The organism is Malikia spinosa (genome assembly GCF_002980625.1).
Classification (GTDB): domain Bacteria; phylum Pseudomonadota; class Gammaproteobacteria; order Burkholderiales; family Burkholderiaceae_C; genus Malikia; species Malikia spinosa.
The window spans coordinates 1-49921 of record NZ_PVLR01000057.1 but is presented as its reverse complement, the minus strand read 5'-3'; the positions used below and the strand labels follow the sequence as shown (position 1 = coordinate 49921).

General features: G+C 61.4%; 33 protein-coding genes, 1 tRNA gene and 1 pseudogene. 12 read left to right on the top strand and 23 right to left on the bottom strand.

The features are described from left to right. The 7 genes from C6P61_RS16165 to C6P61_RS16135 form a co-directional block, all read right to left on the bottom strand. Positions 1-1058, bottom strand: a 1058-nt coding sequence (locus C6P61_RS16165; RefSeq protein ID WP_105730952.1) for an ammonium transporter, incomplete at its 3' end; no start/stop codon positions are given. 188 nt (positions 1059-1246) lie between these two features. Continuing rightward, positions 1247-1714, bottom strand: coding sequence for a RidA family protein (locus C6P61_RS16160; protein WP_105730951.1), 468 nt, complete (start codon positions 1712-1714; stop codon positions 1247-1249). Positions 1715-1764: 50 nt separating this feature from the next. Continuing rightward, on the bottom strand, positions 1765-3078 hold the full coding sequence (locus C6P61_RS16155; RefSeq protein WP_105730950.1) for a PP2C family protein-serine/threonine phosphatase: 1314 nt from the start codon (positions 3076-3078) through the stop codon (positions 1765-1767). 54 nt (positions 3079-3132) lie between these two features. Beyond that, positions 3133-5763, bottom strand: coding sequence for a sensor histidine kinase (locus C6P61_RS16150; RefSeq protein ID WP_105730949.1), 2631 nt, complete (start codon positions 5761-5763; stop codon positions 3133-3135). A gap of 176 nt (positions 5764-5939) precedes the next feature. After that, on the bottom strand, positions 5940-6851 hold the full coding sequence (locus tag C6P61_RS16145) for a transglutaminase family protein (RefSeq protein ID WP_105730948.1): 912 nt from the start codon (positions 6849-6851) through the stop codon (positions 5940-5942). Between the two features lie 5 nt (positions 6852-6856). After that, positions 6857-9463, bottom strand: a complete 2607-nt coding sequence (locus C6P61_RS16140; protein WP_105730947.1) for a circularly permuted type 2 ATP-grasp protein — start codon at positions 9461-9463, stop codon at positions 6857-6859. Between the two features lie 14 nt (positions 9464-9477). Then, positions 9478-13002 (bottom strand): transglutaminase family protein, encoded by a 3525-nt coding sequence (locus tag C6P61_RS16135; RefSeq protein WP_105730946.1) that lies wholly within the window; start codon positions 13000-13002, stop codon positions 9478-9480. Positions 13003-13137: 135 nt separating this feature from the next. On the opposite strand from C6P61_RS16135, the gene C6P61_RS16130 reads away from it, so the two are divergent. The 3 genes from C6P61_RS16130 to C6P61_RS16115 all read left to right on the top strand — a co-directional run bounded on the left by C6P61_RS16130 (position 13138) and on the right by C6P61_RS16115 (position 20705). Then, complete coding sequence (locus C6P61_RS16130) at positions 13138-14034, top strand: ComEC/Rec2 family competence protein (RefSeq protein ID WP_105730945.1); 897 nt, start codon at positions 13138-13140, stop codon at positions 14032-14034. 1196 nt (positions 14035-15230) lie between these two features. Continuing rightward, positions 15231-16079, top strand: coding sequence for a hypothetical protein (locus C6P61_RS16120; protein WP_105730943.1), 849 nt, complete (start codon positions 15231-15233; stop codon positions 16077-16079). Positions 16080-16670: 591 nt separating this feature from the next. After that, positions 16671-20705, top strand: coding sequence for a tetratricopeptide repeat protein (locus tag C6P61_RS16115; RefSeq protein ID WP_105730942.1), 4035 nt, complete (start codon positions 16671-16673; stop codon positions 20703-20705). Positions 20706-20961: 256 nt separating this feature from the next. Here the strand turns inward: C6P61_RS16115 and C6P61_RS17795 are convergent, their stop codons facing one another. From C6P61_RS17795 to C6P61_RS16085, 9 genes are all read right to left on the bottom strand, one after another. Further along, positions 20962-21744, bottom strand: a complete 783-nt coding sequence (locus C6P61_RS17795; protein WP_146115078.1) for a hypothetical protein — start codon at positions 21742-21744, stop codon at positions 20962-20964. Between the two features lie 2 nt (positions 21745-21746). Next, positions 21747-22589 carry a hypothetical protein gene (locus C6P61_RS17790; RefSeq protein ID WP_146115077.1) on the bottom strand — a complete coding sequence of 281 codons (843 nt, stop codon included), beginning with the start codon at positions 22587-22589 and terminating at the stop codon, positions 21747-21749. Between the two features lie 516 nt (positions 22590-23105). Then, positions 23106-24230: a transposase gene (locus C6P61_RS16110; RefSeq protein WP_105730941.1), complete on the bottom strand. Its 1125-nt coding sequence runs from the start codon at positions 24228-24230 to the stop codon at positions 23106-23108. A gap of 458 nt (positions 24231-24688) precedes the next feature. Continuing rightward, positions 24689-26071 carry an ImmA/IrrE family metallo-endopeptidase gene (locus C6P61_RS16105; protein WP_105730940.1) on the bottom strand — a complete coding sequence of 461 codons (1383 nt, stop codon included), beginning with the start codon at positions 26069-26071 and terminating at the stop codon, positions 24689-24691. Next, positions 26068-26628 carry a hypothetical protein gene (locus tag C6P61_RS17785; protein ID WP_146115076.1) on the bottom strand — a complete coding sequence of 187 codons (561 nt, stop codon included), beginning with the start codon at positions 26626-26628 and terminating at the stop codon, positions 26068-26070. The genes C6P61_RS16105 and C6P61_RS17785 overlap by 4 nt, the downstream gene beginning before the upstream one ends. Before the next feature lie 485 nt (positions 26629-27113). Continuing rightward, positions 27114-28364, bottom strand: a complete 1251-nt coding sequence (locus C6P61_RS16100; RefSeq protein WP_105730939.1) for a TnsD family Tn7-like transposition protein — start codon at positions 28362-28364, stop codon at positions 27114-27116. Between the two features lie 58 nt (positions 28365-28422). Then, entirely contained in the window at positions 28423-30069 is a 1647-nt protein-coding gene (locus tag C6P61_RS16095; protein ID WP_105730938.1) for an AAA family ATPase, read from the bottom strand. Between the two features lie 18 nt (positions 30070-30087). Beyond that, the gene (locus C6P61_RS16090; RefSeq protein ID WP_105730937.1) at positions 30088-32184 is read right to left on the bottom strand and encodes a Mu transposase C-terminal domain-containing protein; all 2097 of its coding nucleotides are present in this window, start codon (positions 32182-32184) and stop codon (positions 30088-30090) included. 2 nt (positions 32185-32186) lie between these two features. Then, positions 32187-33032, bottom strand: coding sequence for a TnsA endonuclease N-terminal domain-containing protein (locus C6P61_RS16085; RefSeq protein WP_170067408.1), 846 nt, complete (start codon positions 33030-33032; stop codon positions 32187-32189). Between the two features lie 104 nt (positions 33033-33136). Between C6P61_RS16085 and C6P61_RS16080 the strand changes: the two genes are divergently transcribed. From C6P61_RS16080 to tnpC, 4 genes are all read left to right on the top strand, one after another. Further along, positions 33137-33550, top strand: coding sequence for a DUF6471 domain-containing protein (locus tag C6P61_RS16080; RefSeq protein ID WP_146115075.1), 414 nt, complete (start codon positions 33137-33139; stop codon positions 33548-33550). 1189 nt (positions 33551-34739) lie between these two features. Next, entirely contained in the window at positions 34740-35147 is a 408-nt protein-coding gene (tnpA, locus tag C6P61_RS16075; RefSeq protein WP_105730934.1) for an IS66-like element accessory protein TnpA, read from the top strand. Then, on the top strand, positions 35144-35476 hold the full coding sequence (gene tnpB / locus C6P61_RS16070) for an IS66 family insertion sequence element accessory protein TnpB (RefSeq protein WP_170067407.1): 333 nt from the start codon (positions 35144-35146) through the stop codon (positions 35474-35476). The genes tnpA and tnpB overlap by 4 nt, the downstream gene beginning before the upstream one ends. A gap of 81 nt (positions 35477-35557) precedes the next feature. After that, positions 35558-37108 carry an IS66 family transposase gene (tnpC, locus tag C6P61_RS16065; RefSeq protein WP_105730932.1) on the top strand — a complete coding sequence of 517 codons (1551 nt, stop codon included), beginning with the start codon at positions 35558-35560 and terminating at the stop codon, positions 37106-37108. A gap of 206 nt (positions 37109-37314) precedes the next feature. Here tnpC and C6P61_RS16060 read toward each other — a convergent pair whose 3' ends face one another. From C6P61_RS16060 to C6P61_RS16045, 4 genes are all read right to left on the bottom strand, one after another. Then, the gene (locus C6P61_RS16060) at positions 37315-38955 is read right to left on the bottom strand and encodes a hypothetical protein (RefSeq protein WP_105730931.1); all 1641 of its coding nucleotides are present in this window, start codon (positions 38953-38955) and stop codon (positions 37315-37317) included. A gap of 157 nt (positions 38956-39112) precedes the next feature. Then, positions 39113-39799, bottom strand: coding sequence for a hypothetical protein (locus tag C6P61_RS16055; RefSeq protein WP_105730930.1), 687 nt, complete (start codon positions 39797-39799; stop codon positions 39113-39115). 4 nt (positions 39800-39803) lie between these two features. Then, a complete protein-coding gene (locus tag C6P61_RS16050) occupies positions 39804-41504 on the bottom strand; it encodes an ATP-binding protein (RefSeq protein ID WP_105730929.1) in 1701 nt (566 codons plus the stop codon). After that, complete coding sequence (locus C6P61_RS16045) at positions 41501-42751, bottom strand: SIR2 family protein (protein ID WP_105730953.1); 1251 nt, start codon at positions 42749-42751, stop codon at positions 41501-41503. Before C6P61_RS16045 ends, C6P61_RS16050 begins: the two co-directional genes overlap by 4 nt. Positions 42752-43511: 760 nt before the next feature. Between C6P61_RS16045 and C6P61_RS16040 the strand changes: the two are divergent. The 5 genes and pseudogenes from C6P61_RS16040 to C6P61_RS16020 all read left to right on the top strand — a co-directional run. Beyond that, positions 43512-45155: pseudogene (locus C6P61_RS16040) on the top strand (DNA internalization-related competence protein ComEC/Rec2); the annotation flags it as partial. A gap of 73 nt (positions 45156-45228) precedes the next feature. Continuing rightward, positions 45229-46677 (top strand): circularly permuted type 2 ATP-grasp protein, encoded by a 1449-nt coding sequence (locus tag C6P61_RS16035; RefSeq protein ID WP_105730927.1) that lies wholly within the window; start codon positions 45229-45231, stop codon positions 46675-46677. A gap of 13 nt (positions 46678-46690) precedes the next feature. After that, positions 46691-47650: an alpha-E domain-containing protein gene (locus C6P61_RS16030; RefSeq protein WP_105730926.1), complete on the top strand. Its 960-nt coding sequence runs from the start codon at positions 46691-46693 to the stop codon at positions 47648-47650. Beyond that, on the top strand, positions 47647-48240 hold the full coding sequence (locus C6P61_RS16025; RefSeq protein ID WP_105730925.1) for an IMPACT family protein: 594 nt from the start codon (positions 47647-47649) through the stop codon (positions 48238-48240). Before C6P61_RS16030 ends, C6P61_RS16025 begins: the two co-directional genes overlap by 4 nt. A 2-nt stretch (positions 48241-48242) precedes the next feature. Further along, complete coding sequence (locus tag C6P61_RS16020; protein WP_105730924.1) at positions 48243-48539, top strand: 2Fe-2S iron-sulfur cluster-binding protein; 297 nt, start codon at positions 48243-48245, stop codon at positions 48537-48539. A gap of 94 nt (positions 48540-48633) precedes the next feature. Here C6P61_RS16020 and C6P61_RS16015 read toward each other — a convergent pair. The 3 genes from C6P61_RS16015 to C6P61_RS16005 all read right to left on the bottom strand — a co-directional run bounded on the left by C6P61_RS16015 (position 48634) and on the right by C6P61_RS16005 (position 49611). Continuing rightward, a tRNA-Gly gene (locus C6P61_RS16015) sits at positions 48634-48709 on the bottom strand. Between the two features lie 195 nt (positions 48710-48904). After that, entirely contained in the window at positions 48905-49306 is a 402-nt protein-coding gene (locus tag C6P61_RS16010; protein WP_105730923.1) for a type II toxin-antitoxin system MqsA family antitoxin, read from the bottom strand. A 2-nt stretch (positions 49307-49308) separates the two neighbouring features. After that, positions 49309-49611, bottom strand: coding sequence for a type II toxin-antitoxin system MqsR family toxin (locus tag C6P61_RS16005; RefSeq protein ID WP_105730922.1), 303 nt, complete (start codon positions 49609-49611; stop codon positions 49309-49311). Between the last annotated feature and the right edge of the window lie 310 nt (positions 49612-49921).

Sequence of the window (49921 nt, the reverse complement as noted above, 5' to 3'; positions counted from 1 at the left end):
CCCACGCCCAGGGCGGTGCCGAGCAGCTGGCCGGCAAAGCTCACGCCGCCCAGGCCGCCCATCGACTGCAGGCCGAAGATGCCGGCCGCGATGCCGCCCCAGGCACCGCACAGGCCGTGCAGCGGCCAGACGCCGAGCACGTCGTCGATCTTCCAGCGGTTCTGCGTCAGCGTGAACATGCCGACGAACAGCAGGCCGGCCACTGCGCCGACTGCCAGCGCACCGAGCGGGTGCATCAGGTCCGAGCCGGCGCAGACCGCAACCAGGCCGGCCAGCGGGCCGTTGTGCACGAAGCCGGGGTCGTTCTTGCCTGCGACCAGTGCGGCCAGCGTGCCGCCGACCATGGCCATCAGCGAGTTGACCGCCACCAGGCCCGAGATCTTGTCAAGCGTCTGTGCACTCATGACGTTGAAGCCGAACCAGCCGACGATCAGGATCCAGGAGCCCAGCGCCAGGAACGGGATGTTCGACGGCGGGTGGGCGCTCATGGCGCCGTCCTTGCGGTAGCGGTTGGCGCGCGGGCCCAGCAGCAGCACGGCACCGAGCGCGATCCAGCCGCCGACGGCATGCACCACTACCGAGCCGGCGAAGTCATGGAATTCGGCGCCGGTCAGCTGCTTGATCCAGGCCTGCACGCCGAAATGCTGGTTCCAGACAATGCCCTCGAAGAAGGGATAGACGAAGCCGACGATGACGGCGGTAGCCAGCAGTTGCGGCCAGAAGCGCGCGCGCTCGGCGATACCGCCCGAGATGATGGCCGGAATCGCCGCTGCGAAGGTCAGCAGGAAGAAGAACTTGACCAGCTCGTAGCCGTTCTTCTGCACCAGCGTTTCGGCGCCGACCAGGAAGCCGCTGCCATAGGCCACGCCATAGCCGACCAGGAAATAGACCACAGTCGAGACCGAGAAGTCGACCAGGATCTTGACCAGCGCGTTGACCTGGTTCTTTTGCCGGACCGTGCCGAGCTCGAGAAAGGCGAAGCCGGCGTGCATCGCCAGCACCATGATGCCCCCGAGCAGGATGAAGAGGGCATCCGCGCCCTGTTTTAGTGCGTCCATGCTTGTTTTTGGTGAAAAGAGTGGATTCTTGATGCAGATTTCGGCTTTTGTCCAGCCTTGCACCAAAAGCAAGCAAAAAACAAGCCAAGTCTGCGCAATATGCACAGATTTGGCGTTTGTTTCAGATTGACCCGCCGGCGCGGGCGACGTGCCTGGCTGGGCACCCACCGCGCCGACCGGTCAATGGTTCAGGCCAGTTCGGCGATCAGTTCGATCTCGACGCAGGCACCCAGCGGGATCTGCGCCACGCCGAAGGCGCTGCGCGCATGGGTGCCGGCCGCACCGAAGACCTCGCCGAGCAGCTCGGAGCAGCCGTTGGTGACCAGGTGCTGTTCGGTGAAGGTCGAGGTCGAGTTGACCAGGCTCATGACCTTGACGAGGCGCTTGATGCCGTCGAGGTCGGTGCCGGCGGCGCGGCAGGCATGTTCGAGTGTGCCCATCAGGTCGATCGCGACCGCGCGTGCGGCGGCGCGCCCCTGCTCGGTCGCCATGGTCAGGCCGAGCTGGCCGACCCAGGGCTTGCCGTCCTGCTTGGCGATATGGCCGCTCAGGAACAGCTGCTTGCCGCTTTGCACATAGGGCAGGTAGGCCGCAGCCGGCACGGCGACCGGGGGCAGGGTGATGTTCAGGGCTTGCAGGCGGGCGTAAACGCTCATTCGGGACTCCGATCAGGGGTAAATGGGTCGATTCTAAGGATTGCCATGCCTCAGCTGCCGAGCGGGCTCATGCACAGAGACCGGTCCAGATCGCCCCCGGGACGGTCAGAGGGCGGCGCAGCCGGTATCGGCGTGGCCTGGATCACGATCACGGTCTTGTCGTCGGCGCCGGCAGTGACCTGGGTGTAGTCGGCGAGGTCGCTGCGCAGGGAGTTCATGATCATCGGGGGCTTGGCGTGGCTGCGCTGGCCCAGGTCGAGGATGCGCTTGACGCGCTCGTCTCCATACGGAACATTCTCCGGATCAACGGCCTCGGAGATGCCGTCCGAGTAAAGCAGCAGCGTGTCACCGATTTCGAAGGCATCGACATGCTCCTCATAGACTTCGGACTCGTGGATGCCCAATGGCATGTTCCCGCCGATGAGGTCGATGATCTCGCGTCCGTCCTTGGGCGCCAGCAGGGTCGGCATATGGCCGGCGTTGACCCAGGTAACGGTCTGCGTGGCATTGTCGAAGCGAAGCAGTGTCATTGTCACGAAGGTCTCGAGCTGGATCAGCCGGGGCGTGATGTCGGCATGGATCGCGTTGACCAGTTCGGCCGGCGATGGCAGGCCGGCCAGGCACTTGGCGCACAGCCGGGCCAAGGCCTTGTCGTAGGCGCTCTTGATGCCAGCGGCCGTCATCGCGGCCTTCAGGCCCTTGCCCATCACATCCCCGGTCAGGACTTCGAAGGAGGTCGGACCGAGCTTGGTGAAGGTGTAGAAGTCGCCGTCCACTCCCTGCGAGGGTTCCGAGTGGTAGGCGACCGAGTAGCCTTGCAGGTCCGGCGGTGGGGTGCCGAACAGCAGTTGCTGCTGAATCGTTGAGCAGAATTCCATTTCGCGCGCGCGCCAGTCGGCGAGTTCCTGCTCGACCTCGATGCGGGCGGCCAGGCTGCGCTGCAGTTGCAGGTTGAGCGCCTCGAGTTCGCGCTGTTGGCGCGCCCGTTCGAGGTGAAGCCGGATACGCGCGCGCACGACCACCGGATTGAGCGGTTTGTGGATGAAGTCCACGCCGCCGCTGGCGAGCGCGAGCGCCTCACTGTCGGCGTCGGTCTTGGCAGTCACGAAGATCACCGGGATGTCGCGCGTGGCCGCATCGCGCCTGAGCGTGGCGCAGACCTCGTAGCCGTCCATGCCTGGCATCATGACATCGAGCAGGATCAGATCCGGCCTCTGGCCCTTGGCAAGCAGGTTCAGCGTCTGCTGGCCCGAAGTCGCTGCGCTGAGCTCGTAGTCATCTTGCAGCATCGCGATCAGAACCTTAATGTTGGCGGGGGTATCGTCAACGATCAGGACACGCGGGAGGGGGTGTGACAGACTCATGTTACTCCTTGTTTTGATTTATCAAGCGCTTCGCGGGACCGGTTGCAGGCGGTGTCAGGGCCGGTGGCGCTGGTGCTTGCTGGCGAAGTTCTGCAGTTGTTGTAGCGCGATTTCGAAGTCGAAGTTCGCGATCGCTTCGCCGATCGGGGCGTAGTCGGCTTGCCAGCGGGTGCCGGCCAGCAGCGCCTCGATCGCCTCGCTGCAGGGCTGGGACCGGACCTGGTTGCCTTCGAGCAGGTGTGCGAGCGCTTCGAGCAGGGGCGGCAGTTCGCCGAGCCTGATGCCGGCAGCGTCTGGCTCGTCTGGACTGGCTGGTGCGGCTGATGCCTTGGACAGGGCGGTACCGGTTGGCGCGCACAGCGCTTGGGCCGCATCTAGCGCTTGCTGCAGGCAGGCGTTGAACGCCTGCAGCAGGCGCTGATCGCCTTGCTTGAGGCCTTGCTCGAATTGCAGCGCCAGGCGGTGCAGCGCACCAGCACCGCACAGAGGGGCGAGCCCCTTGATCGTGTGCAGCAACCGCAGTGCCGGCCCGAACTCCTTGCGCGCGAGCATGGCGCTGAGCCGATCGGCGGCGTCCGAGAAGTCCTGCTGGAAACTGGCGAGCACCGTCCTGAGCAGGTCCTGGTCGCCGCCGAGTGCCTTGGTGGCTTGATCGAGGTCGAGGACCGGCTGTGCGATCTGCGTGGGCTGGCGACCGGCGTGCGGCGCGCGCAGGCGCAACCAGAAGCGCGAGCCGCGACCGGGCTCGGAGTTGACGCCGAGCTCACCGCCCATGCGCTGCGCGAGCTGGCTCGCGATCGCGAGTCCGAGGCCGCTGCCGCCATAGCGGCGCGTCCTCGAGCCATCGAGTTGCTTGAAGCACTCGAAGACCGTGCCGAGCTGTTCGGCGGCGATGCCGATGCCGGTGTCGCTGACCGAGAACTCGAGCAGCGTGCTGTCCTCGTCGCTCTCGAGGGCGTTGAGTTCGACCCGGATCTGGCCTTCGTGGCTGAACTTGATCGCGTTGTCGATCAGCTTGGACAGCAGCTGGCGCAGGCACAGCGGATCGACCCGGTAATGGGTTTGCGTTCCCAGCTCGCAGTGGCTTTTCAGTTGCAGGTGCTTGTGGCGTGCAGCGGCCTCGAAGACCGCGACGCAGTCGTGCAGCAGCCCGGGCAATGCGCAGTCGACCAGCTGCAGCGGGCCTTCACCGGCTTCGGACTGCGAAAAATTGAGGATGTCGTTGAGCAGGGCTTGCAGCTGCTGGCCGGAGTCGAGCAGGACCTGCAGGTGCTTGTGGCGGTCGGCCGCGCTGAATTCCTGGCTGTCGAGCAGCTGCGCCATACCGAGGATGCCGTTCATCGGGGTGCGCAGCTCGTGGCTCATGACCGCGAGGAATTCGGACTTGGCCTGGTTGGCTCCTTCGGCCACTTCCTTGGCGTCACGCAGGCGGATTCCGATCTCGTGCAGCGCAGCGAGGTCGGCGGTGCGCTGGATCAGGAGGTCTTCCAGGTCCTGCCGCTGCTGCTCGAGCTCCTGCTCGCGCGCATTGACGGTTGCAGCCAGCTGGTCGAGGGTTCTCGAGACCGCCTCGATCTCGTCACCGCTCTTGACCAGCATGGCTTTGGAGCTATCTTGCTGCTGGATTCGCTCGATCTGCAGGCGCAGTGCGGCCAGCGGTCGCTCCAGCAGGTGGCGCAGCACGAAGTGCGCCAGCAGCAGGGTGCAGCCGATCGCCAGCAGCAGCAGTCCCACCAGTTGCCGCTGGTTGCGGTTCAGCAGCTTTTCGCCCTGGGCATGGGGTAGCTGGGCGGTGAAATAGACCGTCCCGCTTGTGGTCGGCTTGCTGATGACGCCGATGAAGGTGTCGCGGTTCTCGATCAGCGCAATCGGCGGAGCCGTGAGGTTGGCGTCCAACTGCTGTGCGCGATCGGCACGCGGACTCACGAAGCTGGCGCTCATGGCATAGCCGAGATCGCGCGAAAAGCTCTCGAAGAAGCTGCGGTCGATGACCCGGTTCATCTCGATATGACCGATGATTTCCCCTGCATCGTCGCGCATTATGCTCAGGTGGGAGCGGATCAGCAGCCTGTCGTCGAGCGGGTGGTAACTGATGATGATCGTGCCATCAGGTCCGCGTTTCCGGTAGCTCGGGTGCTGCAGGCGCACCAAGCCGTTCTGGGGCGGCAGCGGGGCCGGCGCGTAGAGCAGCTCGCCTTCGTCGCGCTGCTGCGCGGCGGCCTGGCCGTCGGCGAACGTGATGTAGGTCAGCCGGTAGCGGCCTTGCGCCTTGCGGACATAGGCGATCAGCTCGCCGTGGCGGTCGTAGAGCACCGCGCTGTGGTGGAAGGCGAGCTTGGCATGCGTGAGCAGGGCGTTTGCGAGGCTCTTTTTTTCCTCGTCGATCAGGAAGCTGTTGTACTGGCTCTTGTCCTGGTATCGGTCGATCAGATCCATCGAGGCGATGAACTGCAGGTCCTGCTGCACGAAAGCCACGCCTTCGCGCAGCTCGGCCTCGGTCTGTTCGAGGTGCAGCGCGAGACGGTCGAAGCCATGCTGTAGCTGCTGCTGGGCCTGTTCGCGGAAATGGGCCTTGAGCACGCCGTCGAAGTAGAAGCCCAGGATCGTGGTCAGGAAAACGACAAGGCCGATCACCAAAGCCGTCAGCTTGGATTTGAGCTTGAACTGAATGATCGGCAAGGACATGGCTTGGCCAGAAGGTCAGCGGAAAACCGATTTTGTTGTTGAAATCGGAAATTTTATCTTGCCAACAAGTCGCAGCGCTGCGGCATCGGCCGTCATGTGCAAGTCTTGCCTGGAGGGCCGGCCGGTGGCGACCGAGAGGGCTGGGAAGTCGTACCGAGACTTCCCGTCAGGCGGCTTCAAGCGGGGGGCACGAGGTCCTGGTCCGGGTACTCCCCGGGCGGCGCCACCGTCACATCGACCTGCAGCAGGTGCGCGCCGCCGCCCTGGATCACGCCGCGCAGCGGCGAGACATCGCCGAAGTCGCGGCCCAGCGTCAGCGTGACATAGTCCTCGCCCGGACTCGGGCTGCCGCAGCGGTCGTTGGTCGGGTCGAAGTCATGCCAGGCGCCGTCGCACCAGACCGAGACCCAGGCATGGGAGGCGTCGGCGCCGATCAGGCGCGGTTGTCCTGGCGGCGGCTGGGTCAGCAGGTAGCCGCTGACGTAGCGTGCGGCCAGGCCCAGGCTGCGCAGGCAGCCGATCATGATGTGGGCGAAGTCCTGGCATACGCCCTTGCCCTGCGCCAGCGCCTCGAGCGCGGGCGTGTTGACCTCGGTGCTGGCGGTCTCGTACTTGAGATCGGTGTGAATCTTGCTGCACAGTGCCTCGCAGGCCTCCAGCAGCGGCCGCCCGGGCGTGAAGACCGGACGCGCGAAGGCGGCGAAGGCCTCGTCGCGCGGCACATAGGGCGAGGCGAACAGGAATTCGCTCGCGGGCAGGTAGCGCGCGCCGGCGTGGTAGCGAAAGCCCTCGCAGACCGCTTCCCAGGGCGGCGAATCGGGCAGCGGCGCGGGGGGGCGGGTCTGCACCAGGCTGTCGGCGCCGACATCGAGGGTCTTGTGCGCGCTTTGCAGCGCGAAGAAGCAGCGCCAGTTGCCGAAGGCATCGAGGCCTTGCTGCAGCTGGCTGGGTTCGGGGCTGACGCTCAAATGGTGCTCGAGCACCTGCTGGCCCTGCCATTCCAGCGGGCGCAGGTGGGCCAGGTGCTGGGCCAGCAGCACCGGGGTCTGGTAACGGTAGCGGGTGTGGTGGACGATGCGCAGCAGCATGGGGATCAGGCCATCAGGCTGGTGTTGACGCGGTCGGCGTGGCTGAAATAGCGCTGCGCGAGCTGGGTCGACAGCATCAGCATCGAGCCCTCGATCTGGCGCATCAGCGGCAGCAGCGGCGGCTCCATGAGCTGGTCCAGTGTCCAGTCGTCGGGGTCGGGCAGCAGGCTCTTGAGCTTGATCCCGTCCTCCTTGGCGCGCGGCAGCTTGGACAGGCGCGAACGCAGCGTCGACAGCACCCAGCCCAGCGAGCGCGGGTTGTCGCGGTTGACGATCAGCACGTCGAGCAGCGCGGTGCGGTCGCGCCGCTGCTGGTACTGGTAGTGGAAGGTGATCGTGCTGTCAAACAGTGCCAGCACGGCCTCGAAACCGTCGTCATGGCGCAGGCAGCCGCTCTCCATCGCCAGCGCCAGCGAGCCCGCCAGCGTGTGCAAGCGCTCGATGTGGCGGCCGATGCTGAGCATGCGCCAGCCGTCATCGCGCACCATGCGGTCGGTCTGCTCGCCGGTGATCGCGGTCAGCAGCCCGCTGGCCTCGTTGAGCGCGTCGAGCGCTTCCTGCGGTGCGTACTCGGCGTCGGCGCAGAGCAGGGCATGGCGCGCCGTGAACTGTGCGTCGACGCGCTCGATCAGCGCGCGCAGGTCGAGCGACAGGCGTTCGCGCACCTGGTCGGCCGACAGGCGCAGTGCGCGCAGGTTGTAGCCGACGCTGGTGGCGCCCGAGCCGACGCCGAGCTGCTGGATCAGCTGGCGCTCGAATCCGCGCACCGACTGGGCCGGATCGGGCGCATCGAACGGGACCAGGCCGTGGCGGCGTGCGGCCGTGCTGAGCCACTTCAGCAGGTCGGCGCTGTTGAGTTGTTCGCCCTGCAGCAGGCGCAGTGTCAGCCTGGCCAGCCGCAGGCTGTTGTCGGCGCGCTCGGTGTAGCGGCCAAGCCAGAACAGGTTTTCGGCCGAACGGCTCGAGACGATGCGCTTTTGCTGGGCATGGGCGCGCGCGTTGTGCGCATCGGGCAGCATGCTGGTGCGGTCGATCTCGCCCTCGGTCTGGACCCAGCAGTCGGCGCTGCTGCCGCCGCTTTGCATCGAGGCGATCGCCTGTCCGGGCGGCGCCATGCGCACCAGTCCGCCGGGCAGCACGCGCCAGGATTGCGGTCCGTCGCAGAGCGCGAACACGCGCAGCATGACCGCGCGCGGCACGATCTCGCCTTCGCGCCAGGTCGGCTGCTGGGACAGCGGCAGATAGGACTGCAGCGTGTACTGGTCGGGCTGCTTGCGGATGCGCTCGCGCAGTTCGGCCATGGCCTTCGGGCTCAGCATCGGGCCGATCTCGGTCTCGCTGCTGGTGCGCGGGTAGGTGCGCTTGACCACGCTGCGCTCGAGCCGGTGCAGGCCGTCGGCCAGGCTGGCGGCTTCGCCACACCACCAGGTCGGCAGCGAGCTCAGGTGCAGCTCCTCGCCGAGCAGCTGCCGGCTGATCGCGGGCAGGAAGCCCAGCATCGCGCTCGACTCCAGCGGCGCCGAGCCCGGCGCATTGGCCAGCATGACATGGCCGGCGCGCACGGCCTGCATCAGGCCCGGCACGCCGAGCGCCGACTCCGAGCGCAGCTCGAGCGGGTCCAGCCATTCGTCGCCCAGGCGCTTGATCAGCACGTCGACCGGCTCGAGCCCGTGCAGGGTCTTGAGGTAGACCCGCTGGTCGCGCACCGTCAGGTCGTTGCCCTCGACCAGTGGCAGGCCCAGGTAGCGCGCCAGGTAGGCGTGCTCGAAGTAGGTTTCGTTGTAGGGACCGGGTGTCAGCAGCGCGATGCGCGCGTCGGCACCCTTGGGACTGAGCGCGCGCAGGCCCTGCATCAGCGCCTTGTAGCTCGCGCCCAGGCGCTGGACCTTCATCGCGTTGAAGGCGTTCGGGAACTGGCGCCCGATCGTGATCCGGTTTTCCAGCAGATAGCCCAGGCCCGAGGGCGACTGGGTGCGGTGCGAGACCACCCGCCAGCGGCCGTCGGGACCATGGGCTAGGTCGACCGCGACCACATGCAGCCAGGTGTCGCCCGCCGGACGCAGGCCACGCATGGCGCGCAGATAGCCCGGGTGTCCCTGCACCAGCGCGGGCGGCAGGAAACCCTGCTCCAGCAGCTGCTGCGGGCCGTAGAGGTCGGCCATGATGGCGTTGAGCAGCCTGGCCCGCTGCAGCACGCCAGCTTCGATCTTGCTCCATTCGGCGGCCGGGACGATCAGCGGAAACAGGTCGATCGACCAGGGCCGCTGCTGGCTGTCCTGGTCGGCGTAGACGTTGTAGGTCACGCCGTTGTCGCGCAACTGGCGCACCACGCTTTGCTCGCGCCGGTTCAGGTCGGCCAGGCCTTCTGCGCCCAGGTGGTCGAAAAACTCGCCCCACTCGGGCGCCAGGCCTTCTGGTCCGTCAGCCGCGGCCAGGCCGCCGCGCAACTCGTCGCGATGCCCCGGTGCAACCGATTGGGCAAGCGAGAGCGCCAGGGCTTGGGGGCAGGCCGGGCTGGCGGGAGGACTGGGCAGTGGGATGGCGTTCAAGGTGAGACGGTGCACGAGCGACGAAGACAGCCGAAGTATGCCTGTTTCGCCGCCCAGTCCCATCCTTTTGACAAGCCTCAGCGCCGCAGGTCGAGCGTGAACGGGAACTCCCGGCTCGGTTGCGCCGGCTCGGCCTGCATCCGGCCCGGCGTGTGTCCCATCTGGAAGAAGCGCGCCAGGCGGCGGCTCTCGGCCTCGTAGGAGTTGACCGGGAAGCTGTCGTAGTTGCGACCGCCCGGGTGCGTGACATGGTACTGGCAGCCGCCCAGCGAGCGCTGCATCCAGCTGTCGACGATGTCGAACACCAGCGGCGCGTGCACGCCGATGGTCGGATGCAGCGAGGACGGCGGGTTCCAGGCCTTGTAGCGCACGCCAGCCACATAGTCGCCCACGGTGCCGGTGCTCTGCAGCGGCAGCGCGCGGCCGTTGACGGTCAGCAGGTAGCGCGTGTCGTTCCAGCCGCTGACGCGGACCTCGAGCCGCTCGAGCGAGGAGTCGACATAGCGCGCCGTGCCGCCCGAGGTGTTTTCCTCGCCCATCACATGCCAGGGCTCGAGCGCGTTGCGCAAGGTGAGTTCGATGCCGCGCGTCGCGAGCTGGCCCACCAGCGGGAAGCGGAATTCGAAATGCGGCGCGAACCAGGCCTTGTCGAACGGGTAGCCGAAGGCGGCCAGGTCGTCGAGCACATCGTCGAAATCCATCTGCACGAAGGTCGGCAGCAGGAAGCGGTCGTGCAGTTCGGTGCCCCAGCGCGCCAGCTTGCCGACCTGGGGCTGCTGCCAGAAGCGGGCCACCAGCGCGCGCAGCAGCAGCTGCTGCGCGATGCTCATGCGGGCATGTGGCGGCATCTCGAAGGCGCGCAGCTCGAGCAGGCCGAGCCGTCCGGTGGACGAGTCCGGCGAGTAGAGCTTGTCGATGCTGAACTCGCTGCGATGCGTGTTGCCGGTGATGTCGATCAGGATGTTGCGCAGCGTGCGGTCGACCAGCCAGGGCGGCATCGCTTCGCCGTGCAGTTCGCGGTTGCGCGCGATCTGCTCCAGCGCGATCTCGAGCTCGTAGAGCTGGTCGTTGCGCGCTTCGTCGACGCGCGGCGCCTGGCTGGTCGGGCCGATGAACATGCCGCTGAACAGATAGCTCAGGGAAGGGTGGTTGTGCCAGTAGGCCAGCAGGCTGGCCAGCACCTCGGGTTTGCGCAGGAAGGGCGAGTCCGAGGGCGTGGCGCCGCCGAGCACGAAATGGTTGCCGCCGCCGGTGCCGGTGTGGCGGCCGTCGGTCATGAACTTCTCGGCGCAGAGGTGGGTCTGGTGCGCGGCCTCGTAGAGGAACTCGGTGCGCTCGACCAGCTCGGCCCAGCTGCTCGACGGGTGGATGTTGACCTCGATCACGCCCGGGTCGGGGGTGACTTGCAGCAGCTTGAGGCGCGGGTCGCGCGGCGGCGGGTAGCCTTCGAGCACGATCTGGACGTCGAGCTCGACCGCGGTGGCTTCGAGCGCGGCCAGCAGGCTCAGGTAGTCCTCCAGGCGCTGCAGCGGCGGCATGAAGACGTAGAGGTGGCAGCTGGCGCCGCCATGGCGGACCTCGGCCTTCGGGCCGTTGGCGCGTTGCGGATCGCGCGCCTCGACGCACAGCGCGGTGCGGGTCAGCCAGTGCGCCGACTCGTGGCGGGCTGGCTGACGGGCCGCGTCGGCCGATGTCAGGCCGCTGGCCTGATCGTTGCCGATGCCGGTTCCAGTGCCGCTGTCAATGCCCGCCTCGAGCCCGGAACCGGCCTTGCCGTCCAGGCCTGAACCCTGGGCGGCCTCGTGCCAGCCGTACTCGCGGTTCTGCATCGCCACTACGCCGCCCTCGGCGAAGCCGCCGCCGAACTGGTGCGGCGCGTACTGCTGCAAGAACACCGCGCCTGCGGGCAGCTGGTCGCGCGCCACGCTCGGGTCCTGCTCGATGTGATAGGGGTAGTCGCGCGCGGCCACCCAGGGCAGCGAGTCCAGCGGCAGCCGATAGCCCATCGGCGAATCACCCGGGATCAGGTACATGCGCTCGTCGCGGAAGAACCAGGGGCCGGTGCCCCAGCGCGGCCCGCTGGCCTGGACCTCGTGCCTGGCCTGCAGCGGCAGCACATAGCCGACCGCCGCCTCGAGTCCCTGGCTGAAGACGCGGCGCAGGCGCACGCGCTCGAGCTCGTCGTCGAGCTTGGAGTCGAACGGGTCGACGTTGACCGGCAGCTTGCGTTCGCGCCACAGGTAGTACCAGCTGTCCTCGTAACCCGGGGTGATGAAGTCGGTTGCCAGCCCGAGCTTGCGCGCCAGCGCCTCGGTGAAGCGCTGCGCGTCCTCGGCCGTATAGCGGGCCGGGTCGCGCTCGTCGGCGAAGCGGGTCTGATCGTGCCAGACCGGCTCGCCGTCGGCACGCCAGTAGAGCGACAGCGCCCAGCGCGGCAGTTGCTCGCCCGGGTACCACTTGCCCTGGCCCAGATGGACGAAGCCGCCGCTGCCGTATTGATCGCGCAGGCGTCCGAGCAGCTCGGTCGCGTAGTTGCGCTTGGTGGGACCGAGCGCGTCGGTGTTCCATTCGGCCGCGTCGCGGTCGCGGGTGGCGACATAGGTCGGCTCGCCGCCCATGGTCAGGCGCACGTCACCCGCAACCAGATCCCGGTCGACCTGCTCGCCCAGCGCCAGGATCTCTTGCCACTGCTCGTCGCTGTAGGGCCGGGTCACGCGCGGCGACTCGTAGATGCGCGTGACCTGCATCAGGTGCTCGAACTCGACCTCGCACTCGTCGAGCGCGCCATCGATCGGCGCGGCGCTCGAGGGTTGCGGCGTGCAGGCCAGCGGGATATGGCCTTCGCCGGCCAGCAGGCCCGAGGTCGGGTCGAGTCCGATCCAGCCCGCGCCAGGCAGGAACACCTCGCACCAGGCGTGCAGGTCGGTGAAGTCGACCTCGGTGCCGCTCGGGCCGTCGATGGCCTTGACATCGGGGGTCAGCTGGATCAGGTAGCCCGAGACGAAGCGCGCGGCCAGGCCGAGCTGGCGCAGCAGCTGCACCAGCAGCCAGCCGGTGTCGCGGCAGGAGCCGCTGCGCTTGGTCAGCGTGTCCTCGGGCGTCTGCACGCCCGGCTCCATCCGGATCGTGTAGGAGATGTCCTGCTGCAGCTTCTGGTTGATGCCGACCAGGAAGTCGATCGTGCGCTGCTCCTTCTGGTCCACCTGTTTCAGGTAGGCCGCCAGCAGCGGCGTCAGTTCGGACTTGATGCGGTAGGGCGCGAGTTCGGCCTCCAGCTCGGGGCTGTAGCCGAAGGGGAAGTTCTCGGCGCTGGGCTCGAGGAAGAAGTCGAACGGGTTGTGCACCGCCATCTCGACCACCAGGTCGACCGTGACCTTGAGCTCGCGCGTCGGGTTCGGGAACACCAGCCGCGCCTGGTAGTTCGAGAACGGGTCCTGCTGCCAGTTGATGAAATGCTCGGCCGGTTCTATCTTCTGCGAATACGACAGGACCTTGGTGCGGCTGTGCGGCGCCGGACGCAGCCGCACGACCTGGGGACCGAGATTGACCGGGCGGTCATAGCGGTAGTGCGTGACGTGATTCAGAGCAACATGGATCGCCATCTGTAACTTTCAGGGATGGGAGGCTGGGGAATATGGACCGTCTCGATCGGAGGGATCTGGCTCACAGCATCCTAGCAAGTTGCGCGCCAGTCTGTATGACGAATCTGTTGATTATGGTCAAGGATTGACCGGGTCATGATCGCTCCGCTGCTCGGCGCGGTGACGGGGGTGGCGCTGCAGCTGCAGCAGCCCTCGCTCTGGAGCGCGCGCGCCTATCTGGGCCTGCTGCTGCTGGGGGGTGGGCTGGCCGGGCTGTCCTGGATGATTCGCCGCCGGAATGCTGGAAGTGGCGGACCAGGCGGGCTGGGGGCCCATCGTGGATGGACGCGGTCGGCAGTTGCCGGGGTCTGGCTGCGCCCTGCGCTTGCGGCCTTTGCAGCGCTGGCGCTGATGGCCGGCTCGACCGGCCTGCGCGCGCTCGAGCGCCTCGGCCAGGTGCTGCCCGCGGCGCTCGACGGCCAGGAGCTGCTGCTGGTGGGCTATGTGGCGGGGCTGCCGCGCCCAGGTGAGCGCGGCGTGCAGTTCGAGTTCGCCGTCGAGTCGGCGCGCTGGAACGGTCTGCTGGTCGATCCGCCCAGCCGGGTTCAGCTCGGCTGGTGGAGCCGCAGTGCAGAATCCGATGCCCAGGCCCAGGCCCAGGCCCAGGCCCAGGCCCAGGCGCAGCCAGCGAAGCCAACGAAACAGACACCGATCGCGCCGCCGACCCTGCTGCCCGGGCAGCGCTGGGAACTGGTCGCGCGGCTGCAGCGCCCGCATGGCCTGGCCAATCCGCAGGGCTTCGACCTCGAGCTGTGGCTGTGGGAGCAGGGCTTGCAGGCCACCGGCTCGGTGCGCGAGGGCCGCGCCCAGCCGGCGCCGCGGCTGCTGCCCGGCCAGGTCTGGTTGCCGGTGGCGCAGGCGCGCCAGGCGGTGCGCGCCGCGATCCAGGCCGCGGTGCCGGATGCGCGCGCCGCCGGCGTGCTGGCTGCGCTGGTGGTCGGCGACCAGGCCGCGATCGATTTGGTCACAGACATTAAAGTTCTGTTCTGGTAAATTGTTGATTTAATTTAATAATTAACTTTTCAGTAATTTTTCTATGACATTAAAGATCTGTTCTGCAGTCGGCGGTAACTGACAATAAAGTTCTGTTCTGAGGTAAGTGACTGGTCCGGCGAACCCAGTCTTGAGAGTAACTTCACCCTCGAAGAATGCTTGTATCCGCTAATATTTAAGCGGACACATGAACACAAAAATCGCCTAGCCGTCCAGTTGGACGTTGGTGTCGCTGCGGTCTGGACTCAACGGGCACATCGCCAACATGGTGCACAAGTGGATCATCCTGGTGCATTACCGACCCCAGTCGGTATCAGTACAAGCCAAGCGCATCCATTTCGACCAGATCTTGCACCAGATCGTGCGTCGTTTTCTCTTCGTCCGCCGCAGGCGGATGCCCTGAAGGATACTTGTGTCCGCTTATCTACACGCGGACACATGAACACCAACTTCGCCCAGCTCCCAGGCGGACGCCAGCGGGGTCCCCATGAGTTTCAAGCTTCTGTCATCGAGGCTTGCCTGCAACCCGGAGTCTCGATTGCCGCCGTGGCCTTGGCTAACGGCCTCATGCGGTGGCGATGTTATTTCAAAAAAGACGACAAAACATTCGTCTTAATTCAAAAATCACGACAACCGGTACCCCTGCCATGGCCTGTTCTGCAAAAAACACGACAGACGACCAGCTGCTCTCCAAAGACGAAACATTGACTTGGGCATGCCAGGGCAAGTGTGCCTGGAGACAATATTGGACAGCACCGAACTGGAGCTCCGGTCAGGAGCAGGCGGCCAGAACCCTGCCACCGATGACTGGCTTAGGTTGTGAGCTGAAGTTCGCCAATGGCCGCTTTCCGCGACTCAGCTTTCAGAAGCGAGCCCAAGGCGGCGCGCAACGCGAAAATCCAGATGCCGCCACAGGTGAAACTGTTGTGCCACCGCCACCGCCACCGCCACCGCCACCGCCACCGCCACCGCTTTCAGACATAGGTTCCTTCCTGTCGTCTATGTTGTGAATAGGCCTTGCCAACTCTGCGTTTGTGCAGCTAGCTTCTCGTCTTTTCCTTCCTGAGAAGGAGTCTAGACGTGATGACAGCGAAAAGGTTTTTATGAGACCCAGCTTTCATCAGGGTCTCATTTTTCGGGCTGCCCGAAAGACCGTGGAAGAAGAGATTGGGAGTATCATCCATTAGAATTGTCACATGCCAGCCGACCCCATCACCACTTGTCTTGAGCGTCTTACTGATTACCGTCAGTTCGAGCGGCTTTGCTGCGCACTTCTTTCAGATGCGGATTACCCGAGAATCGAGCCTCTGGGTGGCACAGGAGACGACGGCCTAGACGCCATCTTGCGAGACGACGGCCAGGGTGGTGTCATCGTGTTCGCGTTCACGGTGAACGAGAAATGGTTCCCGAAGCTGAAGTCGGACAGCACTCGGGTGGCTGAAACGCAGACGGGGGTAAGGAAGCTTGTCTATGCATGCACGTCGCACCTGTCCGCCGCCGAGAAGGAAAAGGCGTTCGCATACATCCGAGCAACCTACGGCTGGTCCCTAGACCTCTTTGACCTAGAGGGTCTGCGCGTGCTTCTCGTGAACCGCCTTCACCTCATCGCTCAGCATCCAAGCATCTTCGATCCGCGGTTCTTCCCGTCGGCGCCGCCGAACTTTGGCCAGGACTACCTGAGGCAGCACGCTAGGTTGCTCAATTGGTTGGATAATTCCGACGAGGAGCTCGCCACTGAGATTGATGCCGTGTGCTACAACGCACTCCGCGAGTTCGTGGTCGCCAGCAGCCGGGCAGAACTCGTTTGCTATGACCATGAGACGCTGACCGCGCTGAGGGCGCTTCACGGCGCCATCAAGAAGGTTTGGACGGCCATTTCAGACGCGCACTATATCCCTTCCGGCTGGCGGTGGAAGTTCGACAACATGGAGCGGCCGTACGTCGATATCCAAACGATCCTGAGAGCGAAGAAAGTCGAAATCGTTCTGTTGCTGGCGCAGATGCGAACGGCACTGCACGCATTTGTGGAGCTCTCGAGGCACTGACGACCCGCTGATCGATAGGCTTTCACTGATGTTTCCCTTGCGTTCCTTTGAAGAAGCTACATGCCATCGCTGCGGAGCAGCCGAATCACCGGCATAGCAGAAGGAGGGGCAGATCAGTTCAGAATCGCCGCGAACATGGTGCAAGGTAGTGCGGTCTGGCGCGTCAATGAGGTACTCATCCAGCCTCAGGGTTTCGAAATCTCTTCGGGGTGTGGGTCGGGGCAGACCGGAGCGGACCAACCTAGCTACATTGCAGGCGAAGAGCCGCGGAGCAGGTGGCGGTCCGTCCGGGCCTGCTGTTCGCTTGCGTCGAGCAGCTGACCCACCATGGCGAAGGCACAAGCGCTGCAGGACTGGCCCGCTACGTCACAGAGTGCGCTAATCGCTGCAGGCTGTGTAGATGGGCTAACTCGTGAGGAAACTTGAATCCCTACGCACTGGATACATAACCAGTCCCGGGTAAAATATGACTCAAAGGCGGAAAGCGGTCTGATTAGCTATTGATTGCGCGGCTAAGCCAACAACTGGTGCCAAGGGGACGGTCTCGTGCTGTAGAGCCAAGCACAAGGAGTCGGCAGAACAAGGAGCCACATGCACGCAGTGCAGTTCGAAATCTCGAAACCAATAGATGACTCGGCCTTCGAGGATATGTGCGCCCGAATTTATGGCGAGCTGTTCGGCGACCTGATGCCCAAAATAAACGGCAGGCGGGGGCAAGCTCAGGGTGGCGTCGACGTTTTCGTGAACTCGTCTGCCGGCCGGCTCGGCATCCAGTCCAAGCGATATGTTGATGGCGCGCTGACGCTTAAGATGGTCGAGAAGGAGCTCGAGCGAGCGGAGAAGAAGAAAGTACCCATCATCAAGCTCATCGTCGCGACTACAGCAGCTGCTGACGCGACGCTCTTGCACGACGTCCAAACTCTGTCTGACATACGAGTTGCGGCAGGGCAGTTTCCCGTCGAAGTCGAATTTTGGGATGACATCTGTCGCCATATTCGAGGTAATGGGAAGTTGCAGCGAGACTACGCACCCAACGCTCCTGGCGCAATGTTCCATGAACAAAGAGACAGCAATCTAGCTCTTCAAGCGACAGTGCTGAGGATTGAATCGAAGTTAGACATAGTCACCGGCCTGCCGGGCGCACGACCTGATTCCGTCAATAAATTCATCTCGAGCCAACTCGATGCCATCAATGAAATGTTGAAGGCTTGCCGTTTTCGAGATGGGCTGGAAGCTGTGACCCGCCTGGGGTCGGATATGGGGTTGCTCGACTTGCATCAGCAGGCCCGCTGGTATTTGCAGCGCGCGCTGTGCACTTGGCACTTGGAAGGTGGAAAGGCCGCAGTCAACGACTTTCTGAAGGCGGCTGAGCTCTATCCCGAGGATGAAAAGATGGCTGCGGCAGGTGTTCGCGGACTGCTGCTTGATGCTGACATTGCAGGCGCTGTCGCTGCGGGCCGCAAGTCGGTCGATAGATTTCCGACCTCTGTGCACGTTTGGATTGCGTACACGAACGCGCGCATGTTCAAGGGTGAGGAAATCAAGCTGACGGATGTGCCGGCGGCTATGCGTTCCAACTGCGATGTGCTGCAGACATTGGCGTTGGCGCGCAAGATGGTGGGCGACCTCGCAGGTGCCAATCAGACCATTGGGCCCGCACTCGATTTGCCTGAAGCGGGTTTTTTTGTCCGAAGAACTGCACTTGCGATGGCGCTGGAGGTTGCGACGGCGGACCCTATCCAAAGCGCGTTTGAACTTCGGCCAAATTCGAATCTAGAGGCATTGAAGCGGGCGATTTCGTACCTTACGCCGCGTAAGGAGCGACTCTGGGACATTCAAAGCACAGAGGCTCGTGCGGACACGCTGGTGCATCTGGCCTACGCGTACAACCTTTCGGGTCAAGCTGAAGAAGCATTAAAGCTCGTCGAGGAGGCCAGGCATGCCGATGCGTTGAGCCCGAAGCTTTTGTGCGTGACTCTAGATGCTTACAGACGGCTAGACCGCCTTGACGAGATTCTGGTCAAAGGTCGTGCCTGGCTGGACCAGCTTGAAGAGGAGGCGCTGATACTGGTCACAGAGGTCGCATCCGATGCTGGCGATGTCGCCCTTGTTGATGCGGCTATTGCTGCTATCCAGAGAGTCCCGTGCTCCGAGCCCAAGGTGCTCGACGTCATGCAGGCGATGCGGTGGAATGCGCTGTGCCGGTCGAAGGGCGGCAGGGCTCAGGCGACGGCGGAAGTCAAAGCGGTCAACTGGACCTCTACGGACAGCCTTCCACTCATCTGCGGTGGCGCGCGCATTCTTCACTTGGTGGGTGAAGACGCAGAATGCGATGCTGCGACTACCCGAGCAAAGGAGCTTGTTCCCGATTTGAGTCAGGGACCGGCGGCACTTCAACTCGCTGACCTGTACTACGCGGTGCGTAAGTACGCTGAAGCGGCGCGAATCTACGAGAAGTTTGCGCCGCTTGGGCACCGAACCGAGCTCCATGTTCGGCTCCTAGCTTGCTATGTTCGCAGCGGTGCGCGCAAAAAGGCACGTCAATTGCTGACGGCTTTGCCCGGTGATTGGGCTGCCGACGACCATGTCCGGGGGCTTGCGCTTGAGCTGGGGCAGCAGGCGGCTGACTGGGACTTTATTGTGCCGTTGGCGGACCGGCAGTGCGAAAGTGCTCCCAAGAGTTCTGGCGGTTGGCTGCTCAAACTCGTTCTGGACCTCAAGACCAAGAGGATGCTTCGCTTCCACCAGGATCTGGAAGCTTTGCCTGACGAACTTGAGGGGCCTCATCGACAAATCGCACAGCTTGCCTCGCTCGAGTTGAAGTACGACCGGCGCGAGTCGGGCATGTTGCGGCTGTATCGGCAGTTCCGCCGAAACATGGATGCACTCGAGGCAGCGTCTGGCTACTTCGTCGGCTTCGTTGCATGTCGGGCCAACCTTCCAAACATGGAGGAGTCTCTGCTGGCGGTCGTACCGGGTTCGACTGTTCAATTGCAGGATGAGTTTGGGGCTGTACTTACGATTTCCCTCGACCCGGAAAATTCGGAGTCTCTGCCGAACCGCGATGGGTTTTACCCGCATGACAGTGGCGAAGTCCAGGCGCTATTGGGTGCTGCTCTCGGAGCCGAAGTCGAGTTGCCGGGTGGGCTGGGCACTACGCGTGCATACACAGTTCAGAGCATCACTTCGGCATATCGACATTTGCTGCAGGTTGCGCAAGAACGTGTCCAAACGTCGATGTCGAAGGACTCAGTGTTCTTTTCTGTTCCGGTTCCGACCAAAGAGGATGGCGCTGACTTTTCGCATGTACACGCAGTGCTCAAGCGCCAGTCCGACTACTCAAAGATGGTCATGGACGCCTATCAGAATGGCCCTCTCACCTTGGGCATCGTCGCTCGAATGCTTGGTAGAAGCGTGGTCGACGTTGTCACCGGATGGCCAAACTCTGGCCCCAAGCTCTTTGTGTCTGGCGGCACTAGTGACGACCGTCAAAGCTCTGCCCAGCTCTTGGAGCGGCCCGATGCGACGTACGTGGTTGATGCTGTAACCATCGTGGAGCTCACGCGTATTGGCTGCCAGAGCGCCCTTGCAGTTCTGCCAAAGGTCTACTGCTCTACCAAGACGTTAGAAGTCCTGGAAGACAGTCTCGAAGAGGCGCAGTCGGTCGGCGAGAACGGTCACATGTTTGATGACGACGGGGAGATGCGCTTCGTCGAGTACAGCAGCCTAGACAAAGAGCGTCGCGTGGCGTTTCTGCAGGCTACAGTCGAAGCAGTTCGTGCGCATTGCGAAGTCCTTCCTGCCTACGGTCCGGAAGCACTGCCAGAGGGCCTGGAGAACGCGGAAGAGGCGCTTGAAGCGGAAGAGTATTCCGCGCTGCTGCTAGTCGCTGAACTGGATGCGACGCTGTTGACTGTCGATGGCCGGCTGGCACAACTGGCTACTGTCACCTTCAAGCGACCTTCGGTGTGGCCCCAGGTGCTGCTGATGCACGCGGGCAGCAAAGGGATGATTCGACCGAGAGACTACCGCCAAGCAGTGCTGCGACAGTTTCTTGGCAATCGCACCTTCGTGTCGTTGGCGGCATATGACCTGTTGTGGATGACCTTGCAAGGCGGGTTCACCTTGCGATATGGCGTTCAACGGCTCAAGGAGTACTTGGCAAGCCCTGACACTGAGTTCGTCAGTGCCGCTCGCGTGGTGTTCGAGTTCTTGAGCCTGCTGGCGGCCCATCACTCGCAAGTGAAAGCGTTTGCCGAACTTTTGGGTCACCTCGTTGAAGGTGCATTGCGGCATCCGAGTGCCAACGCGGAATGGTTCCTGGCCGAGATTGCAGACCTGACAGGGAACCTGGTTGTCTCCACCGCGGGCGAGGAGTCGCCTTACCCACCGCTTGAGAAGCTGCGCGAGGTGCGGCTTAACGCCCTAGGTAATGCCTTGGCCCAAGCCGTTCAGGCGGGTTTAGCCCTGTCAGCTCGACCAGACCAACGGCGGGCTGTGAAGCTGGATGCGCTCAAGTGCACGGTGACGCCGTATCTCATGTTTGATGGCAATGTACCCGAGCCGGAAACTGCAGTAATTGCACGGGTTGAGCCTCCGCAGTCGCCAGAGCCTTCCGGGCCCTAGGCGTCCACTGCGGAAGATCAAACCGTCTATGTGGCGCAGGAAGCGCGTGGTGCTGAAGTCGCGGCCCAAACGCCAGCACTTGCAAAGAACTTGGTTGCTCGTATAGGTAATTCGATCCCCACCAAGCCGACTAGACCATCAAGCCATGGAGATCTACAGCAAGCAGCTGAGTTCGGTCAGAGCGCGACGAACCTCTAGAGGTAACTGGGTCGTAAATCTAGCGAATGCTGGTTCTCATCACAGAACAGATTGACCGTTATCTGAGGTAGCCATGAGCATCAACGTTGCAGTGCTTGGAGGTTGCAACTGATTTTCCGCGTCCTGCTCTATCATTGAAGTTGAAAGCCTTCCTCTGGGCGTGCTGCACATCAAAGTGAAAGCGTTCCGGAAGGGCGCTCGAATACTTCCAGTCGCGCGGAAATGGCGCATCTCCGTGGTAAGGGCCATCGTCTTTCCACACTCTGTTGCTAAGGTCGATGAAGAAACGCTCTCGGTGTTTATCCCACTTTTTTAAATGCTGCATCCGAAATTGTTCCAAAGCCTCTCCTACTTTGGCAAAGAACCCATCTTCCTTGTTGAATGACTCGCTCATAGACCATATCGCCTCGACAGATCGTTCCGCAGAAAAGCCTCTCTGCGGCAGTGCTAGAGGAGAGCTCTTCACTATCGGATGGAGCGCGTTGCGCCACTCGATTTCTTCCTTGATTGCCCGTTCTATATCCTTGACAAGTGGTTCCGACTGAGTAGTAGCAGTACGCACGACATCCGACGCTAGCCAGCGAAATCTGAAATGCTCTCGTATTGCAGTTGCAATTCTCTGACGGTCGCGCCCGTCCGAGACGCAGAACACATGTGCGCCTCCTCGCTTGGCTGCATCAGCGAGTAAGTCTGGCAGTTGCTTGTCGGAGATGCCGGCGATCTTTGGATCTGACCCGGGAAAGACTGAGAAAGTCCAGTCAGGAACCTTGACTTTGTCCAGCGCACCTCGTACCTGCCGAGACCACCCCATGGGCACACCAGCAATCAGCGCATGCGGCATGATCAACTCCGTTGAGACCACGCCTTTGCGACTAGATCAAGCGGGATGCTTATACGCGCAAGATCCCCTTCCTTGAGCACGACCGCCAGTGCAGCAAAAAAATCTTGCACGTTGCTGGCCCCAGTCGGCCCCGGGGCTGTCCCTAGCGATTGGGTGGCGACTTGCTCTGATTCGAGAAACCAGACTGTCCTCCAAGGCACAGCCTTCTCCTCGCTCCAGCGCTTTAGCCGCTCAAGAAGCTTGCCCAATCGAAATTGGTGCCACTCCCGAGCCAGTCCATGGGCTCTGACGGCTTCCGAGAAAGAGTGGAGTGGCTTCGAATGGGTCAAGCTCGTTTCAAGGCTTGTTCTGAGTTGCTTTGAGCGCGTTTGGGCTACGAACTCTCGTCGGTCCTCTAAAGCCAAATCCCGGGTGGAGAATGGCAACACGACCGCATCAGCTGGAGTCTCAATCCCGGGCATAGGCCAAAAAACGCTGTCAGAACTGCGGATGTACAGTGGCCCGGCGGCGCCTTCCTTGGGGATGATAGTGAGTGCCTCAAAGAGATCCCTTCGAAGTACTGCGCTCTGTGGTGTATCCTTGGTCGCTGACAGCAAGGCCACCCGATCCCCTGGCACAACCAACATGTCATGACCAGGACGACGCTGAACGAATAGCAGATCCTGGAAATGGTCAAGAAAACTACTAAAAGTACTGTCTGGATCTGGGGGAAACGAAAGATTCGCATCTGCTGCGTACCGGGCAATGAGTTGCCTCAGTCGCGCCCCGGGTATCGGCCCTGCTGAGATCTCGATGCCTTCCTCCAGTGCTTTTCGAACGATCGGCTGCCAAAGCAATAAATTCATCTGGCCCTCCAATGGAAAAGGGCACAGAGTGCCCTTTTCAAAAAAATCTACCCCACATCGTGAAGACGAGCTACAAGGTGGCCGATTCATAGGTGCTGTGGGCAGCACATCTACGTTGATCCACGCTAGCCCTCACATGTCTTCCGGACAGGACAAAAATAGGTTGGCCCATACGGAATCGATTAAGTATAGCACACGAAATGGGAGTGCCTGACATGACTGATTTTGCTGGGTGGTGGCAATTTTTAATTTGGCCGGAAGAGGGTAAGCAGAGGTATCTGTTTGAGTGCCAATTTCATCATAATATATATTAAAATTAATAATTTGCAAGGTTGGCTACGCGGTTCCGTAACTATTCAGTCCCCGACATAGGGCATAGACACGGGTGACTTAGACGTAGGCCGCGGGCTTGATCGGCCCCTTGTCCGTCAGTTCAAAGCCTGCCTGGGCAGGTGTGATGCTGATGAGGCTTGCCAAACGGAGCAAAAGGCGGCAGATCATGGACTTCACACTGCCTCATCTCCCCATAACTGGCGGTGATGGTGACAGTATCCGCCGTTCGCAATTCTTTATAAATTGATATTTGTGATACTGCGCAGGACGGTTCCGTGTTGTGCCTCGAAGCTGCATGAGTTCTGACAAGACCCGGGAGAAACGCCCATCCAGTTGCCAGTACCTGAAGGTGGTAGTAAGCGTGGTTTCCTGGAAGTTAGAAGACCGGGTCACAGTCTTCCACGAGCTGCCGCTAGACAGTTTGAAAAGCATGAGGTTCAGTAGCTCTCGTCCGGAGTGGATGGAACGGTTGCGCTTCTTGCTGTCTAGCAAGGGCTTGATACGGTCCCATTCGAGATCTGTCAGTTCAACACGGCCGTCAGGCAGAACAGGTACAGGCGGTAAAGCGGCCAAGGCGGGCACTGTGCGTTCTTTAGCCGCCATGCGATGAAAAACATGTGTATGTTCTGCTCTGGTGACGGAGTCCTCGACGGGCACTGTGACCCAGGTAACGGTGACCTTGGTGACAAACAGACTCGACGCGACTTGTCGCCCATGGAGCACTAACCGGAACTGACCTTGCGGTAGGCGCAGGTCGAGCCGCCCGCTAAGTGAGTACAGATAGACGCTGTGAGCGCATCGATTGGCTGATGTTGACGAGAGCATCCAGCGCACGGGCTCGTAACGACTGGCGGCATCACGCTTGTTGAGATTCCTTTGCTCTGTGCCGTCCAGGACGATCGTGGGCGGATCGTTTGAATAGTCCACGAACCCCATCAAGTCGACATTGCCTGGTGTGAAGGCCAGCGGCATCAGCAGTTCGTGTGGCCGGAAGATCCCTCTCATGAGAGCAAGCGCCGGCACAAAAATGCTGGTTCCGTCAGCCAGCTGCGCTAGGAAGACCGAATGCCTGTTTGACAGTCCCGGCGGCAGCTCGATTCCGAACGCTTGCAGATACTCGTCCACTGCTACGCGGGACCACGTTTCCAGGTCGCCCTCATAGACCACCCGCGTTGACGCGCCTGTGCCGCACGGAACACCGCTGGTGGCCAGAGCTTCAGCTGCGACTTGTTCGACTTGGCCCGTACTTGAAAGCAACTCGAACATCCTCTGACCACCCGCTTGGCAGGCACCTATCACCCAGCTCATACGTATCTCCTAAGTTGGAAATACGTATAGGCAATACAGCGGGGCATGCTGTCGAGCATGGTCGCGCGCAAGATGGCGGTCGCATCTGACTCTCACCTGACCTGCTCAGTCCTTCCCGGATTGCGCAGAGGCTACGTAGGACGTCTGGATGAAAGAAGTGCTGGAAGAACTCGGAGTTGGGAATGGTAGGAGCAGGGTGCTCCTTGATATAGCACTTGGCGAGTGCTAGATTCTGTTCCGCAGCAACCGTGGCAACCCGGACTTCCTGCTTTATGACTGGTACGGCAGATGGGGGCAGGTCAGGTTAGCTCTTGTTGACACACGGCGGCGTGCGCTAATAAATCAAAGGCCCAAGAAGCATGATTTAGTCAGTGACACGAAACTCCGCGATGGACTCTCCATCATTAATTTGAATTATTTATTATGGGATGAAGTTATATGGTGTCATGTTGCCTGAATTAATCTGAAGAGAAGTTCCACATCTCCGAAATGCTTTTGGCTGAATTTGCGAATTTTATTGAAGATGTTTTTAGGCACATCGATCCAGTGTCTGCGGAGATTTGACCATTGAGGTAAGCCTTGGCTACGATGCCGGCAAACATTCCTTTTCTAGAGATTGGAATAGATTCGTCCAACCCAGGTAGATAATCAATTGTCTTGTTTTCGGCTGGGATCCACTCTTCAAAATCGACATCATTAACTCTGATTGATTGAGTTTCAATGCGTGTAACATTATGAACATGGTGGCGGGCAGCAGAAATACTAATGCCAAAACGGTGACTTACTTCTGTAATTGCGTCGCTCAAGTTGTTTGATTGTTTAACTATGGATTTGACTGCAGATCGCGGAGCCAAAAATGCAACAGCAAACGCATTGGCTCGCATCTCCACTGGATCTTTTGGAGGAAATGCTCCTGAATCAATTTCAGTGTAATCATCTACGATTACTTTGTTCAGTCGCTCATCGGGATCCCAAAGCAGGTGAGCAAGCTCATGGCATATAGTCATTCTTCGAATAGCGACATCTGAGTTTTTTCCTCGCTCATTAACAATAATACCTCGATAGGTGCCGTTAGCAATCGTCGCTCCAGCAAATCTTGGATCCAAGGTAATTTGAATTAGCGGGATATTTAGCTCTTCTTCGATCAATGCACGCATGCTATTGATGGGGGCATCAGGATCCATGCCTAAAAGCCTTCTAGTTTCCTCAGCAAGAAAGTAACCTTTTTCGTATGCTGGATAGAGGTAGTCCCCATTCCGGCGACTTGATGGTGTAACTAAATTGTGCATTGGCATGCCAATGAGCTCTGATAATGTCATTTGCTTTGATATTATCCATGCCGCCTCGGCCAAGGCCATTACAGTATTGCTGGAAAAGGATCTGGCATCCCTTGCTTCAGAGAGCGTTCTAAGTCGGACACCTAGCGTTTCATCGCTTCCTGCTGCGGGTCGATAGCCAAGAACCGTTTCATCGAGAGCCAATACTTGACACAGGTTATTGAGTGTTTGTATTGGAGTAATTTTCCCTGGAGTTTCGGCGTCTCGGATGATCTCGCTATTGATGTGTAAGAATTTTGCTAATTGATTAATTTCAAGCCCGAGCTGTTCGCGTTTTGTTTGAATTGTTTTTGCAGGCTCATGGAAAGACGGAATCAAGCTAACTACATCTTCATCCATTACTTGCTGTACCAAGTCACGACCAAACGCTTCCTCTGCTTGGAAACGGGTGAGTCTATGCCCTGTGGCGGCAGGATTATCTTTGGCCAACTGAGACTGACTGCGAACGAACATCACGTTATTGCTAACATCGATCGGTAAAATATTTTTTATTTTTGTATTCATTGTGGAAGCGCCTCCACAGGGATGCTTGCACCGAATCTGAAGCAGTATCCGGTACCTTCATCGTACCCTGTTGTCCATGTTCGGTAGCCAGAATTCGAGAATGCTTTAGCTGCGGTAGTCATTTCATTAGCATTTTTTGGTCCATAACGCCCTGAGCAGCCATTAACAATAACCTCTCGCTCGGTGATCCAGATAAGCTCTCCGCCGGTAAATGCAGGTTCGCCTCCAGTTAGATTTGTATGTTTTATTTTTCCATTCTCTAACTTATCTCCGAATTCACTTCGCTCTAATGCATAAACGCAATCTTTAAGTCGAATAATCCAGAGGTGAATTTGTTGCTTCATTTCTTCAGTTACTTCGGGAGTTACTGCAGGATGCGGAAGCGATTCTACCGGGTGTTGTATCACCGTCTTGAGTCCGTCAGATGGTTTCATTTGAAGCAACTCATCGTCGTACTTCTTCGTCTTAAGCTCGGGGTGACGTGGCTCACCAAGCAATGTGCGGATAGTATTAAAAGCATCAAGCATTCGATAGTCTCTGTATTCTTCGGAGTCCATAATACTACCATCAGGGCAAGCACCGTTACAAGAATGCTGGTTTCATCAGCCAGTTGAGCTCTAAAGATCGCATGCCGGTTTGACCGTTTCGGCAGCAGCTTGATTCCCAACGCTTGCAGATAAAAGTCCTCGGCTATGCAAGATCACATCACCAAACCGCCCTCATAGAGCACTCGCGTAGAGTGCACCTGTGCTGCACGGCACACCGTTGGTTACCAGAGCTTCAGTTGCGACCTGTTCGACTTGGCCCGTACTTGAAAGCACCTCGAACATCCTCTGTCCGCCCACTTGGCAGGCACTTATCACTCAGCTGATAACGTATCTCCTAAGTTGTAAATACGTATAGACAATTCAATGGGGCATCTTGTCAGGCCCCGCTAGCCAGCGCCGTGGGCCGAGTAGCGGAAGGTACCGGGCACTTCTCCGCTATGACCGTCGGTCATCCCGCCCGTACGTCGAGGGGACCTCAAAGCCATTGTACGTCATCACTTTGATAATTTGATTTTGTCGAGCGGCGTGGCCTGAAGTGCTTCCCAAAGCTCTCGCTGCTTGGCACGCTTGGTGCCGCGCTCGCGCCAGTACTGCCTCCTGCCCAGTTGGCGGTCCGACTGGTCCGATGACCGGAACGCCTGCACCAATGCATTGGTCAGTGGAAACAGCTCTCGGTTGTGACGGAACGAGGACCAGATGCCGATTTCCGTCAACATGGCTTCGACCGTATGCCGTTCTCGCTGAGCGGCGGCCCGCGCAATGAAAGTCTTCACTTTCGCCGCCGAGCGAAGATCAAGATGCGCGTAGTCCCTTGTCTTCTTGCCCGGACTGTCATAGTGCCCCTTAACCGTCACTGTCTCGGGCACGGCTTCAGACAAGAATGTCTGCATCAAGACATGCTTGACTGTGGTGAACGGAATGCCCGCCCCCAGGCGAACCATCAGCGCTGGCCATGATGCGCGAGCAGCTGGAGCGATTTCGCACCCAGCGTCGACCAACACAGGCATGGTGAAGTGGTCTATGAGGTTGGCGGCGAGAGAAACACCTGCGATGTCGCCTGAAGGCAAGATGAAGCCAAGTTCCAAGGCTTTCGCACGGTACAGAGCCAGTAGCGCATCGTCGTCGTGTTCGCGCACCGGCATGCTCAGCATCTTGACGCTGAGCGAGGTCAACGACGCCCAAGTGGCCAACTTGGCACGAAACGCCAAGGGTCTAGCCCTAGTCTCGTTTGGAAGCAAGATATTGCGGATCTGCGTTTTTCCGCGGACGGGTATGTCCGAAACCTGCAGAGGTATGCCGTGCCTGATGCAAAGGAAGGCCCCTGGCAGCAGGTGACTGCGATGCCAGTAAGTTTCACCGAACTTGGCCAAGTCTTCGCGGATGCACGCGCGGCAGACGCGGCGATAGGGCAGACCATGCGATACGTTTTTGGTAAGGGAACTGAGGCAGTCTTCCCCCGGGGTCGGACGTAGTGCCTTGGAAATCAAGGCTGCCCTCGTTGTCTTGGGCATGAAGTAGACCGTATAGGGGAACACGGTGTGTTCCAGCAGTAGCTCCTCAGGATCTACGCCGCACCAAGCACTCATCGCGCTGATGTGGGACGACATCAGGAACGAAGCGTAGGCGCGATTGCTACCGGCAAGCTCGCTCATCAGCCGCTTGAGTGAGAGGCCGGTCTGTCGGCAGCCCCGGGCGATGACGCTCCCGATGACTTCGTCAGGATAGGGCATGGGCAGCCAGGGCATCAGCTTTACTCGACGCTGCCGACGAACTCGTCGTGAAGAGGACGTGACCGGTACAGGGTCAGAGGTCAATGACGTCCTCGAGCCGTGGCGCCATGCCGAAGTCCTTCAGCTGCCTCAGCACCGTCACGTTGTTTGCCTGGGCGTGGGCAATCGCACGTCGGTAGTCGTTGGGACGCTCATCGAACTTGTTGACGGGCACTTCAACAACTTTACCTTTCCCTGCCTTCCCGCGAGCTTTCACCGGTTGTGGCTTGCTTAGTGCCGCAGCAGCCCGTTTGATGCCGGTCGCCAGGTTGGCGTCCGGGTTGGTACTCGCTACTTCGCCTGCGAGGCTTGTCGCTTCTTCCTCCCCGACCCCCATCGCCTGAAGCCCAGCAGAGAGTCGAGGGGCGAATGTTTCGTCGCTGGCTTTGACGCTGAACAGGGGAGACTTCAGCAGGTTCAGCTTTCGCTGTGCAGCCTCCAAATGCTGCTGCAAGTTGAGCGGCGCGATGTCATCAAACTGGTTCAGGAGCTCCAGGTTGTCATCTCGCAGTGCGGCGACCATCGGGTGCAGCAACTGGAACTCCTCACCGTAGACGTCCAGTATCAGCTCTGCGGTCAGAGTCTCGGTGCCATCCAGGATGGCACGTGCTTGCGCTGCGGCGAACAGTTTGATGGCAAGGTCGATGACGCCCTGAGAGCAGTCGAACATGTACCGGCTCAACAGCGGATCAAGCGCGACCGGGTTTCGGACCCACTGGAATTGCCAAAGAATCTCGAGGAACACATCCCACTCGCTTGGCGCGCTCGCTGTCCCAGGAAGAAGCCTGTCCCAGGGTGCGATCCCCTGGCCGCTAGAGCGGCGCGACTGTCGGAAGTCCGTGCCTAGAACCTTGGCGGCCTTGTTGGTTCCGATGAATAGTATCGGGACCTTCAGGTCGTTCGCTGCTGACACCAGCTCAGTCATGACCGTCTGGCTCCCTTTTTTCGAATTGGCTAGGTTCTGCACTTCGTCGCAGATGAGCAGGCCAACCAGGTGAAGGTTCATCACACGTGCGACCCCCCGCATCAGGGTATCTGCACCGGTCCGGCCTCTCTGCGCATACATGTCGTAGTAGTTGGCACCGGGAATGAGCTCGTCAATTTTCTGAAGAATGCCGTGAGCCAGGCCCTTTATGGAGGAACCATCCGAGGGCATCTCAACGTGCAGCACCGGGATCTGGTACAGGTTGTACTCGGGGTGGAAAATCACTTTCGGCAGGTGTGCGCACCAGCGCTGTACGGTCGTCGTCTTGCCCATGCCGGAGAGGCCGATCAGTGCGGTCGAGATTTGCGGCGTACGCGAGTTTGCTGTTTGGGCAAATGTCTGCCCTGCCATCTGCTTCTGGTAAATCGACTGAAAAATTGCCGCATGCCCTGGCGTCTTGGGCGCTCGCCCGACGTACCCCGTGCGCAGCATGGAGTCCAGCGCCCGGCAGAGCTCAGTATGCTTGAGCATCGGGACCATGAAGTTTTGCAGCGTCCCGATCATCATCATGCGCTCTGACGCAGACCACTGGCGCTGACCCGGGTCGTAGTCTGGCATTAACGTCAATGCCTCGAGTAGGCTCTCGTCCGTCATCGGCGGCGGCAGGGCTTCTACTAGAGGATTGCCCTTGAACTGCGGGAGCCGCTGCTCCAGGTAGTGGGCGGTGATGGTCTGGGGTGGTAGTTCGTGTTTCATGGTGGTCTGTGACGGAATTTAGGCACGCATGCGCGCCAGGATGGCTTCGAGCCGTTCCTGTTGAGTGCTGGGGGATCCGGTTGAGACTGGGGGTTTCTGTGCCTGTTCAGGGGCAGCGACAGCTGGCGTTACTTTCTGAATCCTGGCCTGCTCTTGGCGCTCGAGGGTCCGTTCTTCGTGGCGGGCTGGCTTGGTGTCGGCGCGGCGAGCCGAGCGTGATGTCTTGCCTACGGCTTTGAGGCGCGCCTCAGCGTTGTCAACAACTGGCTTGATTTTTTGGCGGTAGTCCAGGCTGTTCTGCATGCGCTCGTGCTCAGATTCCTGGCGTACTTGCTGGCGTAGCAGTTCGTAGTAGCGAACTTCTCCAAAGCTGAGCCCAGCGTACTTTTGACTCCGGTCTGTCAGGGTAGCCAAGTGAGGAGCCCCCCTGCCGTCCAAAGCGTGAACGTACACTTGGTCGACTAGCCGCGGGTCGTATGACACTACGGCTTTGAATCGACCCTTGCGCGCTGTCTCGAACCATTTTTTCGCAATCGCCTCGGGAAAGCTGTAGAAGCAGTCGAGGAACTCGACACCGCGCTCTGTCACCGTCGCCGTGTCTTTGCGCAGTAGTGCGAAGCGCACCCGTTCCTCTGGGAATCGAGTCAGTAGACCGGCGCGCGAGGCGATGCCGTGGTTCCACAACTCGATGGGGCTTGGACGGATGCCCGCCAGGAGCTCAGCCGGTGTCAGCTCGTAATCCAAGATTTCGCGACGGTTGTTCTGGATGATGGCGTTCAGCACCAGGTTGCCGAAATCCTTGACGGTCAGGCAGGCGTCTTTCTCGTAGTGCTTGCCGCGCCGCCGGGTCGCGTTGGACGGTGGATCGTATGCCGGGGTGACCGGGCGCAGCGTGTTGTGTATGAGGCGGAAGCCACACTCAACGAGCGGTTTCCAGTCCGGCCGCTTGCTCGGCAGGTTGGTGACGGTGACTTGCAGACCTTGAGCGATGTTGTCGCTCGCGTGAGAAATCATGTCGCCGCGGTCAGCCAGAAACTCTTGGGGAAAGACTTGGTGCGCCGGCCAGTCGCTCGGGTGGTACTCCACGCCATAACGTTCGCACAGGGCTCTCTTGTCTTCCGATATGCTGAGGATCGCCTGGAGTGCCGCGTTCCATGAGGCGTTTTCCAGGCCGAAGTAGAACCCGACGATCAGACGGGACTTGCGGTCAATGATGAGGTAGAGGGTCGCCTTGCCGATGATTTTTCTACTGTCTTCGCGCGAGACCAGGTAGACATCGGCGAGCGTCGCGTCGATTTCGTAGTAGTGACCGACGCCGGAGCAGTCGGCAAGCACGGTCCCCAGGACTTTGCGGTCTTCTCGCTCGAAATCGGAGTTGCCCTTCCGTTTGCGGAGCCGAATTTCGATGTTGTAGTGGGTGCGCAGGAAGTGCCGGAACTGCCTGAGGCTTGGGCGAGAGCCTGCCGGGCAGGCGTAAAGTTGTTGGTTCCCATCCTCGTACCTGTAGTGCCGTTCCACCAGTTCGGTGTAGGTGTCAACCGCCGTGACGCGGGCGTCCTTGAGGTACACGTCTTCGACGACTTGCTGCATGTACCGGATGTCGGTCGGCTTCAACTGGAAGACTGGTTGCCCGCCGGATGGCTTTCGACCGCGACCGCCCGTGATTTCAGGGTCTTCCTCGGCGGCTACATCCTGGCGCCGGCCCGAATTGCCAAAGTCGGGCATGAGGGCGAACTTGTCTTGTCCCCGCTGCCAGAATCGCCGCAAATCCTTGCGCAGGGTTACCGGCGAGCAACCCTGCGCTTGCGCGTACTCTGCGACCAACAGACTGCGCATTTTCGGCTCATACAGGTTCGCGCCATGCTGGTTCAGAAATGGTTCCAGGCGAGTCCAAGCCGCCTCGAGCTTGCGCAGACACGATTCGCTGTGCTCTTTGTGTGACACTTCTTCGACTGTGACGCTGCTCAAGTCGGCGACTTGCCTGTATGAGAGACAAACGGGCCAAGCCACGGGACTGTCCAGGCTGATGCACCAGGCCACGTCGCCGGGGATATCCGCTTCGAGCATTCGCATGCGGATGCCGTCGAGATCGAATACATCGTTCTTGTACAGCACAGTCAGACCCCACCGAAGGCACGGAGCTGGCCGGGACGAGATGTCATCATGACCGATCCCAAGGATTCGCGTGTCAGATCTTTGGACTCCAGATTGACAGACAGCGAAAGTTCCTGGATGAGCATGCGCGCCACCCGCAAACCGCTCCCAGCTTCAAGTCCGTGGCGCTCGTCGAAAGACTGGCAGTAATCAGCCAGGCTGATGTTGGCGTATGTAGGGGCCATCAGCTCCCGGCTCATGCGGCTGCACAAAGCGGCAAAGTAGCCTGGACGGGGCTCGACTTCGCCTGGCTTGAGCTGGGCGTCCCGTATCCATGCAATGTTCATCACTTTCTGCTTGGGTATTTGGGAGTGGTAGATCAGGTAGTGCTCGATTTCGAGCTTTTCGAAGTAAGTACGCTGAATTTCTAGTTTGGCCAGCGAGTTCTCTTCTTCGGCTTCCTCGTCACGCTTGGCGTTGAGGGCGACCAACCGTTTGCCCCCGTGCTCGACGACGGTCAGCAGAAAGTCGACTGTCATCACCGTGGGCACGCGCGTGCCGGGGTAACACGGGTGTTGAATCTTGAGCTCCTGCGCCACGGTCTGGCTCAGATCGCGGTCAAGCGGATACTGCTCGCGGATGTCGACGACAGACCGTGACCACTCAGCGGCCAGGAAGATGTCGAACTCGACGTCAGAAAACAGGTGGTGGATACGACCGGTTTTGAGTCCGAAAACGCGACGAGATCTGCCGCTACTGCTGAAGTCGGTGACTTCAAGCCATGGCTTGTAGCTCGCGCCGCTGCCCGACCCGTAGCCCTTGGCCAGGATTTCGGCGATCTTCTTTTCAGTCCAATTGCTTTGTCTCATACCTTGTTCCTTCGAGGGCCCACTCGTCATGCACGTCATGACTTCGGGACCAGACCTCGCCTCCGCAAAGTGCTGGGGGCATGAAGTAAAGCGCTGCTTTTGAAGTGGGTGACATTTTTGTCACCCGCCCAGGTATGATCCGCCAGCGCCTCCTGACAAAAAGTCCTAGTAAGAAGGCTCGATTTCGCCACGAGCCCGACCACAAAAAAATTCTTGAAGATGCTGCGATGCCGACAGAACCTGAACGCGACTCCTGGCAAGAGTTCGCCAGTGAGCTCTTGAAGGACGCTGTCGCCATGCGAGGTCTCAGCTACCCGCAGTTGTCGGCGCTGCTGGCTGAGAAGGGCCTGGACATAGCGCCCAAGACGTTGAGTCGCCGCATCAACCGCGGCACGTTTGATGCTGGCTTCTTTCTGCGCTGTCTGACGGCACTCGGGGCCGAGACCATCGACATACAGGGGGAGCGAGTGGCTGACGTCTGGCTCAGAGGCGATGGGGTGTGGAAGAGGGGCCGGTAGAAGGGCTGGGCATGACGCCGGATGGCCACGCCAAGCGATCACACCGCTCACCTCTAGTGGCGGCCTGCCTGAACTCGACAACACAGCACGACGTCGCATACACGTACCCCTTCATAAAAAGGGGCACCTGCCTCAGTGTGAGGAGGCGAGGGCATGCTCAATGCGGTAAACGCCCTTGAATCATAGGCCCGGAGTCCTTCCCTGAACAGTCCCTGGTCGTGATCTTGGTGAGCATCCCTTGGAATATCCGGAGGAGATCCTCTCGTATGGCGTCTTCTACTGGGATATTCCCCTTTGATGACCCCCAGGCTTGAGGCGCTGCTTGGGTTTCCTTCCCTCGGTAGTGCTGGTGTGCATCCTGGTGGGCGAGCTCAGCCATCCTGTGCCGAAGGTCAGCACAGTGCCTTTAGATCGTCGTCGTTGTGCATGTGCACCCCGGAGCCGCATCACTCGCCAGCCTTATCGTTTTCAGGGTGCTGGCTTCGCCGCCCTGTCTGGGTTCTCAAAACTATCCCGCAGTCCCAGTTCTCCCGCAGTCGCTGCCGTTATCACACCCCGTCCGACTGCGCGGCAGCCGGCCTTCAACATGTCGGCTGCAATTTGTATAGCTCAGGTCGAGGGGCATGTTCAATACAAAATGCCAATAGCCTGGCGGGTGTCCGTATGAAGGCCTACGAGTCAGACACATGGCGTCGTGGAGCAGTAAGGCCTGGTGCGCTGATAGAAACCACGGGTTTTCCGGTGCGACTTGTAGCGCTGGTGCGATGGCCTGAGCTTTGGCTTCATCTCGGGGACTGTGCTCCAGAGCATGGGTGAGGATGCCCGCCGTCGGACGCATCGGATGTTTAGCGCACCAAGTGGGTCATCCTGATGCACAAGAGACCCCGGCCCGCGCATGTCCAACTCTTGCGTCTAGTGAACCCAACGGACTGCTTCAGGCTGGTTGCAGCCAGTCAAGTCAGGTCTGGCGACCGGCAGCTATCTAGCCATCGGGTGACATCACGAGGTAGACGTCTTCTGCGCAGAGCTGCATTTCGATGCCGTACAGGCCCATCGATGAGGGTCCGACCGGAACTGTCAAGTTGGATCAGGGCCACGACTGGTTCTTGGGTATCCGTCCGGCGAACCCCACCTTGAAAGCAGCCTTGCCCTGAAGGATGCTTGTGTCCGCCAACCTTTACGCGGACACATGGACACCAACATCGCCCACCCCCCAGCCGGCCGCCAGCGCCGGCGCCATTCACCCGAGTTCCGGGCCTCTGTCATCCAGGCCTGCCTGCAACCCGGCGTCTCGATTGCCGCCGTTGCCCTGGCCAACGGACTCAACGCCAACATGGTGCGCAAGTGGGTCATCAATGCGCAAACGCCCTCCCTGCCAACATCGGCAGATCGCGCGCGATCCCGATTCCTATCGGTACCCGATCATTCGCTACCGTCAGCACCGGCTTTCGTGCCGCTGGCGTTGCCTGCTCCGTCTGCCGCGCCAGTGGGAATTCAAATTGACCTGAGCACGCCCGCTGGTGTCTCGATCAAGATGACATGGCCCACGAGTGCTGCAGAGCAATGCGTGACCTGGCTGCGGGAGTGGCTGCGGTGATCCGAGTCGACGCAGTCTGGCTGGCCAGCGAGCCACTGGACATGCGAGCCGGCACCGACTCCGCGCTGGCTCGGGTGGTGGCGGTCTTCGGTGCGGCGCAGCCGCACCATGCCTACCTGTTCGCCAACAAGCGCGCCAACCGCCTGAAGGTGCTGGTGCACGACGGCATCGGCATCTGGCTGGCCGCGCGCCGGCTGCACCAGGGCAAGTTCATCTGGCCGGCCGCTGGCCAGCCCAACGCCGGACTGTGTCGGACCCAGCTCGATGCACTCGTGCTGGGCCTGCCCTGGCAGCGCGTGGGCGAGGCCGGTGTCATCAGCGTGATCTGAACCGTCACGGCTCCAGCACCGTCTGGCAATCGGGGGATATGCCGATGGCTGCCATGCTGGCGAGCGGGCACACTTGGGTTCATGATCCTGGCCCCCGAGTCCCTGTCCGAACTCAGCGCCGAGCAGCTGCGCGAGATGCTCGGCCGGCTCATGGGCGACCTGGAGCACGCCAGGGGAGACCTGCGCCACAAGCAGGCGGTCATCGACAAGCTCACGCACGAGAATGCCGTGCTCAAGCGGCTCAAATTCGCCGCCCAGTCCGAGCGTTTCAGTCCCGAGCAGCGTAGCCTGCTCGAGGAGTCGCTCGATGCCGACCTGCAGGCCGTGGCCGAGGAGCTTGAGCAGCTCGCCCCTCCTGTGGCCGACAGGGGACAGGCCAAGCAGCAACCCAAACGCCAGCCGCTGCCGGCTCACCTGCCGCGACACGAGATCCGTCACGAACCCGACTCCACCACTTGCGCCTGCGGCTGCCAGATGAAACGCATCGGCGAGGACGTCAGCGAGAAGCTCGACTACGTCCCGGGTGTGTTCACGGTCGAGCGCCACATCCGTGGCAAGTGGGCCTGCGCGCAGTGCGAGACGATGGTGCAGGCGCCGGTCGAGCCGCATGTGATCGACAAGGGGATTCCGACGGCGGGCCTGCTGGCCCATGTGATGGTGGCCAAGTACGCCGACCACCAGCCGCTGTATCGGCTTGAGCCTATCTTTGGACGCGCCGGCTTTGCAATCCCGCGCTCGACCCTGGCGCAGTGGGTGGGCACCTGCGGCGTGCGGCTGCAGCCGCTGGTCGATGCCCTCAAGGCCGTCATCCTCAGCCATGGCGTACTGCACGCCGACGAGACGCCGGTGCAGATGCTCAAGCCCGGCAACGGAAAGACGCATCGTGCCTATCTGTGGGCCTACGCTGCCGGCGCCTTCGAAGACCTCAAGGCTGTCGTCTACGACTTCTGCGAGTCGCGTGCTGGCGTGCATGCGCGCGAGTTCCTCGGCGACTGGCAAGGTACCCTGGTGTGCGATGACTATTCCGGCTACAAGGAAGGGTTCAAGTCAGGCCGAATCATCGAGGCGGGCTGCCTGGCACACGCGCGGCGCAAGTTCTTCGACCTGCACGTGGCCAACAAAAGCCAGATCGCCGAATTCGCGCTTGAGCAGTTCGGCAAGATTTATGAGATCGAGCGCCTGGTCAAGGACCTGGAGACCGAGGAAAGAAAGACGGTACGACAGCAGCAGACCCGCCCCGTGCTCGACGTTCTGCACGAGTGGATGACACTGCAACGTCAGAAGGTGCCGGGCAACTCGGCCACCGCCAAGGCGCTGGACTACAGCCTCAACCGATGGTCTGCGCTGACGCGCTTCGTCGACGATGCGCAACTGCCTGCGGACAACAACTGGATCGAGAACCAGATTCGGCCGATTGCGCTCGGGCGCAACAACTGGCTCTTTGCCGGCTCACTCAGGGCCGGCCAGCGCGCGGCCACCATCATGAGCCTGATCCAGTCGGCACGCATGAACGGGCACGACCCGTATGCCTACCTCAAGGATGTGTTGACCCGGCTGCCCACGCACAAGGCCAGCCAGATCGAGGAACTGTTGCCGCACCGCTGGCAGGCCGCCAGCGACGCCTGCGCCTGAGCGTCAAGCTCATGCCGCGCTGGCGGTCAAGTATGGCGTTCGCCAGACGCTTACGTTCTTGGGGGCTGAGGCGCCTCTTTAGATCGCGGTAAGCACCGATCATGTCTCCAAGGCTGCCCTCTTCAGCACCTCATGCTGGCGCGGCCGGTCCGGCATCTGAGGGGCCACAAGTGACTTACGGGAGCTCTCGATTACTCGTGAGCTCGTCAACGCGTCGGCAGAGCAGGCCGGGTTTTTGCGGGCGATGTGACTGCAGCCTCGGTGCTTACATCGGCGAAGTCGAACGGGCTCTGCGGAATGCTTCGTTTGCTGAGCGGGTTGATATCCGCGTCCGGAAAAGCCATCGGCGCGTGGAGGAAATGCTGGTAAACCACCTTGCGCAGGGACGGGTCCCCGACCAGGCTGACCTGATGGTCGATGTCGGCGGCGTAGAACACGCGGATGGAGTAGCCCCTCAGTGCTGCTCGAGCCTGGGCGGCCGCAATCATGCCTTTGGCCTCTGCAGTCAGCTCGCCGGTCACCCATAGCTCGAACCAATGCTCAAGCTTCGACAGGACGTTGTCCTTGCGGGTCTGCGCGAGCACTACCGGAATGCGCTTGTTCAGCCACTTTTCGACTTCTTCGTCGCTGAGCAGATTGCCCGGCAGGATGCCCTTGCACTCGATGAAGCGGGCGTAGCGGTTCTTGAGGATGAGTAGGACATCGACCTCAGCCACGTCCTTGCCACCCTCCCGGTAAATCCTGTTCATCGTGATATCGGCCGGCGGTTCGGTTTGCCGGACGACATCGGCCACGACGTACTCGAACAGCGCGCCGCGCAGCGTGCCAACCGCGCCCTCTGCCTTGCCCAACCGCTCAAACAACTCGCTGAACAAGAGTGGGTCGATGGCCTTGTCCGCTGCTTCGCTGAGCGTCTGCAGCAACGTCAGGAGTGCCTTCGCGACCTCGGTGCCGAACAACGCTTCAGGCGTGGCAGGCACGATGCCGGCCCGTCGGATTTGGTTCAACGCTTCCTGTGAATAGCGGTTGGCGACGAAAAACTGCATGCAGCGGCCCACACTGCGTAATTGCCGCAGCGAGGTGCATTTGTAGAGAAACGGGCTGATGTCAGCCACGCCTACCACCTCAGTCAAGAGCACGTCGACCACCAAGAAGCCTGGCTTTGGCTTTCCCGGGTCGGACCAGTTGGCAAGCGGGCCCAGGAAGGAGGGCGCAGACAAATCCCAGATGAACTGTCCGACCGCCGGGGCACTGTCGGTCTCCGACGCCCGCAGCTTGAAAGAGTGGAAGCTGCCGAAGCCGAGCTTGGCCGCCCATTCTTGGATGGACTGCAGCAGCACCCTCTCGGCGATGAGTCGTGCACGCACCTCGGGAAAGCGGTCATCAAGGTAGGGCTCGCCACGGGCAAACGCGACGCACGGCCCGAGCCCGGGCATCTCCACGATTTGCAGCAACTCGGCATCCACGAGCCGCTTGACCACCTCGTCACCAGGAATCTGGCGCTGGCCACTGGATGTCCCTGCAGCGGCTGCGAAGTGGCTGGTAGGAATGATCCCGCCTCGGGCAGTCAGCGCCCTGATGGCGCGGGCGTACGCCCCGTTTCCTTCCATCAGGGCCTCGGCCAGGCGATCCCAGAACTTCGGGCTGCCGTATTGGCTCTCGAGGTACAAGAACTGGGCGCCACGATGCAGAACCAGTTTCACCGCGCGGACCGGAAGCGCGCGTCGCTCGATCCGCTTCCGCGCGGCAGCAGGGGTAATACTCAGGTTGGCTGCCAATGCCGTGGCGAGGACGCCGCTGGTCATCGGGCCGTCCGCCGCCAATAGAGCTGCAATCTCGACGCTCATGTGTCCGCCCCCAGGATGTCACACAGCGCTATTTATAACACAAACCTATATTATCCTTTGAGTCTGTTTTTTCGCAGAGTCTGACTCGAAATCCAATAAGATCAATATCTTACATTCGTCTCGCGGCCACATCGCCCGAGCCGCAATGTCACGCTCGTTAAACGCTAGGGCCTGTTCTGCTCTCTTCCAAGGCGAGCCACTTGGCGAAAACTGCTTCCAGCAGATCCTCGCAGGCAGCCGCGAAGGTCACGATCAGCGCCGGCTTCACCACCAAGCCACTGCCATCGCTGTATTGGATGTCGTCCGGGTACTGGTCCAGCAGGCGCTGGACCAACTGAGGTGGCGAGGATGGAAATTCACCGGCGTTGTGCACGATGGCGTTTCGGACGAGCCGATATGCCTCGACCCCATCCCAAAGTTTCTGTTCAATGTCTAGGCCGGCGATCTTGGTGATGACAATGCGAGCTTTCCTGAACGGGGAGTCTCCCGCCAAGTCCTTCAGCTCAAGTCCGGGTTGCGCGTCCCTCAGCATGGATCGCGCGATGGCAATGAGCCGGGTCTCAACGACGGTATACGTCAAAACCACCAGGCTTTGCTGCTGCTGATTCGGGAAGCGGCGCAGCATGAGCTCATGGGTGTCGTAATTGTTGTCGAAGTAGGCCTCTTGTTCAGCCGGTGACATCCGCTCAACGACGCTGTGCACGTGCGCGGTGTGCTTCTCCGACTCCGCGGTCATGAGCGCCGTCGCCAGACGAGCATTGGCACGCATGTCCTCGAGTTCGTATCGACTCACGCGCTGGTGTCCCAGTACGGCGAAGCGCTTCGTGTCGGTGGATTTGGCCATGTGCCTAGCCCCACAGGTTTTCGTAGTCTGCAGACCTTGAGGAAGGCGGCCGCTGGGGTCGATTGATGGCGACAGGCAGCGGCATCGGCGAGCTCACGCCGACCACCACGGCTTCGCCCTGGCCAAGGATCGGCAGGAATGTCGCAGCAGACGCATCCAGGTCGCCACAGGCCTTCTCGACTACGTTCCGATCCCGCTCGTTGATGAGCCTGTGGACGATGAACATGCCCATCTGGCTCAGCACATCCTCGGGGATGTCGCGTGGCCGCTGGGTGGCCAGCACGCAGGTCAGCGAATACTTCCGACCTTCCTTGGCGATCAACCCGAAGGCGTCCAAATCCGTCCTGGAGAATTCATCGCCGACCGACTTGTCGAGGAACTGGTGCGCTTCATCGAGCAGCGCCACCACTGGATTTGCCAAGAAGCGGCCCTGACGCGCCAGGCCAAGTAGATAACGCCCGACCGCGTTGGCGACCACCTCTCGGGCGTTGTGCTCGAAGGAAAGGAATTCCAGGCTTATGCGCAGCACACGCTGCGCGGGGTCAGCCAGGAATGCTTCGACAACGCCCGGTAGTGGTTCCAAGCCCGCCGGTGCGAACAAGCACTCCAGGTTGGGCGAGGCAAGCTCGCTCTCGATCCGAGACATGAGCGTCGCGCAGGCGGACTGTTCGTTTGGATTCGGTGCACCCCAATTTGCCGCCTGAGCCTGAAAGCCGGAGGGGTAGACGCATTCCTCCCAAATCTGGCTAGAGAGCTGTCCGATATCGAAGTACGTGCCCGGCCGCCTCAGCGCCAGCCCGTGCTGCACACAAGCCGCCTCGAACGGGTATCGCGGCATTCCAGACTTGCGAATCAGGCCGTTCACCGCCATGCCCTGAATCACCTGCGCGATCTTTAGGCTCCGCAGTGCTTCCTTGAGCTTCGGCGCCTGCACGCCGGGGCTCGGGCGCAACAAGACGAACAGGTCAGACTCCGTCAATTCCCAGTACGGGAAGCTCAGGAAGCGCCGCGGGTCGTTCTGGTCGACCTTGCGGCCACCGAGATGCACATGCGTGATACCAGGGTGGACCTGTGTTTGAAACTCGCCTGTCGCATCGAAAAGGATCGCCTTGCCGCCAAGCCGAACAATTTCCTCTACGAGAAGGGCTAGCGTCCAGCTCTTGCCACCGCCTGTGGCCCCAAGCACTGCACAGTGCCGGCCCAACAGTTGACTTGGTGAGAGCGATACCACGGTGTCCCGGGCATGCGGAAACCTGGCAAGGTTGATGCGCTGAGCTTCCGGCGTTGTGCCCGCCTCGACGACCTGCTTCACGACCAATGGATGGGCCGAAAACACGTGCTGGCCGATGCGCGGCGAGACAGGTACGCCCCGCAACGAGGTGCCGGTCTCAAGGTCAACAGCCGTCAGGAGTTGGACAATGCCCACAGGGTTGGGTTGTGCGTCTCGCTCATGCGTCGGTTCGACGGTCAAGCGGTCACGCTCCGGAAGCCTAGTCTCGATCAGGCGGCCAAGCACTGCGTGCTCTTCACCCTCTATAACGACGAACTCCCCGACCTGACCTCGCTGCAGTTGGTAACCGGCCACGTGGGTGCTGCCTGGACGCGGAGCGAACGGCAAGTTGACCTCGACCGTCGCCGGCCGAACCGTACAGACGGAGCCGACGTAGCGCTGCCTATCGAATGGAGAGACGACGAGCCCGCTCATACCGCACCGATATTGCGTAGTCGAGCAACGTGCCGCTCGAGGTCGGTTTCGGCTGCGAGGTCAGGCACGAAAGGCACCATTTGCTCGAATCCGCAGTTGAGCAGCGTGATCCGTGCGTCGCCGGCGGCGGCGAGGCTCTTCAACTGGCCCAAATACTTGTTGTTCTCGCACTCGCCAGGCCCATTGGCCTCTCCGTTGTTCCAGGGTGCTAGGCCTGGGCTCACCACCACGATCTTCATGGACAAGTTGGAACGGATGGCGGACATGATGGGCTCGGCCAGATGGTTGTCGTTGAAGCCGAAGCCCACGACGAGCAGCCCGGTATCCGGCTCGCGCACCGCGGTCTGGAACGCCCCAATCATCTCGAGATAAGGCTGCTCAAACGCCAACTCGTACTTCGAGTTCCGCGGGTAAATCAATACCGGCTTGCCACCTGCCGTCCACTTCATGATTTCGCCTGAGGGCTCCTGCCGCTGCCAATCCACGGACCCGTGGAGCTTGTAAAGGTGGAAGCAATTCGGAATCGGTTCGAAAGACTCGGTGTCGCCGAGGCGGCGCACCGTCTCGTAGCTGAAGTGGATTGCATCGAAAGTCGGCGGGACCGTGTGCGAGAAGCCGTCCACCACGACGTAGCGGCCCTGGCGGCCGGCCTCTTCATAGCAACGGTCGTAGTTGGTTGTGAACACCTTCATGCGCGACTTGCGCTGCGGGCGACGTGCTGCGCGCCGTAGGAATTCGGCGTGGACTGGCAACGGGTGGTTGTGCGCCAGGAAGTTGGTGGCGGCCATGATGTGCGCCTCAGCAAGGGCGACAAACTTCGTCACTTCATCCTTCTGGGCGCCGGTCAGGAACGATTCGGCGAGGCGGCAGCGCGACATCAGTGCCTCGATGTCGGTCTTAGCGGCAGGATGCCCTACCAAAGTAAGGAGCTGCTGGAAGTTCGGGCCGATCGGATTTACCGCAGCAGCAGCCGCGTCTTGCCGCGCGCCAATCTGCTGCCAGAGGTCCCACATGGTTGGCGCCTTCGGGCCGTTGGCGACGGCCGGCTGCACACAAAGCGATGTGCCCAAGCCGGCCAGCACGACGAGGTTACTGCAGCGCATGACGTCGGACAGCGAGCGCTTGGCTTCCGCCTTAGCAGGGTCTTCAGGAGCCGGTGCAGCCGGTTGTGCGGCCCTAGGGATGGGCGGAAGTTGCGGTACGGCTGTCAGCCACTCATCATTGGTCTTGGAACTCAGAACTTGCACGACGGGGCCTCCCAGCAAGCTGCCGGATGGCTAGCTTCGCGTTGCTTGTGCCTTATTGTGCATGAGTCAAAGCGGGCGCCCGAAGGCTCACTTCGCCACTAATGTCCGGCCATCAGGGCAGAGCAACGTGCGTAGCGACTCCATGGCACAGCAAAACGCTTGGAAGGTGTTGGGCGACGGCTTTCCTGCCCAGTGCGGACGTTTGCTGCAGTTAGTCGTTGGACTCCAATCGCTGCAATGCGGTCGCATGTGCCATTGAAGCAGCTCTTGATCGTGGCCAATGTTCCTTGGAGTGTCCAAAGACGCTTCGTTTGCTAGGGTCCCATCGTGGATACCACCTTGGTCCGCTGTTCTGCGGCTTCCAGCGCCTCACCATCGTGTTGACGCACAACACAGCTAGGCATCCACTGCAAGCGGAATGTTTTACGTCAGCCCGGTACGTCAGAACAGAACTTTAATGTCACTGGCAACTTTCAGAACAGAACATATTGTCATTTTTCGCCTAATTTGCTTATTTTTTGAGCAAATTAGGGGTTGGGTATAGGTTTTCCTCCGATGCAGCGTTGGACGACGAGGGTGTGGGCTCGTCGCATGGAACGGGCTGTGTAGTCGCTTTCTCCCTATGAGGACAGAACTTTAATGTCACCGGCGAAGCTCGAAAACCAGCGCCGTAGGACAGAACATATTGTCATTTTTGGGCCAGAACAGAACTATTTGTCACGGAACAGAACTTTAATGTCAGTCACCAGATTCGGCCGACTGGGAGGTCTTTCGCCTGACCGGCGTGGCGCATCTGGTCAGCATCTCAGGCCTGCATGTGACGATGTTCGCGCTGCTGGCCTCGGCCTGCGTCGGGCGCGGCTGGCGCGCGCTGGCCAGGCTCTGGCCCGGCCTGCTGTGGCGCTGGCCGGCTCCGACGGCCGCGGCGCTTGGTGGCCTGGCGCTGGCTTTTGCCTACGCGCTGTTTGCCGGCTGGGGCGTGCCGGCCCAGCGCACCGTGCTGATGCTCGCCTGCCTGACCTTGCTGCGCCTGAACGGCGCGCGCTGGCCCTGGCCGGTGTTGCTGCTGGCGGTCATGGTCGCGGTGCTGCTGCTCGACCCCTGGGCGTTGTTGCAGCCGGGTTTCTGGCTCAGCTTTGTCGCGGTCGGCGTGCTGCTGGCCTCGTCCTGGCTCGGACAGGCCGAGAGCAGCGGGCTGCGCGACTGGTTCACCGACCTGTTGCGCACCCAGGCCATCGTCAGCGTGGCGCTGGCACCGCTGACCCTGCTGTGCTTTGGCCAGATGTCGATCGTCGGCCTGCTGGCCAATCTGGTGGCCGTGCCCTGGGTCACCGGCCTGGTCACGCCGCTGGCCATGCTCGGCCTGCTCTGGGCGCCGCTGTGGCGGCTGGCGGCCTGGGGCGTGCAGGCCATGAATATCTGCCTGGAGTGGTTGGCCCGGCTGCCCTGGGCCGCGTTCGAGCGTCCCGAGCTGCCGCCCGCGCTGGCGCTGCTGACGCTGGCCGGCGCCGTCCTGCTGGTGCTGCGCCTGCCCTGGGCCCAGCGTGCCTGGGGCCTGCTGCTGTGCTGGCCCCTGCTGGCCTGGACCCCGCCACGCCCCACTCTGGGTGATTTCGAACTGCTGGCGCCCGATATCGGGCAGGGCGCGGCGGTCGTGGTGCGCACGGCGCGCCACACTTTGGTGCATGACACCGGACCCGGCCAGGGCAGCAGCAGTGCGGCGCAGCGGGTGCTGCTGCCGCTGCTGCGTGCCGGCGGCGACCGGCTCGACCTGCTGGTCGCGAGCCATGACGACCTCGATCATGCCGGTGGCCTGTCCGAGCTGCTGCGCCAGCATCCGCGTGCCGAGCTCTGGGCTTCCTATGACACCCGGCGCGCGACCGGTCGCGCGGCGCGTGCCTGCGCGGCCGGGCAGCGCTGGTCCTGGGATGCGGTGAGCTTCGAGTGGCTGCATCCGCAAGCCGGTGATGACGCGCTCGGCCTGAGCGACAACGCGCGCTCCTGCGTGCTGCGCGTGACGAGCGCGAGCGGGCGCGTGGCCCTGTTGACCGGCGACATCACGGCCAGCGAGGAGTCGCGCATCCTGCGCGACCAGCCCGGCTTGCGCACCGACCTGCTGCTGGCGCCCCACCACGGCAGCTCGACCTCGTCGAGCGAGGCCTGGCTCGATGCGCTGCGTCCGGGCTGGATCGTGATCCAGTCGGGCCACCTGAACCGATTCCGCCATCCGGCCCCCGAGGTGCTGCAACGCTTGCGCGCGCGATCCATCGCCTGGAGCAACAGCCCGACCTGCGGGGCCGCGAGCTGGCGCAGCGACGCGCCTGCGGCCCTGCTGTGCCAACGCCAGCAACGGCCGCGCTACTGGCAGGCGGGTGCCGAAGTTGCTGTTGACCTTGATCAATGATTTGATGCTGCCGGGCCGGTGATTGGCCCGTTACTTGCTAACATGGAATTGCCCAGATAAACGCGAGCCCCCCATGAGCCGACACCAATTCGACGAAATGTATGCCGCACCCGACCAGGTGCGTGAGCACTACCTCCAATACGCGCGCTGGCTCGCCGAGCAGCCTGACGATGTGATGCGTGCGCGCCGCGAGGAAGCCGAGATGATCTTTCGCCGCGTCGGCATCACCTTCGCGGTCTACGGCGCCAAGGACGAGGACGGCGCAGGCACCGAACGCCTGATTCCGTTCGACCTGATCCCGCGCGTGATTCCGGCAGCGGAATGGCAGTCGATGGAAAAAGGTCTGGAGCAGCGCGTCACGGCGCTGAATCGCTTCCTGCACGACATCTACCACGACCAGGAAATCCTGAAAGCCGGCATCGTGCCGCGCGAACAGATTGAGGGCAATGCCCAGTTCCGCCCCGAGATGGTCGGGGTCGACCTGCCGGGCGGCATCTACTCGCATATCTCCGGCATCGACATCGTGCGCGCGCCGGTGCCCGGTGGCGACGGCGAGGCCGACTACTATGTGCTCGAGGACAACCTGCGCGTGCCCAGCGGCGTGAGCTACATGCTGGAAGACCGCAAGATGATGATGCGGCTCTTCCCCGACCTGTTCGCGCAGAACCGGGTCGCGCCGGTCGCGCATTACCCCGACCTGCTGCTGGAGACGCTGCGCTCGGTCAGTCCCGCGCACACGGTCAATCCGACCGTCGTGGTGCTGACTCCGGGCATGTACAACAGCGCCTACTTCGAGCATGCCTTCCTGGCCCAGCAAATGGGCGTGGAACTGGTCGAGGGCCAGGACCTGTTCGTCAAGGACAACTTTGTCTGGATGCGTACCACCCGCGGCCCCAAGCGGGTTGATGTGATCTACCGCCGGGTCGACGATGATTTCCTCGATCCGCTGGTGTTCCGCCCCGACTCGACGCTGGGCTGTGCCGGCCTGCTCGACGTCTACCGCAAGGGTAATGTCATGCTGTGCAACGCGATCGGCACCGGCGTGGCGGACGACAAGTCGATCTACCCCTATGTGCCGCAGATGATCGAGTTCTATCTGGGCGAGAAACCTATCCTCAAGAACGTGCCGACCTATCTGGGCCGCAAGCCCGACGACCTCAAGTACATCCTGGCCAACCTGAAGGACCTGGTGGTCAAGGAAGTGCATGGCGCCGGCGGCTACGGCATGCTGGTGGGACCGGCCGCGACCCAGGCCGAGATCGAGGACTTCCGCCAGGCCGTGCTCGCCAAGCCCGAGGGCTATATCGCCCAGCCCACGCTGAGCCTGTCGAGCTGCCCGACCTATGTCGAGCGCGGCATCGCGCCACGCCACATCGACCTGCGCCCCTTCGTGCTGTCGGGCCAGAAGGGCGTGCAGATCGTGCCGGGCGGACTGACTCGGGTCGCGCTCAAGGAGGGCTCGCTGGTGGTGAACTCGTCCCAGGGCGGCGGCACCAAGGACACCTGGGTACTGGAAGCTTGAGGAAGAACTGAATATGCTGTCGAGAACCGCCGATCACCTGTTCTGGATGTCGCGCTACACCGAGCGCGCCGAAAACACCGCCCGCATGCTGGACGTCAATTACCAGACCGCGCTGCTGCCGCAGTCGGCCGCGGTGGCCAAGCTGGGCTGGGAAGGGCTGCTGCGCATCAGCGAGCTGATGCCCGCCTACGAGTTCCTGCATGGCGAGGTCAACAGCAAGGATGTGCTGGACTTCATGGTGCGCGACGCCTCCAACCCGTCGAGCATCGTGTCTTGCCTGATGGCGGCGCGCGAGAACGCCCGCGCGGTGCGCGGCGCCTTGCCGACCGAGGTCTGGGAGACCATCAACCACACCTGGCTCAAGCTGAGCCAGATGCTCAAGGACAAGGACTTCGAGCGCGACCCGGCCAAGTTCTTCGACTGGGTCAAGCACCGCTCGCACCTGTCGCGCGGCGTCGCGATCGGCACCATGCTGCGCGACGAGGCCTTCTACTTCTACCGCATGGGCACCTTCCTGGAGCGGGCCGACAACACGGCGCGGCTGCTTGATGTCAAGTTCCATGCGGTCGAGAGCGACTTCTACGGCGCCGCCTCCGAGCAGGACCAGGAATACGACTTCTACCACTGGAGCGCGATCCTGCGCAGCGTCAGCGCGTTCGAGGTCTACCGCAAGGTCTACCGTGACGTCATCACGCCTGAGCGCGTGGCCGAGCTGCTGATCCTGCGTGCCGACATGCCGCGCAGCCTGCACGCCAGTCTGCAGGGCGTGGTGGCCAACCTGGGCCGGGTCAGCAACTCGATCTCGGGCGAGACCGAACGGCGCGCCGGCAAGATGCTGTCGGACCTGCAGTACGGCAACCTCGACGAGATCATGGAGACCGGCCTGCACGCCTACCTGACCCAGTTCCTCGACCGCGTCAACGAGCTCGGCGGCCGCATCAGCCGCGATTTCCTGGTGCCGGAGCCGGTCTGAGCTACACCCTGCAAGCCCCCGTCGAGCACGAACTCCTGATCAAGAAGAGCCGCTTCCTCTCCTGCGTGCAACCGGTCGAGGGGCGGGCCGAGGCGCAGCTCATCGTGCAGGCCTTGCGTGAGCGCCATCCTGGCGCGGCCCATGTCTGCTGGGCCTTGCTTGCGGGTGGCCAGTCAGCCGCCAACGACGATGGCGAGCCGGGTGGTACGGCCGGGCGACCGATGCTGGAGGTGCTGCGGCACCAGGAACTCGAAGGCGTGCTCGCGACCGTGGTGCGCTACTACGGCGGCATCAGGCTTGGTGCCGGCGGGCTGGTGCGTGCCTACACCGACGCGGTTGCGCAGGCGCTGGCAGGAGCGGTCAAGGTCGCGCGCGAGCGCCAGTTGAGCTGGACCTGCCTGGTGCCCTATGCGCTCGAGGGTTGGGTGAGGCGCGAGCTTGAGCTCGGCCAGGCCCAGTTGCTGCAGGCCGTGCACGGCCACGTCGTCACCATCAGCCTGCGCGTGGCCCAGGCGCAGGCCAGCGCGCTGCGAGCACGCCTGGACGAGGGCGGCCAGGGTCGGCTGGTCTGGGTCGAGCCGCAGGAGTAGCCATGAACCCAGCCTCTACCGATCAGCCGCATGTTTTCAAGGGCCGACTGGAAGACTGCGGCGAGCTGTTTGCGGCGCCGGCGGATCAGAGTCTTTATGAGTCCATGCGCCAGGCCGGCCTCGACTGGCCGGTGTCGTGCCGCAACGGGACTTGTCGCAGCTGCATCGGGCGACTGGTCACGGGACAGGTGGCCTATGACATTCCCTGGCCCGGGCTGAGCCTGGAAGAAAAGCGCGACGGCTATTGCCTGTCCTGCATCGCCAAACCCCTGACTGATTTCGTGCTGCAACGGGCATGACCTGGCCTGCCTTCGTGAGTGCCGATCGAAGGGATCAAACAGTGCGACGCACAAACAAAAACGCCCGTCGCGGGTAGCGACGGGCGTCATGTATTGGAGCGGGATAAGAGACTCGAACTCTCGACCTATACCTTGGCAAGGTATCGCTCTACCAACTGAGCTAATCCCGCATCTGAATTTGGCTCCTCGACCTGGGCTCGAACCAGGCACCTACGGATTAACAGTACGGGTGACGTGCTGCTTCCCGCTCGGATGACGGGGCGGGAACCGTTGCCGGGGGCGGTTTCAGGGCAGGCCGTTGCCACCTTGATCGCGCTGCCGAGCTTCACCAGATGGCGACCATTGTCCCTTCATCATGCGTGAGGTCAGGCAGTCCTGACCTCGTTGAGCAAGTCGGGGTGACGATCCAGCAGCTTGAACAGCTTGACCAAGGCTAGCGGCGGCTTGGTCTTGCCATTTTCGTAGCGCGAGAAGGCATTGACGCCGCCGCCAAAGAGTTCAGCAGCCTGTCGTTGGTCAAGATCGAGCTTCCGACGCACCTTGGCGATGTAGTCGGGATCGACGTAGGCGGCATTCACTTGACGCTGAAACAAGCCGATCAGTTCGCTGTAGCGGTTACCGTGTTCACGGTTCAAGACGACTTCCCCGCAGGCGGGGCAGAAGTCGCCCGTCACCGCCGGAATGGTGGTGGTTTCACCCTTGTAGGTGTAGTGCATATCGCGCGTGTCGTGGATCAGTTCCGCCGCACCGCAGCATGGGCATTTCATGGTCACAGCTCCTTGAAGGAAACGATCAACACGTCATCAATGACGGTCAATTTCAGGTACACCTCATCGCCGCTTGCTGTTCTGGCATGGTACACGTCCTGCCAAATACGATGGTCGGCATGCGTCGTCATGCTCTTGTAGAAGTCGGCGGACGTCAGTGCCAATACAACGTCGCACATCCCGGCCAGATCGTTGATGCCAAGCTCACGCGCTCCGTTGTAGGCGGTTGCTGTAGCCCTGACCTGTCCAGCCTCTACCAAAGCTTTGATGACTGGCAGCTTGCAGTGAGGGATGCTTTTCTCTATGCAGTCATGATAACCTACTTGGTTATATTGTCAAATGGGTTAATGGCAAGGTTTGGATCTGGACGGAAGATGTAGAGGTCGCGGGAGAAAGAAAAATTCACCCGCCAGTCCGGACCCGCAGGCACGGATGGGAGTGGTGTCATGTTGATGGCGCAAATCGCCGTTACTGTATTAGCGTGTGTCTGGTCGAGACGTAGGGCATACCGCCGGGCGATGTGCCGCAGGGAGCCTGTAGCTGACCCTAGAGCGTGTTATGGACTTTCGCCTGTGCTGCATGGGGGCTGTCTGCCCCTATGCTTGCGGGATGAGC

Excerpts from the sequence above, each read along its gene's own strand:
- C6P61_RS16085 (WP_170067408.1), bottom strand. The coding sequence starts at position 33,032 with ATGAGACAAAGCAATTGGACTGAAAAGAAGATCGCCGAAATCCTGGCC.
- C6P61_RS16030 (WP_105730926.1), top strand. The coding sequence starts at position 46,691 with ATGCTGTCGAGAACCGCCGATCACCTGTTCTGGATGTCGCGCTACACC.
- C6P61_RS17790 (WP_146115077.1), bottom strand. The coding sequence starts at position 22,589 with ATGAATTTATTGCTTTGGCAGCCGATCGTTCGAAAAGCACTGGAGGAA.
- C6P61_RS16120 (WP_105730943.1), top strand. The coding sequence starts at position 15,231 with ATGCCAGCCGACCCCATCACCACTTGTCTTGAGCGTCTTACTGATTAC.
- C6P61_RS16135 (WP_105730946.1), bottom strand. The coding sequence starts at position 13,002 with ATGGCGATCCATGTTGCTCTGAATCACGTCACGCACTACCGCTATGAC.
- C6P61_RS16110 (WP_105730941.1), bottom strand. The coding sequence starts at position 24,230 with ATGAGCTGGGTGATAGGTGCCTGCCAAGCGGGTGGTCAGAGGATGTTC.
- C6P61_RS16100 (WP_105730939.1), bottom strand. The coding sequence starts at position 28,364 with ATGCCCTGGCTGCCCATGCCCTATCCTGACGAAGTCATCGGGAGCGTC.
- C6P61_RS17795 (WP_146115078.1), bottom strand. The coding sequence starts at position 21,744 with ATGCCGCATGCGCTGATTGCTGGTGTGCCCATGGGGTGGTCTCGGCAG.
- C6P61_RS16145 (WP_105730948.1), bottom strand. The coding sequence starts at position 6,851 with ATGCTGCTGCGCATCGTCCACCACACCCGCTACCGTTACCAGACCCCG.
- C6P61_RS16010 (WP_105730923.1), bottom strand. The coding sequence starts at position 49,306 with ATGAAATGCCCATGCTGCGGTGCGGCGGAACTGATCCACGACACGCGC.
- C6P61_RS16095 (WP_105730938.1), bottom strand. The coding sequence starts at position 30,069 with ATGAAACACGAACTACCACCCCAGACCATCACCGCCCACTACCTGGAG.
- C6P61_RS16105 (WP_105730940.1), bottom strand. The coding sequence starts at position 26,071 with ATGAATACAAAAATAAAAAATATTTTACCGATCGATGTTAGCAATAAC.
- C6P61_RS16060 (WP_105730931.1), bottom strand. The coding sequence starts at position 38,955 with ATGAGCGTCGAGATTGCAGCTCTATTGGCGGCGGACGGCCCGATGACC.
- C6P61_RS16020 (WP_105730924.1), top strand. The coding sequence starts at position 48,243 with ATGAACCCAGCCTCTACCGATCAGCCGCATGTTTTCAAGGGCCGACTG.
- C6P61_RS17785 (WP_146115076.1), bottom strand. The coding sequence starts at position 26,628 with ATGGACTCCGAAGAATACAGAGACTATCGAATGCTTGATGCTTTTAAT.
- C6P61_RS16140 (WP_105730947.1), bottom strand. The coding sequence starts at position 9,463 with ATGGGACTGGGCGGCGAAACAGGCATACTTCGGCTGTCTTCGTCGCTC.
- C6P61_RS16035 (WP_105730927.1), top strand. The coding sequence starts at position 45,229 with ATGAGCCGACACCAATTCGACGAAATGTATGCCGCACCCGACCAGGTG.
- C6P61_RS16115 (WP_105730942.1), top strand. The coding sequence starts at position 16,671 with ATGCACGCAGTGCAGTTCGAAATCTCGAAACCAATAGATGACTCGGCC.
- C6P61_RS16055 (WP_105730930.1), bottom strand. The coding sequence starts at position 39,799 with ATGGCCAAATCCACCGACACGAAGCGCTTCGCCGTACTGGGACACCAG.
- tnpC (WP_105730932.1), top strand. The coding sequence starts at position 35,558 with ATGATCCTGGCCCCCGAGTCCCTGTCCGAACTCAGCGCCGAGCAGCTG.
- C6P61_RS16130 (WP_105730945.1), top strand. The coding sequence starts at position 13,138 with ATGATCGCTCCGCTGCTCGGCGCGGTGACGGGGGTGGCGCTGCAGCTG.
- tnpA (WP_105730934.1), top strand. The coding sequence starts at position 34,740 with ATGGACACCAACATCGCCCACCCCCCAGCCGGCCGCCAGCGCCGGCGC.
- C6P61_RS16150 (WP_105730949.1), bottom strand. The coding sequence starts at position 5,763 with ATGTCCTTGCCGATCATTCAGTTCAAGCTCAAATCCAAGCTGACGGCT.
- C6P61_RS16155 (WP_105730950.1), bottom strand. The coding sequence starts at position 3,078 with ATGAGTCTGTCACACCCCCTCCCGCGTGTCCTGATCGTTGACGATACC.
- C6P61_RS16160 (WP_105730951.1), bottom strand. The coding sequence starts at position 1,714 with ATGAGCGTTTACGCCCGCCTGCAAGCCCTGAACATCACCCTGCCCCCG.
- C6P61_RS16050 (WP_105730929.1), bottom strand. The coding sequence starts at position 41,504 with ATGAGCGGGCTCGTCGTCTCTCCATTCGATAGGCAGCGCTACGTCGGC.